Source organism: Zhongshania sp. (assembly GCF_029212375.1).
Taxonomy (GTDB): Bacteria; Pseudomonadota; Gammaproteobacteria; order Pseudomonadales; family Spongiibacteraceae; genus Spongiibacter.
The window spans coordinates 1-56,043 of record NZ_JARGNU010000008.1; the positions used below are offsets into that span (position 1 = coordinate 1).

The 56,043-nt window shown below is 51.9% G+C and carries 58 protein-coding genes (1 of these 58 only partly in view); 30 read left to right on the top strand and 28 right to left on the bottom strand.

The genetic code is table 11. The annotated features are described in order from the left end of the window. Positions 1 to 42: 42 nt before the first annotated feature. Positions 43 to 2,085: a chemotaxis protein CheB gene (locus tag P1U47_RS09805; protein ID WP_301028631.1), complete on the bottom strand. Its 2,043-nt coding sequence runs from the start codon at positions 2,083 to 2,085 to the stop codon at positions 43 to 45. A gap of 637 nt (positions 2,086 to 2,722) precedes the next feature. Here P1U47_RS09805 and P1U47_RS09810 point away from each other — a divergent pair. From P1U47_RS09810 to P1U47_RS09860, 11 genes are all read left to right on the top strand, one after another. Further along, positions 2,723 to 3,370, top strand: coding sequence for a thermostable hemolysin (locus P1U47_RS09810; protein ID WP_301028633.1), 648 nt, complete (start codon positions 2,723 to 2,725; stop codon positions 3,368 to 3,370). Next, on the top strand, positions 3,363 to 4,976 hold the full coding sequence (locus tag P1U47_RS09815) for an AMP-binding protein (protein WP_301028634.1): 1,614 nt from the start codon (positions 3,363 to 3,365) through the stop codon (positions 4,974 to 4,976). The genes P1U47_RS09810 and P1U47_RS09815 overlap by 8 nt, the downstream gene beginning before the upstream one ends. A gap of 1 nt (position 4,977) precedes the next feature. Then, positions 4,978 to 5,634, top strand: coding sequence for an iron-containing redox enzyme family protein (locus tag P1U47_RS09820; protein ID WP_301028635.1), 657 nt, complete (start codon positions 4,978 to 4,980; stop codon positions 5,632 to 5,634). A 40-nt stretch (positions 5,635 to 5,674) separates the two neighbouring features. Then, the gene (locus tag P1U47_RS09825; RefSeq protein WP_301028636.1) at positions 5,675 to 6,481 is read left to right on the top strand and encodes an SDR family oxidoreductase; all 807 of its coding nucleotides are present in this window, start codon (positions 5,675 to 5,677) and stop codon (positions 6,479 to 6,481) included. Positions 6,482 to 6,541: 60 nt separating this feature from the next. Further along, a complete protein-coding gene (locus P1U47_RS09830) occupies positions 6,542 to 7,204 on the top strand; it encodes a response regulator (RefSeq protein WP_301028637.1) in 663 nt (220 codons plus the stop codon). After that, a complete protein-coding gene (locus P1U47_RS09835) occupies positions 7,201 to 8,598 on the top strand; it encodes an ATP-binding protein (RefSeq protein ID WP_301028638.1) in 1,398 nt (465 codons plus the stop codon). Before P1U47_RS09830 ends, P1U47_RS09835 begins: the two co-directional genes overlap by 4 nt. Positions 8,599 to 8,627: 29 nt before the next feature. Beyond that, a complete protein-coding gene (locus P1U47_RS09840; protein ID WP_301028640.1) occupies positions 8,628 to 8,930 on the top strand; it encodes a cupredoxin domain-containing protein in 303 nt (100 codons plus the stop codon). Positions 8,931 to 8,961: 31 nt separating this feature from the next. Next, on the top strand, positions 8,962 to 9,768 hold the full coding sequence (locus tag P1U47_RS09845) for an FTR1 family protein (protein ID WP_301028641.1): 807 nt from the start codon (positions 8,962 to 8,964) through the stop codon (positions 9,766 to 9,768). 62 nt (positions 9,769 to 9,830) lie between these two features. After that, complete coding sequence (locus P1U47_RS09850) at positions 9,831 to 10,508, top strand: hypothetical protein (protein WP_301028642.1); 678 nt, start codon at positions 9,831 to 9,833, stop codon at positions 10,506 to 10,508. A 266-nt stretch (positions 10,509 to 10,774) separates the two neighbouring features. Beyond that, positions 10,775 to 11,215, top strand: a complete 441-nt coding sequence (locus tag P1U47_RS09855; RefSeq protein WP_301028644.1) for an SRPBCC domain-containing protein — start codon at positions 10,775 to 10,777, stop codon at positions 11,213 to 11,215. Between the two features lie 70 nt (positions 11,216 to 11,285). Continuing rightward, positions 11,286 to 11,627 (top strand): DUF805 domain-containing protein, encoded by a 342-nt coding sequence (locus tag P1U47_RS09860; protein WP_301028645.1) that lies wholly within the window; start codon positions 11,286 to 11,288, stop codon positions 11,625 to 11,627. Positions 11,628 to 11,670: 43 nt separating this feature from the next. On the opposite strand, the gene P1U47_RS09865 is transcribed toward P1U47_RS09860, so the two are convergent. The 5 genes from P1U47_RS09865 to P1U47_RS09885 form a co-directional block, all read right to left on the bottom strand. Continuing rightward, positions 11,671 to 12,045: a hypothetical protein gene (locus P1U47_RS09865; protein ID WP_301028646.1), complete on the bottom strand. Its 375-nt coding sequence runs from the start codon at positions 12,043 to 12,045 to the stop codon at positions 11,671 to 11,673. 63 nt (positions 12,046 to 12,108) lie between these two features. Continuing rightward, on the bottom strand, positions 12,109 to 12,981 hold the full coding sequence (locus P1U47_RS09870) for a dihydrodipicolinate synthase family protein (protein WP_301028647.1): 873 nt from the start codon (positions 12,979 to 12,981) through the stop codon (positions 12,109 to 12,111). Between the two features lie 175 nt (positions 12,982 to 13,156). Then, positions 13,157 to 15,277 (bottom strand): ATP-dependent DNA helicase RecG, encoded by a 2,121-nt coding sequence (recG, locus tag P1U47_RS09875; RefSeq protein ID WP_301028649.1) that lies wholly within the window; start codon positions 15,275 to 15,277, stop codon positions 13,157 to 13,159. A gap of 10 nt (positions 15,278 to 15,287) precedes the next feature. Beyond that, positions 15,288 to 16,226, bottom strand: a complete 939-nt coding sequence (locus tag P1U47_RS09880; RefSeq protein WP_301028650.1) for a hydrogen peroxide-inducible genes activator — start codon at positions 16,224 to 16,226, stop codon at positions 15,288 to 15,290. 108 nt (positions 16,227 to 16,334) lie between these two features. Beyond that, positions 16,335 to 17,333 carry an NAD(P)H-quinone oxidoreductase gene (locus tag P1U47_RS09885; protein ID WP_301028652.1) on the bottom strand — a complete coding sequence of 333 codons (999 nt, stop codon included), beginning with the start codon at positions 17,331 to 17,333 and terminating at the stop codon, positions 16,335 to 16,337. A 161-nt stretch (positions 17,334 to 17,494) separates the two neighbouring features. Here P1U47_RS09885 and P1U47_RS09890 point away from each other — a divergent pair, with 161 nt between their 5' ends. Continuing rightward, positions 17,495 to 18,391 carry a sugar nucleotide-binding protein gene (locus tag P1U47_RS09890; protein WP_301028829.1) on the top strand — a complete coding sequence of 299 codons (897 nt, stop codon included), beginning with the start codon at positions 17,495 to 17,497 and terminating at the stop codon, positions 18,389 to 18,391. On the opposite strand, the gene P1U47_RS09895 is transcribed toward P1U47_RS09890, so the two are convergent. The 6 genes from P1U47_RS09895 to P1U47_RS09920 all read right to left on the bottom strand — a co-directional run bounded on the left by P1U47_RS09895 (position 18,388) and on the right by P1U47_RS09920 (position 26,616). Beyond that, positions 18,388 to 18,771: a RidA family protein gene (locus tag P1U47_RS09895; RefSeq protein ID WP_301028653.1), complete on the bottom strand. Its 384-nt coding sequence runs from the start codon at positions 18,769 to 18,771 to the stop codon at positions 18,388 to 18,390. The two genes, P1U47_RS09890 and P1U47_RS09895, sit on opposite strands and share 4 nt — an antisense overlap. A gap of 125 nt (positions 18,772 to 18,896) precedes the next feature. After that, positions 18,897 to 21,077 carry a RelA/SpoT family protein gene (locus tag P1U47_RS09900; RefSeq protein WP_301028655.1) on the bottom strand — a complete coding sequence of 727 codons (2,181 nt, stop codon included), beginning with the start codon at positions 21,075 to 21,077 and terminating at the stop codon, positions 18,897 to 18,899. 22 nt (positions 21,078 to 21,099) lie between these two features. Then, positions 21,100 to 21,363 carry a DNA-directed RNA polymerase subunit omega gene (rpoZ, locus tag P1U47_RS09905; protein ID WP_301028656.1) on the bottom strand — a complete coding sequence of 88 codons (264 nt, stop codon included), beginning with the start codon at positions 21,361 to 21,363 and terminating at the stop codon, positions 21,100 to 21,102. Positions 21,364 to 21,446: 83 nt separating this feature from the next. After that, entirely contained in the window at positions 21,447 to 22,064 is a 618-nt protein-coding gene (gmk, locus tag P1U47_RS09910; RefSeq protein ID WP_301028658.1) for a guanylate kinase, read from the bottom strand. 297 nt (positions 22,065 to 22,361) lie between these two features. Further along, a complete protein-coding gene (locus P1U47_RS09915; RefSeq protein ID WP_301028659.1) occupies positions 22,362 to 25,607 on the bottom strand; it encodes a thrombospondin type 3 repeat-containing protein in 3,246 nt (1,081 codons plus the stop codon). A gap of 421 nt (positions 25,608 to 26,028) precedes the next feature. Beyond that, positions 26,029 to 26,616: a DUF488 family protein gene (locus P1U47_RS09920; protein WP_301028660.1), complete on the bottom strand. Its 588-nt coding sequence runs from the start codon at positions 26,614 to 26,616 to the stop codon at positions 26,029 to 26,031. A gap of 135 nt (positions 26,617 to 26,751) precedes the next feature. Here P1U47_RS09920 and P1U47_RS09925 point away from each other — a divergent pair, with 135 nt between their 5' ends. From P1U47_RS09925 to P1U47_RS09940, 4 genes are all read left to right on the top strand, one after another. Then, entirely contained in the window at positions 26,752 to 27,309 is a 558-nt protein-coding gene (locus P1U47_RS09925; RefSeq protein ID WP_301028661.1) for a sigma-70 family RNA polymerase sigma factor, read from the top strand. A gap of 45 nt (positions 27,310 to 27,354) precedes the next feature. Further along, positions 27,355 to 28,131 (top strand): hypothetical protein, encoded by a 777-nt coding sequence (locus tag P1U47_RS09930; RefSeq protein WP_301028663.1) that lies wholly within the window; start codon positions 27,355 to 27,357, stop codon positions 28,129 to 28,131. After that, on the top strand, positions 28,128 to 28,574 hold the full coding sequence (locus P1U47_RS09935; protein WP_301028664.1) for a hypothetical protein: 447 nt from the start codon (positions 28,128 to 28,130) through the stop codon (positions 28,572 to 28,574). The genes P1U47_RS09930 and P1U47_RS09935 overlap by 4 nt, the downstream gene beginning before the upstream one ends. A 117-nt stretch (positions 28,575 to 28,691) precedes the next feature. Beyond that, positions 28,692 to 30,050, top strand: coding sequence for a tetratricopeptide repeat protein (locus P1U47_RS09940; protein WP_301028665.1), 1,359 nt, complete (start codon positions 28,692 to 28,694; stop codon positions 30,048 to 30,050). Between the two features lie 11 nt (positions 30,051 to 30,061). On the opposite strand, the gene P1U47_RS09945 is transcribed toward P1U47_RS09940, so the two are convergent. Continuing rightward, entirely contained in the window at positions 30,062 to 30,274 is a 213-nt protein-coding gene (locus P1U47_RS09945) for a hypothetical protein (protein WP_301028666.1), read from the bottom strand. A 344-nt stretch (positions 30,275 to 30,618) separates the two neighbouring features. Between P1U47_RS09945 and P1U47_RS09950 the strand changes: the two genes are divergently transcribed. The 5 genes from P1U47_RS09950 (at position 30,619) to P1U47_RS09970 (ending at position 33,222) form a co-directional block, all read left to right on the top strand. Further along, on the top strand, positions 30,619 to 30,924 hold the full coding sequence (locus tag P1U47_RS09950) for a helix-turn-helix domain-containing protein (protein ID WP_301028667.1): 306 nt from the start codon (positions 30,619 to 30,621) through the stop codon (positions 30,922 to 30,924). Next, positions 30,921 to 31,148: a hypothetical protein gene (locus tag P1U47_RS09955; protein WP_301028668.1), complete on the top strand. Its 228-nt coding sequence runs from the start codon at positions 30,921 to 30,923 to the stop codon at positions 31,146 to 31,148. Before P1U47_RS09950 ends, P1U47_RS09955 begins: the two co-directional genes overlap by 4 nt. Positions 31,149 to 31,180: 32 nt before the next feature. After that, positions 31,181 to 31,303, top strand: a complete 123-nt coding sequence (locus P1U47_RS09960) for a hypothetical protein (protein ID WP_301028669.1) — start codon at positions 31,181 to 31,183, stop codon at positions 31,301 to 31,303. Between the two features lie 289 nt (positions 31,304 to 31,592). Beyond that, positions 31,593 to 31,883 carry a helix-turn-helix transcriptional regulator gene (locus P1U47_RS09965; RefSeq protein WP_301028670.1) on the top strand — a complete coding sequence of 97 codons (291 nt, stop codon included), beginning with the start codon at positions 31,593 to 31,595 and terminating at the stop codon, positions 31,881 to 31,883. After that, the gene (locus P1U47_RS09970) at positions 31,873 to 33,222 is read left to right on the top strand and encodes a type II toxin-antitoxin system HipA family toxin (RefSeq protein WP_301028672.1); all 1,350 of its coding nucleotides are present in this window, start codon (positions 31,873 to 31,875) and stop codon (positions 33,220 to 33,222) included. The genes P1U47_RS09965 and P1U47_RS09970 overlap by 11 nt, the downstream gene beginning before the upstream one ends. A 242-nt stretch (positions 33,223 to 33,464) precedes the next feature. Here P1U47_RS09970 and P1U47_RS09975 read toward each other — a convergent pair whose 3' ends face one another. Further along, positions 33,465 to 34,316 (bottom strand): YicC/YloC family endoribonuclease, encoded by an 852-nt coding sequence (locus P1U47_RS09975; RefSeq protein ID WP_301028830.1) that lies wholly within the window; start codon positions 34,314 to 34,316, stop codon positions 33,465 to 33,467. A gap of 182 nt (positions 34,317 to 34,498) precedes the next feature. Here P1U47_RS09975 and rph point away from each other — a divergent pair, with 182 nt between their 5' ends. Continuing rightward, complete coding sequence (gene rph, locus P1U47_RS09980; protein WP_301028673.1) at positions 34,499 to 35,215, top strand: ribonuclease PH; 717 nt, start codon at positions 34,499 to 34,501, stop codon at positions 35,213 to 35,215. Between the two features lie 16 nt (positions 35,216 to 35,231). Here the strand turns inward: rph and P1U47_RS09985 are convergent, their stop codons facing one another. After that, positions 35,232 to 36,014, bottom strand: a complete 783-nt coding sequence (locus P1U47_RS09985) for an exodeoxyribonuclease III (protein WP_301028675.1) — start codon at positions 36,012 to 36,014, stop codon at positions 35,232 to 35,234. 325 nt (positions 36,015 to 36,339) lie between these two features. On the opposite strand from P1U47_RS09985, the gene pyrE reads away from it, so the two are divergent. Further along, the gene (gene pyrE / locus P1U47_RS09990; RefSeq protein WP_301028676.1) at positions 36,340 to 36,993 is read left to right on the top strand and encodes an orotate phosphoribosyltransferase; all 654 of its coding nucleotides are present in this window, start codon (positions 36,340 to 36,342) and stop codon (positions 36,991 to 36,993) included. A gap of 46 nt (positions 36,994 to 37,039) precedes the next feature. Then, positions 37,040 to 37,702: a hypothetical protein gene (locus P1U47_RS09995; RefSeq protein ID WP_301028677.1), complete on the top strand. Its 663-nt coding sequence runs from the start codon at positions 37,040 to 37,042 to the stop codon at positions 37,700 to 37,702. A 23-nt stretch (positions 37,703 to 37,725) separates the two neighbouring features. Here P1U47_RS09995 and slmA read toward each other — a convergent pair whose 3' ends face one another. The 4 genes from slmA to coaBC form a co-directional block, all read right to left on the bottom strand. Further along, complete coding sequence (gene slmA, locus P1U47_RS10000) at positions 37,726 to 38,310, bottom strand: nucleoid occlusion factor SlmA (protein WP_301028678.1); 585 nt, start codon at positions 38,308 to 38,310, stop codon at positions 37,726 to 37,728. A gap of 44 nt (positions 38,311 to 38,354) precedes the next feature. Continuing rightward, positions 38,355 to 39,266, bottom strand: a complete 912-nt coding sequence (argB, locus tag P1U47_RS10005) for an acetylglutamate kinase (RefSeq protein WP_301028679.1) — start codon at positions 39,264 to 39,266, stop codon at positions 38,355 to 38,357. Positions 39,267 to 39,306: 40 nt separating this feature from the next. Further along, on the bottom strand, positions 39,307 to 41,742 hold the full coding sequence (locus tag P1U47_RS10010) for a phosphomannomutase/phosphoglucomutase (RefSeq protein WP_301028681.1): 2,436 nt from the start codon (positions 41,740 to 41,742) through the stop codon (positions 39,307 to 39,309). Positions 41,743 to 41,804: 62 nt separating this feature from the next. Then, entirely contained in the window at positions 41,805 to 43,010 is a 1,206-nt protein-coding gene (coaBC, locus tag P1U47_RS10015) for a bifunctional phosphopantothenoylcysteine decarboxylase/phosphopantothenate--cysteine ligase CoaBC (protein ID WP_301028683.1), read from the bottom strand. A gap of 115 nt (positions 43,011 to 43,125) precedes the next feature. On the opposite strand from coaBC, the gene radC reads away from it, so the two are divergent. The 3 genes from radC to rpmG all read left to right on the top strand — a co-directional run bounded on the left by radC (position 43,126) and on the right by rpmG (position 44,412). Beyond that, positions 43,126 to 43,800, top strand: a complete 675-nt coding sequence (gene radC, locus P1U47_RS10020) for a DNA repair protein RadC (protein ID WP_301028831.1) — start codon at positions 43,126 to 43,128, stop codon at positions 43,798 to 43,800. A 193-nt stretch (positions 43,801 to 43,993) separates the two neighbouring features. Further along, a complete protein-coding gene (gene rpmB, locus P1U47_RS10025) occupies positions 43,994 to 44,230 on the top strand; it encodes a 50S ribosomal protein L28 (protein ID WP_008252730.1) in 237 nt (78 codons plus the stop codon). An 11-nt stretch (positions 44,231 to 44,241) separates the two neighbouring features. Beyond that, positions 44,242 to 44,412 carry a 50S ribosomal protein L33 gene (rpmG, locus tag P1U47_RS10030; protein WP_008252729.1) on the top strand — a complete coding sequence of 57 codons (171 nt, stop codon included), beginning with the start codon at positions 44,242 to 44,244 and terminating at the stop codon, positions 44,410 to 44,412. Between the two features lie 98 nt (positions 44,413 to 44,510). On the opposite strand, the gene P1U47_RS10035 is transcribed toward rpmG, so the two are convergent. Genes P1U47_RS10035 through P1U47_RS10045 form a run of 3 tightly spaced genes read right to left on the bottom strand, consistent with a single transcriptional unit; the run spans position 44,511 to position 45,556 of the window. Then, entirely contained in the window at positions 44,511 to 45,068 is a 558-nt protein-coding gene (locus P1U47_RS10035; protein ID WP_301028684.1) for a BON domain-containing protein, read from the bottom strand. Between the two features lie 58 nt (positions 45,069 to 45,126). Then, on the bottom strand, positions 45,127 to 45,327 hold the full coding sequence (locus P1U47_RS10040; RefSeq protein ID WP_301028685.1) for a CsbD family protein: 201 nt from the start codon (positions 45,325 to 45,327) through the stop codon (positions 45,127 to 45,129). Between the two features lie 52 nt (positions 45,328 to 45,379). Further along, complete coding sequence (locus tag P1U47_RS10045; RefSeq protein WP_301028686.1) at positions 45,380 to 45,556, bottom strand: DUF1328 domain-containing protein; 177 nt, start codon at positions 45,554 to 45,556, stop codon at positions 45,380 to 45,382. 169 nt (positions 45,557 to 45,725) lie between these two features. On the opposite strand from P1U47_RS10045, the gene P1U47_RS10050 reads away from it, so the two are divergent. Beyond that, positions 45,726 to 46,031: a hypothetical protein gene (locus P1U47_RS10050; protein ID WP_301028688.1), complete on the top strand. Its 306-nt coding sequence runs from the start codon at positions 45,726 to 45,728 to the stop codon at positions 46,029 to 46,031. Between the two features lie 14 nt (positions 46,032 to 46,045). Next, a complete protein-coding gene (locus P1U47_RS10055) occupies positions 46,046 to 46,483 on the top strand; it encodes a hypothetical protein (protein ID WP_301028689.1) in 438 nt (145 codons plus the stop codon). Positions 46,484 to 46,848: 365 nt separating this feature from the next. Here P1U47_RS10055 and P1U47_RS10060 read toward each other — a convergent pair whose 3' ends face one another. From P1U47_RS10060 to P1U47_RS10085, 6 genes are all read right to left on the bottom strand, one after another. After that, the gene (locus P1U47_RS10060; RefSeq protein WP_301028690.1) at positions 46,849 to 47,463 is read right to left on the bottom strand and encodes a histidine phosphatase family protein; all 615 of its coding nucleotides are present in this window, start codon (positions 47,461 to 47,463) and stop codon (positions 46,849 to 46,851) included. Between the two features lie 41 nt (positions 47,464 to 47,504). Beyond that, positions 47,505 to 48,575 carry a hypothetical protein gene (locus P1U47_RS10065; protein ID WP_301028691.1) on the bottom strand — a complete coding sequence of 357 codons (1,071 nt, stop codon included), beginning with the start codon at positions 48,573 to 48,575 and terminating at the stop codon, positions 47,505 to 47,507. Positions 48,576 to 48,667: 92 nt separating this feature from the next. Continuing rightward, positions 48,668 to 50,965 carry a hypothetical protein gene (locus P1U47_RS10070; RefSeq protein ID WP_301028692.1) on the bottom strand — a complete coding sequence of 766 codons (2,298 nt, stop codon included), beginning with the start codon at positions 50,963 to 50,965 and terminating at the stop codon, positions 48,668 to 48,670. Between the two features lie 290 nt (positions 50,966 to 51,255). Further along, the gene (gene argE / locus P1U47_RS10075) at positions 51,256 to 52,401 is read right to left on the bottom strand and encodes an acetylornithine deacetylase (protein ID WP_301028694.1); all 1,146 of its coding nucleotides are present in this window, start codon (positions 52,399 to 52,401) and stop codon (positions 51,256 to 51,258) included. A gap of 114 nt (positions 52,402 to 52,515) precedes the next feature. Then, positions 52,516 to 53,781, bottom strand: coding sequence for an inorganic phosphate transporter (locus tag P1U47_RS10080; RefSeq protein WP_301028695.1), 1,266 nt, complete (start codon positions 53,779 to 53,781; stop codon positions 52,516 to 52,518). A gap of 32 nt (positions 53,782 to 53,813) precedes the next feature. Further along, a complete protein-coding gene (locus P1U47_RS10085; protein ID WP_301028696.1) occupies positions 53,814 to 54,491 on the bottom strand; it encodes a TIGR00153 family protein in 678 nt (225 codons plus the stop codon). 233 nt (positions 54,492 to 54,724) lie between these two features. Between P1U47_RS10085 and P1U47_RS10090 the strand changes: the two genes are divergently transcribed. After that, positions 54,725 to 56,043, top strand: the 5' portion of a protein-coding gene (locus tag P1U47_RS10090; RefSeq protein WP_301028697.1) for a GspE/PulE family protein. Its footprint extends 460 nt past the window's final position; only the first 1,319 of its 1,779 coding nucleotides appear in the window; it begins with the start codon at positions 54,725 to 54,727; its stop codon lies off the right edge, out of view.

Genomic DNA, 56,043 nt, shown 5'->3' on the forward strand with positions numbered 1-56,043 from the left:
TACATTAAGAATTCAGCAATGGCCTGGCCTATAGGTATTTTTCTACAGCCTGAACTCCTCAATAACGTTCTGCAGTTGGTCGCGGGTGCGGTTGAGAAGGCGCTCCTGCTCCTTCGCGACCTCAGTGCCAATATTGCCCTCTATATCTTTTATATTGGGCAGGGCAAAGGGCCGCTCAATATCGGTAAAGATAACGGTAAGCCTGCCCAGTGGTGGTGAACGATCCACTCTGACTAGCATCATTCTCACCCAAACATTGTCGTCTTTGAGTTTGATGTTTTGGTAGCCGGTATCAACAAAGGGTTTGCCAACGTCAATTTCATGGAGCGAAGAGCGCAGTTCAACCGTTAATTTAGGATGAAAGTTTTTGAAAATATTATTAGTCGGAATGCCTTCGCTTCGAACTAGCAATTCATTATTGCCTTCACTAAACACAATGTCTTGGTTTTCATTTATTAATAGTGCATTTGGCAGTACCCGACTTTTCAGGGCCTCCATGATCAGTGCACTGTAGTCTTGGTCTAGGCGTTTGGTGGGCGACATGATATGGCGGTCCACCGCCGGAGTAGGCTCAATATAATCAGGAATCCGGCGGCTGTGCATGGTCCGCTCAGGGGGCAAGGATTTGTTGATCGATACCGCCTGATAAAGTTTGGCGCTTTTTGAGATTACGCGATACTGCTCTTGGAATAAGCCAATGGATTCCGAAATGCCGAGCATCAGCAGCCCGCCCGGATTTAAGGCGTAGTGAAAGGTGGGTAGTAACATGCGCTGCAATTCGGCGGTGAAGTAAATCATCAAATTGCGGCAGGTAATTAAATCTAGCCGTAAAAACGGTGGATCTTTGTTAATGTCGTGCAGCGAGAAAATCACCATCGCTTTAATTGGTTTGATAACCTCGTACTGGTCGCCATTGACCGTAAAAAACTTGGCCTTTATTTCTTTTGGCAAATAGTGAAGCGCACTCTCTGGGTATACCGCTTCTCGTGCAAAGCTAATGGCCTGCTCGTCGATATCGGTCGCAAAAATTTGAATCTTATATTCGTTTTTCTTGTCGCCGAGGATATCGCTGATAATCATCGCCAGCGTATAAGGCTCTTCACCAGTGGAGCAGCCTGCCGACCACACCCGAATAATCTTGTCGGTTTTGTTTGCCAAATACAGTTGCAGTTCACGGCGCAAGGCCTCGTAGGCGCGCACGTCGCGAAAGAACGAGGTAACGCCGATTAACATGTCGTTAAACAGAAAACTGATTTCTTCGCTGTGCTTGCTCAAATGCAGCAGATAATCTTCAGACTTGGCAATTTTGAGCGAGGTCATCCGCCGCTCAATGCGGCGTAGTATGGTGTTTTCTTTATACAGACTAAAATCGACTTTTGAGTGTAATTTTAGCAGCCGTATGATGCCAATATAGGTTTCACGGGGAATGGTTTTTTCGTCAATAATCGTCCTGTCTCTAGGAAACATAACAATGCTTTTTAATTCTGCGCCAATTTGCTCAGGCGACACAATTAAGTCGACATTGCCGGAGTTAATCGCAGAGTTAGGCATACCGTCATATTTGGCGGTATTGGGATCTTGGACTATACCAAAGCCGTTTTCGGCTTTAATCGCGCGTATGCCGCGGCTGCCGTCGCTGCCGGTGCCCGACAGAATAATGCCAATAGCATCATCGCCTTTATGGGTGGCAATCGACTCAAACAGCATGTCGATTGATGGCCGCGGGGTATGGCGGGCCTCAATATAGCTTGTCAGCACGATTTTGTTGTCGCGTGAAATTTCAATGTTGTGGTTTGGTGGGCAGATATAAAGGGCATTGGCGCGCAGGGCTTCGCCGTCCACCGCAGTAAACACCGGAATGGGCGCATCTTTTACCAGCAAGTCAACCATCATGCTTTTATGCGATGGCGACAGATGCTGGGCCACTATAAAGCTCATATTGGTGTCGTCGGGCAAATTGGCAATCATTATCTGTAGGGCTTCGAGCCCGCCAGCACTGGAGCCTACGCCAACAACGGTTAAGGGCTTAGTCGCTGGCGGTGGGACTAAGTCCTTGGATTCGCTGGTTTCTTTATCCTTTTGCATGGTATCTACCCTGATGTAGCTTGTGCTGACCACCGTGGATAGCAGAAAACCGCGGATAAGTGTGCTGCGTATCCGCTGAACGAGGCTGGCTTGGGTTAGCTCGACCTTCCATACTCACATCTTCTGCAGGGCGGGCTAGGCCGTTTAGCAAATTTCTGCGCTGCATGCGCAGACCTACGTGTCGCGTTTGGCCTGGGCATCCCGCGCAAATTGATTAAAAGCGATTGGTTTCGAGTTGTGGGGCCGTAATTTGGGCCGCCCTATAAAAGCTTTGCGCGCCTAAAATAACGCGGTATGCCGTAAATATTTTATACACGGCTTCTAAGTATACGTATCTCGGCATTTGAGAGTATAGGCACTTTCCGAAGGTCGGCCAGTTAGGCTGGTGCTATTTAGGCCTTATTTTTTGCGGGAGTGATGTGCCCGCATTTTGGCTTATGTAGTTGTTACAAAAACAGTGTTGATTTCGCTGTGGCGCACGCATTTTCTTAAGTGTTTCTTAAAAATAGCTCGTTAGGCTACCAGCATGAAATAGTGATGTGAGGGCAAAACGATGCATTCAGCTCAGGTAGTTTTGGCAGAAAACGAACTAGGTCGCACTGCGCCCAATCGCCCTCAGGGTAGCAAGACAATAGATATGTCGCCCCGTCTAAGTGTTATTGGTCGCCGTGGTGCAGAGCGCGCTGAAATAGAGACCTATATAGCCAATAAATTTTATACAAATTACGGCGCCAAGCTACAGGAATTTTTACCCTTCTTGTTGGTGATGCGGGCCGGTGACGATTTGGCTGGGGTGCTGGGTATGCGGCGCGCCGATCATGGCCGAGCGCTGTTTTTAGAGCAGTATATGGATCGGCCTGCGCAACTGATATTAGGCGATTTACTCGCGAGCTCAGTTGAGCGAGACAGTTTGGTAGAAGTGGGTAATTTGGTGTCCACTTGGCGGGGGAGTAGCCAAATGCTGTTTATTGCGCTAGCGGCCCTAATTGTTGAGGTGGGGGCAGAATGGGCGGTGTTTACGGCAACCCCAGAAGTGCAAAAATTATTGGCTCGCTTAGGTGTAAAGCAGTATGTGCTGGGCAGGGCCGATGGTGGCAGGCTCGGCGAGCAGTTAGCTAACTGGGGGAGCTATTACAACAGCTCGCCCTCCTTGGTGGCGGTAAATGCCGCTCACGCCCTTAATATCTTCGCCCGCCAGCCGATGTCGAGTATGTTATTGGCCAGCTGCAAACACCAAATTGAAGCGAGTTGCACCAGTAATAATATAGGTGCGTTATATGACTAAGTTACTTACCGAGTTACGACATATTGCCCGCACGGCGGGTGAGTGCGCGGCGCTGTCTGGTGAGCAAGATCGATACACTTACCGCGGCTTATTGGCTGCGGTCGACGGCTTGGCTGAGGAGTTGATTCAGCTGGGGAGTCGTCGCGTTGCCTTATTGGCCGACAATAGCCCCGCGTGGGTCATCGCCGATTTAGCCTGCTTGCGAGCAGGTGTGGCACTTATTCCCATTCCGGGGTTTTTTAGTGCCGCGCAGTTAGCAAATACCTTACGCAGCAGCGGTGCTGAAATTTTGATTAGCGATCGCACTGCCGACGACACCCAGTTACAAGGTGTGCTCGCTAGCAAGCGCGAGGTAAGTGGTTTTAACGGTCTGCCACAACTACGCGTTTGGCCGCTTGAGGAGACCCAGCAAACCGCCAATCTACCCGTTGGCACAGTAAAAATTACCTATACCTCTGGCTCAACCGGCGCGCCAAAAGGTGTTTGCCTATCGGCTGAGAACCTATTGGCAACGGCGACAGCGTTGAACAGCGCATTGTTGGCCACACCCCTGCGCCGCCATTTGGTCGTACTGCCGCTAGCAACCTTGTTGGAAAATGTGGCCGGCGTTTACGCCGCCCTGTTACGCGGCGCCGAGGTGGTAATGCCCAGCTTGCAGACGCTGGGCTGGGCTGGTAGCTCTGGCCTTGATGTTCAAGCACTGAGTGCTTGCCTAAGCGATGTGCAGCCAGACAGCGCGGTGTTGCTGCCACAGTTACTTAAGGGTCTGATAGCCCTCGCCGAGCAAGGCCAGTGGCAGCCGCCAACAAGTTTACAGTTCTTGGCGGTGGGCGGCGCTCGGGTGGCGCCGGAACAAATTACCCAGGCGCGACAATTGGGTTTACCCGTTTATGAAGGCTATGGTTTGTCGGAATGTGGCTCAGTGGTGAGCTTGAATACCCCCAGTGCCGAGCGCGCGGGTTGCGCCGGAAAGATATTGGATCACTGTCAGTTAGATATTGTCGACGGCCAAGTGATGGTTAAGGGCAATGTATACCTTGCTTATCTTGGTAGTGCCGAGCCCCAATCGGAAAATACCGTCGCCACTGGTGACCTCGGCGAGCTAGATGAAGACGGCTTTTTGTGGCTAAAAGGGCGAAGTAAAAATGTGCTGGTGAGCAGCTATGGTCGCAATATTTCACCGGAATGGCCAGAGAGCGAATTATTAGCCTACGCCGGTGTGGCGCAGTGTTTGGTTATTGGCGATGCCGAGGCTTACTGCAGTGCCTTAATTTTTGTGACGCCAAGTTATCGTTACGACGATATTGGCCGCTATATACGCGAGTGCAATCAGCGTCTTCCCGACTACGCGCAAATCCGCCGCTGGGCGGCCTTGCCCAGGCGTTTAAGCGTTGCTGATGGCTTGCTCACTGCCAATGGCCGCTTGCGGCGCCAGGCGATTATCGCCGCTTATCCCGAGCTGGTCGCGCATTGTTATCCGAGTGTTGCTTATCCCTTCGGAGGCGTCCAGCGGGCTTATGCTTCGTCGCAACACCAATCTGAGCTTGAGCTAGCAAGCGCCAATCTAGAACGAATTGATCCCGCAAGCAGCGGCCGTGGAGCGTAGTATGAGTTTTTATGAGCGTTTGCAAAACGAAACCCAATTAGACCGCGAGGCCCTATACCAAATCGATTTTTTACAGCGTGGGGTGGCTGGCGAATTAAGTTTGCCGGAATACATCGGCTTTTTAAGCCAAGCCTATCACCATGTTAAACACACCGTGCCGTTGTTAATGGCCTGCGGTGGTCGCCTACCAGAGCGCTACGAGTGGCTGCGCGAAGCCGTGGCAGAATACATAGAGGAAGAGCTGGGCCATCAGCGCTGGATATTAAATGACATTAGCGCCTGCGGTGGTGACAGCGAGTTAGTTAGTAGTAGCCGCCCCGCAGCGGCTACCGAGCTAATGGTAGCCTACGCTTACGACAAGATTAACCGCGTGAATCCCGTTGGCTTTTTTGGCATGGTGCAGGTGCTTGAAGGCACTAGCATTGCGGTCGCCGACAATGCGGCCGAGGCAATTCAAGCTAGCTTGGGCTTGCCGAACAAGGCCTTTAGTTATTTAAAATCTCATGGCGCTCTCGATGTTAGTCACGTTGAGTTTTTTAAAGGTTTAATGAACCGTATCGACGATACTGCCGATCAAGCCGAGATCATCCACAGCGCAAAAATGTTTTACCGACTTTACGGCAACATCTTTCGTGAGCTGGGTAACGGCACATTGTAATTGCAAGCTGCCTAACTGCTGGCAGTAAAAGGAAATTGATATGACTGCGCTCAAAATTGCTTTAACTGGCGCCACTGGCGGTATTGGTAGCGCCATGGCACAAGGTTTTGCGCAAGCGGGGCATAGCGTCGTTTTACTCGGCAGAAACAGTGAGGCACTGGCGGCGCTGCGCGATAGTTTGAATCAACCCGAGCGTCACCAAATTGTACTTGCCGATTTGAGTAGCGCGGCAACGATTACTAGCCTCGCCGCCGAACTGGCGACGATGGGGAACATAGATGTGCTTATTAATAATGCGGGAGTGTCTGATTTCGGTCTCGTTACAGACCTGCCAGACGACGCCATAGCGCATATGCTGCAGGTTAATTTAATAGCGCCCATACTCCTCTGCCGGGCGTTACTACCGCTGCTTCGTGCCAGCACTAACGCTTGCATTATCAATATTGGCTCTAGTTTTGGCAGTATTGGCTACGCGGGCTTTAGCGCCTACTGCGCCAGTAAATTTGGCCTGCGCGGGTTTACCGAGGCATTACAGCGCGAGCTGGCCGATCAGCCGATTGCCGTACATTATCTTGCGCCACGGGCGGTGCGAACTACCATGAACAGCCCCGCCGTGGTGGCGATGAACAAAGAGCTGGGCAATAGTGAAGATGAAGTAGAAATTGTTGCGGCAGCGGCCTTACAACTGCTGTCACAGCGCCGTAGTTGCAATCGCTATTTAGGCTGGCCAGAAAAATTCTTTGTGCGTTTAAACGCCTTGCTGCCCAATGTGGTGGCCAACGCTCTAAAAAAGCAATTGCCGGTTATTCAGCGCTACGCAAAACAACACCGTGGCGCATCGTTGTGACACGGCGGCCGACAGAATACGTGCTAGTATCAAAACTTCTGTGTGAGCCGAGCTAAAACAATGCGCCTATTATTAATAGAGGATGACGAATCTTTGGCCGGAGGCATGGTAACCGCGCTGCGCCGCGCTGGCTATGCGGTAGACCACGCCGCAACCGGCGCCGAGGGCCGCCGCTTTTATGAGGCGGGCCAGTTAGATTTAGTGATTTTAGATTTAGGCCTGCCCGATATCGACGGCCTTAGTTTGTTGCGAGAGTTACGCCAGCTACTCGCTGGCATTCCCGTGCTTATTCTCACTGCGCGGGATGCACTCAGTGACAAAATTGCTGGTCTCGATGCCGGTGCCGACGACTATCTAACTAAGCCCTTTGCCTTTGACGAACTACTCGCACGTATTCGGGTGTTGTCGCGGCGCAATGGCCAGATGCGCGAAACCGAGCTGCAAATTGGTAATGTGAGTATTAATATCGCCAGTCATGAAGTACAGCTCAATGGCGAAGTACAAAAAGTATCGCGGCGAGAATTTGCTATTTTACGGGCCTTGGCCGACCGGCCTGGTCAGGTGTTTAGCCGCGAACAATTAGAGGAAAAGCTATACAGCTGGGGCGACGAAGTTAGCAGCAATACGGTGGACGTTCACGTGCACAATTTGCGTAAAAAATTGGGCCACAGCCTCATTAAAACCATTCGCGGTGTTGGCTTTATTTTGGGCGGCAGTGAATGAATTCAATGCGCCGATTTCTGGTAATCAGCGTACTGTCGGCGCTGATGCTAGTAAATTTTATTGCCGCGTTGCATGGCTACCGCTCAAGTATGAAAGAAGCCGAAAGCCTCTTTGATCAAAAGCTCAGTGAAATGGCTGCCCAGTTTGCGGCAATGCCCCTGCCAAACAGGGTGGCGCCGCCCGCCCCCGACGACCAGCAAATGGTGTTTCAAATTTTTAGCCGCGACGGCCAATTACTGTGGCGCTCGGCCCACGCGCCTGCAGAACTGATTAGCGACGAGCTGGGCTTTAGTGAACATAATTTTAATAATTATCGCTGGCGAACCTTAAACTATGTAAATGCCGATAGCGGTCGCCGGGTGATGGTTGCCGAACGGGTAGACCAGCGCTATCGGCTGGCCGAGAGCGTGATATTAGAATCCATTGTGCCGGTGGTGTTGGTATTACCGGTGGCGGGAATTCTGATTTGGTTGATTATTGGCCACGGCTTAAAAAGCCTCGGTGTTTTAGCGAGTATATTGCGTCGCAAAAGCCCCGACGATTTTGGCGCCATTAAAGTCGACGACGCCCCAGAAGAATTGATGCCGGTAATTCACTCCGTTAACTCTATGTTAGGTCGCTTGAACGCCTCGTTTGAACGGGAGCGGCGCTTCTCTGCGGATGCGGCGCATGAGTTACGCACGCCGATCAGCGCCATAAAAATGCACCTGCACAATGTGCGCGAGGAACTGCCCAGCAGCAGTGATTCGCTGCGCAGTTTAACTAAAGACGTAGACCGCTTGGCGCATTTAGTAGAGCAAATGTTGCTGCTGCACCGCACCACGCCAGACCACTACCCCGCCAAGTTCGAGTCAATTTCGCTGCCCAGCTTAGCGCGCGAGCTTATTGCCGAGCGCTACGCCGATTTTGCTGGTAAGCGCCAAAGTATAGAATTAGTTGGCGACGAGACGATCGTCGACGGCGATCGCTTTGCGCTCGGCATTCTGCTGCAAAATCTGCTTAACAATGCCAGTAAATACACCCAGCAAAGTGGCCGAATCGAAGTGCGCACAGAGCGTAAGGCCGACGGGGTGTGGTTAACGGTGGCAGATAATGGCCCGGGAATAACTGAAGCGGCACAGCGGCGGGTGTTTGAACGGTTTTACCGGCTGGGGGGCGACCGTCATAGCTCTGGGGTCAGCGGCTGTGGTCTGGGCCTGTCAATTGTGGAACATATTGCAGAATTACACGGCGCAAAAATTATTATGGCAAAAGGCTTAGACGAGGGGCAGGGCTTGTCGGTAAATATCATATTTCCATTACCGCTTAGCACTAAAAATATTGCTCAGCATGGCAAAGGCTCAAAGAAAATTAATAGCACAAAGCAATACAGTGGCGCGGGAGATGGCCTGTGAGAAAGACAGCGATATGGTGGGTTTATCTAATGGCTATTATATTGTTGCCTGCGGCGGCCTTGGCAGATAAGCCGGTATTCAATTTAGAAATCCGCGAGCATTTGTTTTCACCATCGGAATTGCGTATACCGGCTAACACAAAAATAAAGCTGCTTGTTCACAATCTAGATCGCACGCCAGAAGAATTTGAAAGCTACGAATTAAACCGCGAGAAGGTCATTTTAGGTGGGCACAAAGCTGTTATTTTTATAGGGCCTTTGCCGCCGGGTGACTATCCTTTTTTTGGTGAATTTAATCCCAAAAGCGCCCAGGGAAAAATCATTTCAGAATGATGAAACATAAACCGCTCGAGAGTGAAAAAGTATGTTGTTGACAAGTGTTGTCATCATTATTCGCGAAGTCCTAGAGGCGGCGCTGCTAATCAGCATCTTACTGTCGATGTGTCGCCAGCTGAGCGTTAGTCAGGCGTGGTTTAAATGGGGCGTTTTGGCTGGGCTACTGGGCTCGGTGCTTTATGGCAGCCAAATGGGCCGTATTTCTCAAATGTGGGATGGCGTTGGCCAAGAGCTAAGTGATGCCACCATCCAAGTGCTCATTTATTTCTGTCTATTATATAGCTGCCGAAAACTATTGTTTCATCTTCATTCCCCTCATAGTAAGGATACCGTTTTATTGTGGGTGATGGCCGCCGCGATCGCCTTAGCGGTAATTCGTGAAGGCTCAGAAATTTACATTTACTTATCGGCGTTTCAGCAAAGCAGCGAATCGCGTATGGGGCTGTATAGTGGCTCAGCGATTGGACTCGGTATTGGCTTTAGCTTTTGCGCGCTGTTTTATTACTGGTTGCTTAGTTTTAGCTCACGTCGCGCGGTGTTACTCGGCTGCGGATTGTTAACCTTAGTGGCTGGCGGCATGGTATTGCAGGGCTGTAAAATGCTAACCCAAGCAGATTGGTTGCCCGACGGCCAAACATGGGACAGTAGCAGCCTACTGCCAGAGGATAGTTTGCCGGGCCAATTGCTGTACGCCATGATGGGCTACGAAGCCTCGCCGTCGCCCGCGCAAGTTGCAATTTACGCCGCGGCCATTTTATTGATGCTGGCGAGCTTGCTGCTCAGTTATTGGCGCGGTGCTAGGTCGCAGTCTGCATTAACATCGGACACCGAATAATGACACACGTTGAGAGCTCACGTATCTGTAAACTAATCACTTGCAGCCTAAGCGCCGGGCTTTTGCTTAGCGCAAGCCTGCCCGTGTTAGCAGATGGTTTAGCAGTAGATAAAATATACCCGCCCTACGTTAACGCCCTAGAAAAGGAATTGGAATACCGCGTTAGCCGCGCCCAAGGTGGTTTGCAAGCGCCAAATGGCGTCATTATTCAGCGTTTAGGCTTTGGCGCCGCCATAAGCGATACCCTTGCACTAGAAGCCTATGTGATTGGCCGTGGCGACGACGATGCCTCCAGCTTTAGCGGCTATGAACTGGAAGCGCGCTGGCAGCTTACCGAGCAAGGCGAATACCCTGTAGATTGGGGCGTAATAGTAGAATACGAAAACAGCCGCGACAGTGACGTTGAAGAGCTGGCTACCAAATTGATCGCCCTGCGTGAGTGGGGCAGCTATATTTTTACCGGCAACGCTGGTTTGATTTACGAAGACAGTGAAGCCACCGGCGCCGAATTTGAAACCAGCTTTTCAGTGCAAGCACGCTATCGCTACAAAGCATTCTTAGAGCCCGCCCTAGAATTTTACGCCGCAGAAGATTACCGCGGCATTGGCCCAGCCTTAGTGGGTATGACTCGCTTAAGTACCACCGACAGCATCCGCTGGGAGTTAGGCAGCGTAATTGGCTTAAACGAAAGCAGTGCCGACTACACCCTTCGCTTGATGCTGGAATACGAGTTTTATTAACGCTTAGGTGTAGGGTGTTATTACAAGCCAATAAATAGGAGGTACTCGGCATCAGAATTAACTGGTAACGTCGATGAGCGCACGAAATTGATTTTGGTTACTACTTCTTTGGCACTCGCTCGCTTGTCAGTTGTATGCGCTCTTAATGCTGCCGGCAAGTATAAGGACGTAGACCAAATTATGTTATCTGCACTATATAGTGAAACGACTACTTTTTAGTTCCAAAGTCATACAGTATAAAACCACCCAAAATTGGAGCCTTGCTTATGGATGACGACAGAACATTGCGCACTACTAGAAATCTGCCATACACCCCCAAAGCCATATATGAGGCTTTTGCCTCGCCCGATTTATTGGCTTTGTGGTGGGGGCCTGAAGGCTTTTCCAACACCTTTGATATTTTTGAGTTTGCTGCAGGTGGCCGTTGGAATTTTACAATGCATGGTCCTGATGGGAGCAGCTACCCAAATACAAGCCTCTTCGAGGAGCTTGTACCCAATAGCAAGATTGTTATTCATCATGATTGCCCGCCAAACTTCAAACTTACGGTGCGGCTCACGCCGGTCAGTGAGGGTACTCACCTAACGTGGGACCAAGTTTTTGATGACGCTGCTACCGCGCAGGCGGTTAAGCAAAGGGTTGGCTCTGCAAACGAACAGAATATAGATCGCCTAACATGTGTGCTTAACGAAGCCTGCAAGGATTAGCAATAAGGTCAGGTTCCTAATACAGGCGGGTTGTTTTTCCACCTAGCGATATGCAAAAAGGATTTTTAGAATGGAATACTTTACCGACGCTTTTAAAAAATACGCCGAATTTTCTGGGCGGGCAAGCCGTAAAGACTATTGGATGTTCGTGCTAATTTACGTTCTTATTTATGTTGGGCTATTTGTTATTGATAGTGTGCTATACACGGCGTGGCTTGCGCCAATATTTTCGCTCGTTGTTTTAATTCCCAGTATTAGTATTACGGCGCGACGTCTTCATGATACTAGCCGTTCGGGATGGTGGCAGTTGATCTACCTTATTCCTTTAATTGGTGCGATTGTGATGCTCATTTTTCTTTGCGAAGCCAGTCATGCAGATAATGAGTACGGACCAGCTCGGGTGCTTGAGTAGTTTTATATGCTTACCTTTATTTGCACATATCGGCGGCTACTTTCTATTTAGTCGCTTTAAAATTTTCCAGCACGGTATAGCGGAAAAACACGGGAAAGGTGTTTTTGACGTAGATTTGTTCTTTCATCATATATTTAGGGCTGATGCCACGGCTTAGCTGGACGATCACCCCGCGGGGGTCGAGCCGGTAAACGCTGCCTTCAATCTCTTCGCTGTGGTGGTCGTGAAACAGGATGTTGCCGGTCAGTGTTTCGCCTATTTGTAGCGGAGACTCTAATTTTTGCGCAAGTAAAATGCCGAGTTCCGATATTTCTAAAACGCGGTAGGCGGTGTCTTTATTTACCCTGAGTGGTGGCTGTGCCGCTCTGGGGTAGGGCAGCCGAAAGAAACGTCGCAGATTGTTAATTTTATTAATCATATTGTTATTTTATGTTTAGAGTGGTCGACCAGTTTGAACCGGTCGACGAAATTATGCACCGTTTTATATTGGAATTTGTGCGGCGCGCAAGGCGCGGCGTAGGTTTGAATAATCGCTGGCTTGGCCTAAGCTTGGCGGGTGCTCACCTTCTGGAATGCAACCCATTTCAACCAGTGCCCACTTTAGGGGAATAGAATTTGGGTCTTCCAATAACGCCGAGTACAACGCTTGCAGATGCAGATCCAGCGCGATTGCACCGTCGCGGTCACCTGCTTGCGCAAGGCTATATAATTTTTGTAGTTGTGCCGGATTGACATTGGCCGCTATGGAGAGGCTGCCACGGTAGCCCATTAATATTTGCTGGCAGGCGCTGGCGTCATGGCCGGCATATAAGGCGAAACCTATTGGTAACTTTAGACTGAGTAGCTCTTGTGCGGTAGTGGAGTTAGTAGAGCCGTCGACAAAGCCGCTTATTCCCGAGATTTGGGCAAGATCAGCAACGCTGCTGGGCGATAATGAATTTGGATGATCGAAATTGGCGCGCACAATTAAGGGTCGCTTGGCCGCACCGGCGAGTGTGCGAACATTTTCTAGTATTTCATTTTGGGAGCAGCCCGCAGTGGCAGCGGCAGTGAATAATAGTGCGCTCGCGCCGTATTCGTCGGCGATACTCGCAAATTCAAATGCTTGGTTGTTACTGTTATCACCGAGGTCGGCAATAATTGGAATTCGGCTGTCTGCTTGCCAAATGGCGCGGCGCAGCAGTTCGGTGCGTTCTTCTATATTGAGTGCGGCGGGATGACCAGTTGAACTGCCGACGAGCAAGGCGCTACTGCCGTTTTCCACATGCCAATCCACCAGTATTTCTAGGGTTTCGTAATCTGGCGCACCGTTAGCGTGGGTGGGGGTAATTAAATCGACAATAATTCCTTTCATCGTGTTGCGCCTCACTTTGGAAATGCAAAATTTAAGTATAGCGGCGCGCTGTGGCGGCGTATAGTTAGTGAGTCGCAGTGCAAGTAATGATTAAATTAGTGCACTTTTTTGGAGGCGGAATATTGGGAAATGCCTTATTTTAAAGCGTAAAGTGGGCAGATAGGCGGCGCAGTAATTACACTGACGCGTAAACGCTACGGTTAGAAAGCCAGCGCTGAATAAGGGGTTTTACTCGCTCGGGGTATTGCTGAATTATAAGCTTGGCTTGGTCGCGCACGGCGTCGAGTAGGTCGTCGTCGCGTTGCAAATCTGCAATTTTAAAACTCATTAATCCAGTTTGGCGAGTGCCCAATACTTCACCTGGGCCGCGCAGCGCTAAGTCTTGTTCGGCAATGACAAAACCGTCGTTGCTGTCGCGCAGTGCCGATAGTCGCTCGCGGCCATTGCGCGATAGCGGCGCTTGATAAAGCAGTACGCAAAAACTTTGTAGACTGCCGCGGCCGACGCGGCCACGCAATTGGTGGAGCTGAGCAAGGCCGAGGCGCTCGGCATTTTCAATCACCATTAAAGACGCGTTGGGCACATCTACGCCCACTTCTATAACGGTGGTGGCGACTAATAAATCTAATTCTGCGGCTTTAAACTCAGCCATTACCGCCGCTTTTTCTTTGGGCTTCATGCGGCCGTGAACCAAGCCGACGCGCAATTCTGGCAGGGTTTCCTTGAGTAATTCCCAGCTCGCCTCAGCGGCCTGGGCCTGCAATTTATCAGAATCTTCAATAAGGGTGCATACCCAATACGCCTGCTGACCACTGGCACAGACCCCGCGCAGTCTTTCCATCACATCGCCGCGGCGTTCGTTGCCGAGCACCACGGTGTTTACCGGCGTGCGGCCGGGCGGCAACTCGTCGATAACCGAGGTATCGAGATCGGCGTAGGCGGTCATCGCCAAGGTGCGGGGAATGGGGGTGGCGGTCATGATGAGCTGGTGGGGTTGGCCAACATTGGCGGCGGCCTTTTGTTTTAGCGCCAAGCGCTGATGCACCCCAAAGCGGTGTTGCTCATCAATTATTACCAGACCGAGGCGGGCAAACTCAACGTCGTTTTGAAAGAGCGCGTGGGTGCCAACGGCGAGGTGGGCGCTGTGGTCGGCAATGGCATCGCTTTGCAGTTGGCGGGCTTTGCCTTTTAACTTGCCGGTGAGCCACGCCACCTTTAAGCCGAGAGGTTCCAGCCACTGGCTGAAGCTGTGGTAATGCTGTTCGGCCAATATTTCGGTGGGCGCCATCATGGCCACTTGGTAGCCGCTGCTAATCGCGCGCAGCGCTGCAAGCGCGGCCACGGCGGTTTTACCGCTGCCAACATCGCCCTGCACTAAGCGCAGCATGGGAATGTGGCCGCGCAAGTCGGTGGCAATTTCTTTGGCAACCCGCTGTTGGGCGCCGGTAAGGCTAAAGCCGAGACCTTTTAAAAATTCGCGCTGCAAGGTGGTGGGGCCGTCGAGTGCAGGGCCGCCGGCCCGCTGGGTTTCTTTGCGCAGTTCCTGCAGTGCTAAATTGTGAGCGAGCAATTCTTCAAATGCTAAGCGCCGCTGACTGGGGTGTAGGCCATCTTGTAATTGGCTTATTGATGCGTCGGTGGGCGGATGATGTAAATAGCGTAGCGCCTCGGCCAAGGTCCAGTGGCTGCTCATCAATGCGCTGGGCAGAGATTGCTTGGGTAGCCATTCGCTTACGGGGTGGTGGTCGAGGTACTGCAGCGCCTGATCGCAGAGTTTGCGCCAGCTGGTTTGCGCAAAACCTTCGGTACTGGGATAAATAGGCGTTAGGCGCTCTTCAACAGGCTCTGGCTCGTCGCCGCCGAGCACTCTGTATTCTGGGTGGTAAAACTCTAGGCCGCCGCTGCCCCGCCGCGGTTCGCCAAAGCAGCGCAGCCGCGCGCCAGGGCTGAGCTGGGCTTTTTGGGCGGCGCTGAAATGGAAAAAGCGCAGGGTGGTGGTGCCACTGCCATCTTGAATGCGACATACCAAGCTGCGGCGCCGACCAAAGACAATGTCGGCGACCAATACTTTGCCCTCAATGACAACATCGGTGCTGAGTTGCAGCGCGCCAATCGGGGTAATACGGGTGCGGTCCTGGTAGCGCAGCGGTAGGTGGAACAGCAAATCTTGTACGGTAAGAATACCCAGCGCCGAGAGCTTCTCTTTAAGCTTTGGTCCCACGCCTTTTAAAACTGAAATGCCGAGCTGATCTAGCGCAAGCGTGGCGGGCGGTTTATTGGTGGGTGGGCGGCTCATAAACCTGCGCTTAGGCTTTTGCGCTGGGCAAAGTAGTTAGCGCGGGCGCGGTGGCTTTAATCGCGCGGCTAATGACATCCACCGCTTGGTGACGGGGAAAACTGGCTCGCCATGCCAGTGCCACGGTGCGGGTTGGCGCGGGGTCGGCAAAGGGTCGTGTGCACAATACACCGTCGCCGTAGGGGGCAACTTGCGCGGCAGACAAGGGCAAAATGGTTATACCGAGTTTAGAAACCACCATGTGCTTTAGAGTTTCTAAGGAGCTGCCTTCCACCACAGACTGCAAGAGCCGGTCGCCATTGGCAAAGGTTTGCCGCAAGCCTGGGCAGGCCGCCATAACCTGATCCCGAAAGCAGTGGCCTTCGCCGAGTAGCAACACGTTTTCATTGAGCAGGTCATCGTGGTGCAGGGCTTTTTTGGCGGCCAAGGGATGGTCGCAGGGTAGTAGCACTACAAAGGGTTCTTCGTAGAGCGGCTGGGTAACCACATCGGGTTCGTTAAAAGGCAGCGCCACAATAATCGCGTCGAGCTGGGATGCGCGCAGGCGTTCGCGCAGTACGCCGGTAAGATTTTCTTCGATGTACAAGGGCATTTCCGGCGCGTATTCGCGAATCAACGGAATACAGCGCGGGTAAAGATAGGGGCCAACGGTGTGAATCGCGCCGATGGCGAGCGGCGTACCAAGCGGGTCGCGGCCCTGATTGGCCAGTTCACGAATATGATCGGCTTGCTCAAGAACCACCCGCGCTTGGCGAATAACTTGCTCGCCTACCGGTGTGGTTTTGATTTGGCCGCGGTTGCGCTCAAACAGCGAGATACCGAGTTCGTCTTCCAGCTTTTTTATGGCCACGCTTAGGGTGGGCTGGCTGACAAAACATTTTTCTGCCGCTTTGCCGAAATGCCCCGAATCTTTCAGGGCAATAATGTAGCGCAGTTCGGTCAGCGTCATAAAAGATACCTGCTTAACGGCAAAAGCCTAATAGTTAATAGCTATGGCGTCTAATAGTACCTCGCCGTCTTTAAAAGGCAATTTATTCTTTTATGTCAGTCGCTTAGATTAGTCTTCAAATCGTAACAGGATTTTGCCGATATGTGCGCCACTTTCCATGCGGGCGTGGGCGGCGGCGATCTCTTCAAAGCGAAATAGGTGGTCAATTACCGGCTTCATTTTGCCATTGCTATACAGCGGCAGTACCTGCTCTTCAATCTCCGCCGCCATTTGCGCTTTTTGTTCGCCGCTTTGGGCGCGCAGGGTAGAGGCGCTTAAAGTGAGGCGCTTCATGAGGACTGGCACAAAATTGAGTTCGGCGTTAAAGCCGGCCTGAAAGGCAATAAACACAATGCGGCCGTCGGCAGCGGCGAGCTTAATGTCCTTTTGGATATAGTCGCCGCCGACCATGTCGAGAATCACATCCATGCCGTGGCCGTCTGAAGCTTCGGCGAGAACAGTTTCGAAGGCCTCGGTTTTGTAATTGACCGCCTTAATGGCGCCGAGATCTTCGCAGGCTGCACACTTGGCTTCGCTGCCGGCGGTGGTATACACCTTGGCGCCCATCGCGGTGGCTAGGCAGATGGCGGTGGTGCCGATGCCGCTGCTGCCACCATGAACCAAAAAGTGCTCGCCAGCTTGTAATTTGGCGCGCTGAAAAACATTGTGCCATACCGTGAACAAGGTCTCGGGCAGGGCGGCGGCATCGAGCGCCGACAGGCCTTTTGGAATCGGCAGACATTGGCTGGCAGGAGCCACGGTGTAATCGGCATAGCCGCCGCCATTGCACAGTGCGCAGATCATATCGCCAACCGTCCAGCGGCTGACCTCGCTGCCGACTGCCACGACTTCACCAGAAACCTCCAATCCCAATATGGGGCTGGCGCCGGCTGGCGGTGGATATAAGCCATAGCGCTGCATTAAGTCGGGGCGATTAACACCAGCGCCAATCACTTTAATGAGGACTTCGTTGGCGGCAGGGGTCGGCATGGCTTCGGTGCCGAGGCTAAGGCTGTGATCTTCGCTATTTACGATGACAATGCGGCGGGTGGCGGGAATCGTTGACATGGTCGTCCTCGGGGTCAAAGTGCTAAGCTCTGCGTCGGCGTTTAGGGTGGCCACTTAAACCTAGCAAAAAAGATGTGGGCCAGTATAGCGAAGACCGAAGCAACTGAGCCAATTGCCAGCGTGCAACGTTGGTAAATTAAATTTAGGAGAGCAGTTTGGCGATGCGTGACGACGAGATGACCAAGCAAAAGAAGTTACTGATTATTGGCTGTGGTGACATCGGCAATGGCCTAGCGCAAGTAGTTTTGCCGCGCGGCTGGCAGGTGCAGGGCCTGCGCCGTGATATTACTAAACTGGCCGCAGGTATTGAACCGCTGTCGGCAGATGTGTGTGAGCCCCGCAGTATTGCGGCTCTTGGCCCTTTGCAGGCCGACTATGTGGTGGTGACCTTAACGCCGGCCGGCAATAACGCCGCGGGCTATGCTGCGGTGTTTGAGCAGGGTTTGGCGAATATAGTGGCCGCGATTGCGACGGCGCCTAAGCGTATCTTTTTTGTGTCGAGCACCGGTGTTTACGCTCAGGCTAATCACGACCTGATTGATGAGCAGAGCGAAACCAGTCCAGATCGTTTTTCTGGGCAAAGCTTATTAAAAGGCGAGCGTGCTATTGCCGCCACCGGCTGGCCGTATAGCAATATTCGCTTTGGTGGTATCTACGGTACGGGTCGATTCTTTATGCTAAATAAAGTTTTGGCGGGCGACTGCGCGCCGGCAGAACCGCTGCACTACACCAATCGCATCCACCGCGACGACTGCGTTGGCTTTATTGCGCATTTAATTAATAAGGCTGAGGAGGGCGACGAGCTTGAAAATTGCTATGTTGGCGTTGATGACGAGGCGGCGAGTATTCAAGATGTGCAGGGCTGGTTGGCAGAGCAATTAGATGTGGCCTACGCCAGCAAGGGTGAGCCTATTGCGCGCACCGGCAGCAAGCGCTGCGTAAATGCTCGGCTGCGTGCCAGCGGTTACGCATTGAAGTACCCAACATTTCGCAGCGGCTTTGAACCGGTACTGCGCGCATGGCGGGCTAGTACCGGAAAAGCGCAAAATAGCGATTAAAGCGCGAGAATCACTTCGACTTCAATCAGCGCGTTGCGGGGCAGGGCCGCAACTTGCACACAGGCGCGCGCGGGGTAGGGCTCGTTAAAGAACTTAGCCATTACCTCGTTAACCTGAGCAAATACGCTCAAGTCGGTTAAGGAAATATTAACCTTAACGGCGTTATTCAAGCTGCCGCCGCTGGCATCTGCCACTGCTGCAAGATTGTGAAAAACTTGGGTGGCCTGCTCAACAATACCGCCCTCGATCATGGTCATGGTTTCTGGAACCAAGGGAATCTGACCCGACAGGTAAACCGTATTACCCACTTTTACCGCTTGCGAGTAAGTGCCAATCGCCTCGGGGGCGTGAAGGGTGTTGATGTATTCTTTAGTGCTCATGGGGTTTGCTTCCTAGTTTCAGGATTGATATTGATTAGTGGAATTGCTTAATGCTGGACGGGAGACGGGAGATGCCAAGATAAGCGGCTTTTGCGTTTACCGTCTCCCATCAAGCGTCTGGCTGATCAATGCCTTTCCCGCGTTACCTTAATCACCGCCGGAATATTTCTAATCCGGCGCATTACATTGGCCAAATGCACCCGCGAGCGCACACCGACAATAAGGTGAATAGTACTGATTTTGGCGTTTTCGTCTTCTACACTAATTTTTTCTATGCTGCCATCGGCGCCGTTTACGCGGGTAGCTAACACAGCAATAATGCCGCGTTGTTTGGTTAGTTCAATTTTCATTTCTACCGAGAAGTCGCGCTCGATATTTTCGGCCCAGCTCAGAGGTACTACGCGGTCGGGCTGGCTGCTTAACTCAATGCTGTTGTGGCAGTTTTCGCAGTGCACCACCACGCCCTTTTCGGAGCTGACGATGCCAATAATATGGTCGCCGGGAATGGGGTAGCAGCAGCGCGCAAAGTTAACCAAGAAGCCTTCGGTGCCGTGAATAACCATAGACTGCCGAGTTGGTGGCGGTCGCAGGGCGTCGCCGTCGGCGATATCGTCGCGCAAATTGAGCAGCTGGCGCGCAGTTAAGTAGGCAACTCGGTTGCCCATGCCAATCTGCTCATAAACATTGTCTGGGGTTTTGGCGTGGGTAGTTTCAATTAACTGCTGGATGTACTTGCCTTCAAAGTCGGCAATGTTCTCGTTCATGCTGGCCAGCGCGCGCTCTAGCATGCGCTTGCCCAAGGTAACGGCTTCGTTTTTGCGCTGGTATTTCAGGTGGTGGCGAATACCCGTGCGGGCTTTGGCGGTAACCACAAAATGCAGCCACGCGGGATTGGGCTGGGCGCCTGGGGTGGTGATGACCTCTACCGTTTGGCCGCTTTGCAAGGTTTCCGACAGTGGTGCTAGGCGGCGGTTAATGCGGCAGGCCACACAGCTATTACCAATATCGCTGTGTACCGCGTAGGCAAAGTCGACGGCGGTAGCGCCAGCGGGCAATTCCATAATGTCGCCGCGGGGTGTAAATACATACACCTCGTCGGGGAATAAATCGATTTTTACATTCTCGATAAATTCTAAGGAGTCGCCAGCGCGCTCCTGCATTTCTAGCAGGCCCTGTACCCATTGGCGGGCGCGGGCGTGGCTGGAATTGCGTTTGGGGTCTTGTTCGGTGCTTTTGTACAGCCAGTGAGCGGCAATGCCGTTATTGGCCATGTCTTCCATGTCATGGGTGCGAATTTGAATTTCAATCGGCACGCCTTCTAAGCCGAACAACACCGTGTGTAAAGACTGGTAGCCATTGGCCTTGGGAATGGCAATATAATCTTTGAACTGGCCGGGCACCGGCTTGTAGAGGCTGTGTACACAGCCTAAAACCCGATAGCAGCTGTCGACTGAATCCACCACAATGCGAAAAGCATAGAGATCCATGATCTCTTTAAGCGACTTACGCTTGTTGCGCATTTTGCTGTAAATACTGAACAGATGCTTTTCGCGGCCGATCACATTGGCCGTATGACCTTCTTCGGTCAGGCAATTCTCAATATTTTCTTTAATGCTGCTTATGGTCTTTTTGCGGTCGCCAAAGCGGGTGGTAATGGCCTTGCGAATGCGTCGGGCACGCATGGGGTGCATAGACATAAAGCCTAGGTCTTCAAATTCTACCCGAATATTGTGCATGCCCAAACGCTGGGCAATTGGCGCGTAAATTTCTAAGGTTTCTTTGGCGATGCGCCGGCGCTTGTCTTGGGGCATAGCACCGAGGGTGCGCATATTGTGCAGGCGGTCGGCCAATTTGACCAAAATAACGCGGATATCCTTGGCCATGGCCAGCGCCATTTTTTGGAAATTCTCGGCCTGTTGCTCGGCCTTAGACTGAAACTCAATTCGCGTTAGCTTGGAAACCCCATCGACAAGCTCGGCCACCACCTCGCCAAATTGATTGCTTAAGCCCTGTTTGGTGACGTGGGTGTCTTCAATAACGTCGTGAAGCATAGCCGCCATCAAGCTTTGAACGTCCATGTGCATTTCAGCAAGAATGCAGGCAACGGCGAGGGGGTGGGTTACATACGCTTCGCCACTGCGGCGATTTTGGCCTTCGTGGGCTTGTTCGGCGTAATAGTAGGCGCGCCGAACCTGATTGACCTGTTCGGTGGTGAGGTATTCGGCAAGGGAAATAGCGAGGGCGTCGATCGATCCGGCCGGCACGCTAGTGCCGCTGCTTGGATTGAAAAAACTGTATTGATGCATCGACGCCCCTTTCAGACGCGAATTACAGTGAAGCGGCGCCCAATTCAGCGCCCAGATCGATTTCTGGCTCATCGTCGTGCTTGTTGGCAGCCATCACTTGTTCGCGGGTAATTTTGCCTTCAGCCAGTTCACGCAGTGCAATAACCGTTGGCTTATCGCCTTCTTCAGGTACTAGCGCAGTTTTGCCGCCAGTTGCCAGAGCATGGGCGCGTTTGCTGGCGACCATAACTAATTCAAAGCGATTATCGACGGCTTGTAGGCAGTCTTCAACAGTAATTCGGGCCATGATGTGTTTCCTGCAGACTAAACAAAATCAGCGCACAAATTGCGCGCTGTTAATTACTTGGCAGTCTACCAAAAAGCGGGGGCTTATGACAGTAGGGCGGCAAGCAGGGCGCTATGACTGTTCTGTTGCTTGTCGAGCTGCAGGCGGCGGGCGCGAATAATCGCCTCTAAATCGCCGAGTGCGGTGTTGAAGTCGTCATTAATGACCACATAATCGCCTTCAACATAGTGCGACATCTCGGCCACAGCGGCGTCCATGCGGCGTTGAATGACGCTGTCGTCGTCTTGACCGCGGCCGGTAAGGCGTTCATTTAAGGCTTCTCGTGACGGCGGCAGAATAAAAATCGCGATTGTTTCCGGCATTAGGCGGCGCACCTGCTGGGCGCCCTGCCAGTCAATTTCCAGAATGACATCTTCGCCACGGGCCAGTTCTGATTCTACCCACGCTTGCGAAGTACCGTAGAAATTATCAAATACCTGTGCGTGCTCTAAAAAGGCCGATTCCCCCAGCATCTGCTGAAACACCTCATGGCTGATAAAGTGATAATTCACCCCATCCTGCTCGCCGGGTCGCATTGGCCGCGTGGTGTGGGATACCGACACGCTAAGCTGGGGAGTGCGTTTTAGCAATTCCGCCACCAAACTGGTTTTTCCAGCCCCAGAGGGCGCTGAAATGGTATAGAGCGTGCCTTGACTTTGCATAGCGACGGGGTCGTCCTCGTTATTGTGCTCGCGGCGGGGGCTGCGCGATGATTTACAGGATTATACGACCTGATTGGGAGGGCGTCACGGACGCGGGTCGATCTGTGGCGTTAATTTAAAGCCAGATGCAGATTTGCAGATGAAGAGTTTTGCGAAGAGTGACCCATTAATTGCCAGTTTGCGGTACTCGCGGGCCAGGTTTATATGCGAAACAACGGGGGCGTTGTTAGGGCGGGGTGTGGACTGAAACCCCAGTTGGCTGAGGTTTCAGGGTGGTAGGTTTATTTTGCCAGCTTATTAGTCAAGCAGGTCGCCAAGTACATCAGCTAAACCGGGCACGAGGGCTAGTAGTTCCCGCAAGAATGATTCTGGGTCTGCTGGATTAAGCAAATAGGCCAAAGCGTCTAGGGTGTTGCGTAGGGCATCTCCCGTTAAGCCTAGGATACCTTGCAATACGGCTAAAAGGTTTAGCTCTTCGGCAACGGCCGTTAGCAGGTCAACCAGTGTCGTAACGAGCTCTTCGCCGACGTCAGTGAGTGCCTGTAGCAGCTCGGCGAGTGTTTCCACTACGACCACGTTGAGGGTTTCAGAGAGCGCCACCAGTAAATGATTTAGTGTTACCACTAGCGTTTCTCCGGTCTCACCAACGGCATCGAGAAGTACGACAAGGGTATCGATCAAGCTTTCTCCTACTGGCGCGAGCGCCTCTAAGAGTGCGGTGAGCGTAATAACCACGTCTTCGCCTAGTTCATCAAGTAGGTCAACTAGGGTGCTCACTACTGCCTCGCCGCTTGTGCCAATCGCTTGTAGTAGCACTGCCAGCGTGTCTGTCAGACTTTCACCAGTGGCGGCAAGTCCGTCGAGTAGCTGGATTAGCGTGTCGATAGTATTGTCGCCAAGTACGGTTAACAGATTGCCCAGGGCTACAACAAGATCGTCGTCTAGGGCTTCTAGTATTGTTACTAAAGTATCAACCACGCGGTCAGCAGTGCTGGTTAGCGCTTCTAGAAGCTGAACTAAGGTATCTACTAGATTATCTGTGAGCGGATCTACAGCCGCGAGAAGCTGGGCGAGGGTGTCGACCAGATTTTCGCCCAGTGGGTCGAGTAGTTGGATTAAGGTATCAACCAGACTCGCGCCTGTTGTTGTTAGCGCCGCCAGCAAGTCGACTAAGTTCGCTAATAGACTTTCGCCGCTGGTGCTTAGCGCATCCAGCAGCTCGACCAAGGTCTGCACCAAGTCAACTCCTAGCCCGTTGAGCAAGCTGACCAGTGCATCTACTGTGTTCAAGTCTGGTGCCACGGTTTCAAGCAGTGACACCAAGGCAATAACGGGGTCGGCTCCTGGGCTCCATTCTGCCAATAAAGCCAGCAAGGCTTGAGCGGGGTCTTGGCTTTGTTGCAAATAGCTAATCAGGGCTGGCAATGAGGTGGTAGGGTCGCCATCAATACCACCGACCTTTCTCTCGGCGCCAGTGCAGGCCTCATAGACGTAGGCCGCTTCGGTTAAATCGAGGGTGAGTAGATTCGCGTCTACCTTAAACTCGATGCGGTCATAGGGTGCCGAGGTGATAAAACCCAAAAGATATTTGATTTCAGTTCCAATGGTTTTTATTCCCAGTAGCGAGAGTTCAATGCCTTTGGTGATGCCGGCGCTGCCATTTTGCTCGCCGTTAAGATAGGTCGTAACGGTAAAGCTGCGCAGCAAGGACAGGTCTAGCGTGCCGCCCGGTACCCGAATAATAAAGCCAGCGACTTGGCCCGCGGGGATGGCGTTGGGGAAGTTGGCTTGCAGGGTTTGCGAACCGCTGACGTTCAGCAGGCCATCGTCGCCGAGGACTAGGTCCAGCAAGCCTGCCGAGTAGTTCACAATGGCGAAGGAGTCTGGGTCGTTGTCGATAGCATTGTCGGCAGCGATCACTGAGCAGCCGTCAAACAGGGGGTCGGTGAGATCCGTTGCATCGCAGATTAGGCCGCTCTCGATGGCGACTACCGTCGTGCCTGCAGGGCTGCCAGCGTTGCATTCGTAGTTGGTGGCAATACCAAGTACACCGCAAACATCGCCTAGGCCATCACCATTATTGTCGATCTGGGAGGGATTGGGCAGGGGGCAGTTGTCGATATCGTCGGCCACTTCGTCGCCGTCGGCATCGCTGTCGCAGGCATCGCCAAAGCTGTCGCCGTCGTAATTACTCTGGGTCGTATTTGCAACGGTGGGGCAGTTATCAATATTGTCTGCGATGCCGTCGCCATCGAGATCATTTTCGCAGCTATCACCAATACCATCCCCGTCGCTGTCGGCCTGATTGGGGTTGGCAGCCAAGGGACAATTGTCGGCGTTATTGCTGATGCCATCGGCGTCGGCATCGTCGTCACAAACATCGCCTGCACCGTCGCTATCAATATCCAGCTGATTGCTGTTGCTCACTAATGGGCAGTTATCCGCTGCGTCATTAATACCGTCAGCATCACTGTCGTCGCAGAGATCGCCGATGTCGTCGCCATCACTGTCGCTTTGACTGGGGTTGGCAATTGCTGGGCAATTGTCGCCGTCATCATCTAGGCCATCGCCGTCTTGGTCATTATCGCAGGCGTCACCAAGCCCATTGCCGTTGCTGTCGGTTTGGCTAAGATTAGCCACCATCGGACAGTTATCCTCATTATTGGCAACACTGTCGCCGTCAGTATCGCTGTCGCAGGCATCGCCAAAGCCATCGTTGTCAGCATCTTGTTGGCTACTGTTACTATTGATAGGACAGTTGTCGACGGCGTCAACAATGCCGTCTAGATCAGAGTCATCGCAGCTATTGCCGATGCCATCACCGTCGCTGTCTGCTTGATTGGCATTGCTCACCGATGGGCAGTTATCGAGGTTGTCGCTAACCCCGTCGCCGTCCTGATCGGTGGCGCAGGCATCGCCAATCCCGTCGCCATCTGAGTCTAATTGGTCGGGGTTGGCCGTGGCAGGGCAGTTATCGCCGCTATCCATCACGCCATCGTTGTCGCTGTCGTTATCACAGGCGTCGCCGGCGCCATCGCCGTCGCTGTCGAGCTGGTTAGTATTGGCGGTACTAGGGCAGTTGTCGGCGGTGTTAACAATACCGTCGCTGTCGGAATCTTCACAGGCATCGCCGATACCATTGCTATTGCTGTCGGTTTGCTGAGGATTGGCTACCGCTGGGCAGTTATCGACTGCATCGCTTAGGCCATCATTGTCTGAATCGTCGCAGACGTCGCCAATACCGTCGCTGTCAGCATCGCTTTGATTTGGATTTTCAATTGCGGCGCAATTGTCCTCAGGGTCGATGATGCCATCGCTGTCGGAGTCATCGCAGAGATCGCCGATGTTGTCTCCATCCGCGTCAGCTTGATCGACATTTGCCACTGCGGGGCAGTTATCCAATTCGTCGCTAATACCATCATTGTCGATGTCAGTATTGATGACGGGGCTGCCACCGCCGCTCGAACTGCTGCTACCGCCACAGCCCCCGAGTGCGAGGGCGTTAATAATGAGTAAGGCGATAAACGAAAGTCTTAATAACATAGCTGTATCCTCGCTATCTTAATTTAGGTGACCGGTCGATTTCCGGTTTGTGTTTGCGGTTTGAACTCCGCGCTAAGTTAATAATGTTGATCGGCTAGGCCATAGCGCCTTGCCTCAGCATGGGGAGTGCCGCGAAGACTTTTTTTAGTGGTTGTTCCATCCATGGAAATTTCCTTGTGCAGAGACGCCTTGCGATAAGCCGACGAAATTTGTCACCAACATTTATTTAAATATTGGTTTCACTTATGAGAGATAACGAAGCGGATGCAAAAAAGGTTGCACGGTATGCGCAGTAAAATTGCAGAGGCTAGAAAATTGTAAAGTCGATTAAGAAAAGGCCGAGCTCCAAACCGGAGTTAGCTTGGGCATTGTGACGGTGACGGGCTTGCAGGTGGGTTTACGTTTTCTTGCCCAGTAATTGTTACTCTGGTCGCCGATAAGCAAAGCGCCTATTTTGCGTTTGCCAAGCCAAATATAGGCAATCGCACTCTGGTGTCAGCATGTCCGCGCTAATGTCATTTTCGGTCATCAGTCGGCGCTCTAAATCGCGCTGGGTTTCGATTTTGCCGTTGTGACAAATATGTTGAATATCCAACCGATGTTCGGCTAATAAATATTGACCAATAAGCAAGCTGCGGTGGCAAATAGCGGGGTCTTTTTCTGCGCAAAGCAGGCTAATAGTCAACTTTTTGTCAAGGCCGGTGAAGAGTCGTTGAACCCCTTGCTGAAAAAGCGCCGAGCCCTGCAGGCGTTCAAATTGCACTTGGCCGCTATTATTATAGTGGGCGTCGTCTTTTGAGCGAGGGCCTAGCTCCTCGCCTAGATAAACATAGTGGATACCCCGCGCCTTCAAACTGCGGGCGAGGTTTTCACGATGATAGTTGTGGAATACTTTGCTATAAGGAACCGAGCGAACATCGGCAATGGCGTTAATATTTAGAATGTCTAACTGCGCCAGAAATACGTCCAGATCTTTGGTGGCATAGCCGATGGTGTAGAGTTCTGACATGGTATCTCCGAAAAATTGCAGATTAAGCTCTGCAGCTGCAACTATTTGTTGGGATTTTACGTTATTAATAGTAAATGCAGTTATAAAACGGTGGCCACACAATGCCTGCGCAGCACGGACGACTGAAGCTCATACATGAGTAAGGTGATTTCTTTTTTTAAACGGCGCCACTCCACCGCTGACAGCTTTGAGGAGATGATCGCGCCGCACATCGATGCGCTGTACCGGCAGGCTTATCAGTACAGTCGAAACGAAGATGAAGCGGAGGACCTGCTCCAAGAGTTGCTGGTGGAAACCTACCAGCGACAAGACACGTTGCGCGCAGCCCCAGTGCGGCGGGCGTGGCTGAGCCGTTCGCTTTATCATCGCTTTGTTGATCGCTATCGCAAGACGAAGGCCTCGCCGCAGTTTGATGATATTGATACTCCAGCACTGCAGCTCCCTGCGCTGGAGAGTTCGCAGGAAACCCAATACTTGCATGATCAGCTGCGCCAAGAGCTGGATATGTTATCTGCGGAGCAGCGAATGGTTATTTCACTGCACGATATTGAGGGCTACACCCTGAAGGAGCTTTCTGAAACATTGGGGATGCCGCTGGGAACCTTGAAATCGCATCTGCACCGAGGCAGAAAAACATTACAAAAGCGCTTTGATGTGCATCCTTTTGATGAGCCAGCGCGTTATACCGAATAGCAATAGAAAAGCCGTGCGCCAAGAGAGAGCCGGTTTGGAGGCAGCATGATTTGCAGTGACGTTGATGTTTTATTGGATGATTACTTAGATGACGGCGAAAGTGAGAACGCCCGCGTTTTTACTGCTCATGTGGCCACTTGCCGTGCGTGTAGCGCGAGGCTTGAGCGGCATCAGCAATATCTTGCTGTTATGAAGGCGGCTAGGGCGCCGGCGCTGGAAAGCCGCAGAGCCGCCACGATGGTCCGCTTGGCAGCGAGCCAAAGCCGACTGGATCAACAGCGTCACCGCGGTATGTTGTTGAATACGGCACTAGCAGCCTCGCTGGTGGCGATTGCGGTCATCGTGGGCTGGCGTGAATTGCCCCTTGAGCCATCTTTTCCGTCAGCTGTTCAGTCAATGTCGCCGCGTGTGGTTGAGCTAGGGGAGAAATTGCCAAACGCGGCTTATTTGGCCGACGAGTGGGCTTGGCAAAAGAATGTAACGATTGTGATTAATGTGCCGGAAGATATGGAAAACGCCCGCTTGGTGTTCAATTTACCGGCTGACGTCTCCTTGCGAGGCCAAGAGCAGCTCTCGCAAATAGATTGGTCGGTGTCTTTGAAGAAGGGCAGTAATACCATTGTTTTGCCACTTAATGTGGATAGTTTTGCGGAGTTTGCTGGCAGCGTCACGCTGGCGGCTTCGTTAATTTATATAGAAAGTAAAAAGGATTTTGAGCTAGACATTGATCTGGCACCACCTCAGATAAGAGGCCAAGGAGCGATTTTGAAAAACGCGCCTAGGTTTACCCAGTTAGTGAATGAGTTTTGGAGGTTGGTATGAAGCGAGTAGTTGCGGTTGCAGTTTTATTTTCTGCGATGACGAGTATAGGCGCACATGCGCAAGACAACATCGAAGTTAATGACATCACCATGAATGTTATTTCAAGTAACGATATTGAGTTTGAACCCAGCGGTGAACGGGGCAAACTGCGGGATATTGTAACGAGCTATATGCTTGAAAACGGCGATATAACACAGGAACAGTTGGACGCAGCGAGAGCACAGCGTAGAGAAAACTATCAAGAGCTGAAGGCACTAAGAGAAAGTGGCGATCAGGAGGCGCTGCTTGATTTACTGTCGGAATTACGTGACGAACGCTTGGCCGTAAGGGAAGAGTTAAAAGCGTATATTGATAGCCACGATGATCTTGCCGAAGCGCTAAAAGAACAGCGGGAAGCGGTTCGAGAGCAGCGCAGAGATAATCGTTTAGGCCCTCTGCGTTGATCATGCTTAAGCTGGAATAAAGACATCAGATTCTGAGGTGCTTGCGCAAACCACGAAAGTGCGTTTGCGCTTTTTTGCGTTAGTTTTATTAAGCGCAAGCTGGAATGGAGAAAACTATTGAAACGGATCTTGTCGCCGGTGTTGCTTCGGCAGTGCCTTGTTTTGTTTGCCGTTCTCTGTTGCAGCGGAATTTCTTTTGGGGATGACAGCACGCCAGAGGCGGCGTTGTCAGATCAAGCCGCAGCGGCGTTTGCCTCAGGTCATTATCAGCACGCTCTCAGCTTATACCGGCAAATTGACAAGAGCGCGCCGAGTGTTGGTACCACTTACAATCTTGCTGTTTGCTATTACAAACTCAAAGATTGGCGGCGTGCGAAAAGTCTGTTTGCAAAACTTCATCAACAAAACCCCAGCTCAGAGCTGGTGCGGCTTAATTTAGCCTTGACCGAAGCGAAGCTTGGCAATTTAACTGCAGCCCAAAACCACCTTTATGTGCTTGCCAGCGCGTCGGAGTCGGATGCAATTGCGATGTTGGCGTACCGAAACTATTTGCAAATTGAAGCGCAGATAAAAGGGCAAGTATTCCCAGCAGAAATCGCTGCCGATGGTTGGCTGCTAAATGCCGGCTTGGGATATGGTAGCAACGACAATATTGTTACCCTGACGGATGACACCGCTAGTCAGGCAAGCGATACCTTCACCGAAGCCAATTTTTCCGTGGCCCGTTACAGCTCACCAGATTTCGACCACAATTGGGCCTTTGATGTTGGGGTATACCGCTCCCAATTTGATCAGGCATCAGACTACGATGTCGATGTTGCGTCGCTTGGCCTCTTAAAACATTTGTCGCCTGTAAAAAGGCAGCGCCTGCAGCTAGGTCTTCGGGTAGATCAGTCTGCTATTGGTGGCGAGGCCTATTTATTGTCTTCTAGTGTTGAGCTGCTAAACGAACACCGATTCAATAAAGCGAGCAGGCTAAAATATGGCGTCCGTTACAGTCACGCCGCTGAGCGAAATCGAGAATACCAAGCTTATGCCGGTAACACCGTGCGGCTCGATCTCAAGCTATTAAAACATGTCGCGGGCCATCGCTGGGAGCTGGGCTATCGCTACGAGAGTGAAGACAAAAATGATGCTCAGGGTGAGCCAATGCTCCTTGCGACGACGACGTTTACGAGCTACTCCGCTGTTCGTCACTCCATAATCGCGCAGTGGTCGTACCACCGTGGTGATTGGCGTTTCGCGACCAAGGGCCGCTATCGCGACAGCCGCTATCGCGATGCCCATATATTCGGCGATGGCAGCACCGAGCTTAGGGACGACACGCGTACAGTCGTGGAAATTAATATTGCCCGACGTGTTTCTGAAAACTTTTCCTTGGAGCTATCGTGGGAGTCCTTAAAAAATAGCTCCAGCATTAAAGATTATGACTATAGCCAGAATATCGTGTTGTTCGGGGTAGTGTGGCAAAACTAATTAGCGCTCGTTTAGGTTCTCGCGCGACGGCGGCAGAATAACAAGGCCACGGCTGGCGGCATTAAGCAGTGCACCTGTTGGGCGCCCTGCCAGTCAATTTCCAGAATCACATCGTCGCCACGGGCCAGCCCTGATTCTACCCACGCTTGCGAAGTACCGTAGAAATTATCAAATACTTGGGCGAGCTCTAAAAAGCCCAAATCCCCCAACTTTTGTTGAAACACCTCGTGGCGAACAAAGTGGTAGTTGGCCGCAACCTATTCACTAGGCCGCGTCGGCCTAGTTGTGTGCGAGATCGACACACCGAGCTGGGCAGTGCTTTGCAGTAGAATCATTATTCAAAACGGTTGAAGGCCGGAAAATTGCGCTATCTGAACGAGTTACGCCTAATTTGGCGTTTACGGAATGGCTCGTTTTCGAACGCAAACTGGGACAATATTCCCGCTTTAATCGCCCATATGGGAATATAGTCCCATAAAAATAATAAGATAGTTGTGTGGCTATAGATATAGGACTATATTCCCATTAATGGATTAAAACTGGGAATACAGTCCGGTAGGGTGGTGGTATGGCAAGGCGAGATTTACACAATGTGTTGTTTCCCAAGCAGCGCAAAATTCTCACGCATTTTGGCGAGGATTTGTTGTTAGCCATGAAGCGTCGCGGCTTTACTAAAAAGATGCTGTGCGAGCGAACAGGGTTTGATCATAAAACGATAAACAAGGCCTTCGCGGGCGATCCAGGTGTTGCCATAGGCACGTATTTAAAAATCATGGCAGTGCTGGGAATGGAGAACAACTTTGCTGAAATGGCTGCTCACGACGAGGTAGGTATTAAGTTGCAAAACATCAAGCTGCTGGAAGGCTCAAAATGAGCCGTGAAGTGGTGGGAGTGTATGCAGGCTGGCACCCTATTGAAGAGCCCTTATTACTAGGCCATCTTGCCTATAGCGACTCAAGTCGTGGCGGTGTCTTTAGTTTTTCGTATGACAAGGCATTTTTAACGTCGCCCTACCGCCTGCAAATTGACCCCATGCTGACCCTGCACGCAGGTGAACTCTACAATGACGAAGCAAATAAAAATTTCCGTGCTTTTTAGACTCATCACCAGATCGCTGGGGTCGCATTTTGATGCAGCGCCGTGCCGCCATTGAAGCGCGTAAGGGGATTCGGGCGAATAGTCGGCTGACGGAACTTGATTACTTACTTGGCGTACATGACGCCTACCGAATTCTGTATCTGCTCATTGAGTAGCGGCCTAGACCTTAACAAACTCAATAAGTTATCGAAAAGAAACCGTTCAAAAATGCCTGTTTGCCCACCAAACTGCCCAGCACTTGCCTATGGCTTTTACTAAAACTTAGTGGTGAGTAATGGAAAAACAGTGCCGTTTACATGCTGATGTTAGGGTTAAAAAATAGCGGTTTTGAAAGGTTTTATCGAGTAAATTTTCAATACCTTTTCTGTTTGTGGATATAATAGTATCCATTTTTGGCTTTTTATCACTATAATGGACATAACTGTATCTAATGAGTTGTTTCGGATGAATTTCACCTTACTTGATGATACCGATGTGAGCCAAGCCTATGCTGCTTATTTGCGTGAGTTACGCCAACGCGCGAAACTGTCACGAGCGGCATTGGCAGAGCGAAGCTGTGTACCTGCGGCCACCATTAAGAAGTTTGAGTTGACTGGGCAAATTTCATTTCGCCAATTGCTGTTGCTTTGGCAGACACTTGATTCGCTAGACAGGCTCTATCAACTCACACAACCTAGCAAAGAACGCACTGCTATGCCCACTAGCATTGATGAGGTGCTAAAAGATGCGTTTTAAACCCATTCAAAAACTCACCGTAACCCGTACGTTAAGCTCAGGTGAGCAGATAGCTGTTGGGGTCTTGGCCCAGAATCGGCAAGGTGTTTTTTTTCAGTATGCAGACAGCTATTTGCAGCAGTTTGGCAATTTATCGCCTTTTACTTTACACGCTAATACGCAAGTTCAAGCGGCACTTAAAGAGCCGCACCGAGGTGTGCATGGCGTATTTGGGGATTGTTTGCCCGATGGTTGGGGCATGCTGTTGCAAGATCGTATTTTCCGGCAAAAAGGCATTCTACCCAATCAATTAACAGCGATGGATAGGCTGGCTTTTGTCGGTGATAAAGGCATGGGAGCGCTCTCTTTTTCTCCGGTGTCTGAGTTTTCATTCGCGACGCAGGCTGACGTTGATTTAGCTGCGTTGGGCTTAGAAGCGCAAACGCTATTCGATGCTTCAATGCCAGATTATATGGATAGCAACCACGATGATTTAGATGGGCATACTCAACACGTGTTGGCCGCGCTAGTCGCTGGGGGTAGTTCGGGTGGAGCAAGACCAAAGGCGCAGATTTATATGCCTGCTGGGGAAACTCAGCATTGTCGAACCTTTGCTCAATCCGGTGATGAAGCTTGGCTAATCAAGTTTACCTCGAAAAATCTAGCGCTCGGGCATGAAGAAGGTTTGTGTGAGGCTGTCTATTTGCAAATGGCCGAGCAGGCAAAGTGTCAACCCCCGCTCTGGCAGCTCATTGAAGCGCCGCATACAAGCGGTGCGCCTGCGTGGTTAGCACTCAAGCGTTTTGATTATGTCGTTGAAGAGACCGATTTAGTTAGTAAGCACAACACAGGCCGCTTGCATATGCACAGCGCCTGCGGTCTGCTAGATGCAGATTTCCGAACGCCAAGTTTAGACTATATTGATTTGATCAAAGCCAGTCGTCAGCTGTGTAAATCCCCAGCCGCTGGGCAGCTGCAGTTTCGCCGTGCCATTTTTAACCTACTGTCGTCTAACCAAGACGATCACAGTAAAAACTGGGCTTTTTTGCAAGCGGATGACGGCCAGTGGCAGCCCGCGCCCTTTTACGATGTCACTTATAGTCCGCATCCATTTAACGAACACGCCACCGCATTTGGCGGTTATGGTAAAGCTCCGACGATAAAGGTGATGCAAAAACTTGCAGCAAGTGCAGGCTATAGGAATTGGCATGATGCAAGGCAAGTTATTGAAGAAGTCGCAGAAGCACTCAGCCAATTTACTTATCTTGCACAGCAACTAGGGATCAGTAAAACGACAGTGTCTGCGATTGCTAAGACATTGGATCAGCGCAAACAGGAAAATGCAGCGCTTTTTCAATGAAGATAAAACAAACATTAACAAATCTCGATCGGGTCGACATATCAAGACTCAATCCATACGACTCACCGAAACCGAGTTTTGAGTAGGAAAACTCAAAGTAGTACACCATCCCTTGGGCTTTTGGGGCAGTATGTAGTTGGTAGCGGACATCTGCAAACCGATTTGGACGGGAAAAATAAAAAAGCCCTGTATTTACAAGCAAGTAACAGGGCTTCGAAGACATTCTTGGACGGGTAAAAAAACTATTCGATGTTTTGAATTTGCTCCCGCATTTGTTCAATCAACACCTTTAACTCTACGGCAGCCTGTGTGCTTTCTGATACCACGGCTTTGGACGACAGGGTATTGGCTTCGCGGTTTAGCTCTTGCATTAAAAAGTCTAGGCGGCGGCCGCTGGCGCCGCCTTTGCTTAGCACGCGGCGCACTTCTTTAACGTGGGTGTCGAGGCGGTCGAGCTCTTCGTCTACATCGGCCTTTTGGGCGATTAGGGCAATTTCGGTTTCTAGGCGGTCTGGGTCGAGTTCTACTTGCAGCTCGGCTAGGCGCTGTTGGAGCTTTTCGCGCTGGGCAACAACGATACTGGGCATTTTGCCGCGAATATCGGCGACGATGGTGCTGATGCTGTCGAGACGCTGGGTGATTAGCGCTGCCAGAGCTTGGCCTTCGCGCTCGCGATGGGCGATGTGTTCGGCAAGGGCTTGCTGAAAACCATCGAGCAGTTGGCCGCTAATGGCGTCGCCGTCGACACTTTGGGGTTCGAGCACCCCTGGCCAGCGCAATAATTCAAAAACGTTGATGGGCGCGGCGTGGGCGATATCAGATTTGAGTTTGTTAGCGGCGTCCAGTATTTGCTTGGCGAGCACATTATTGAGTTGCAGTTCTTGCTGTTGGTTGTGCAGTTGGACCTTGAGGGCGCACTCAACTTTGCCGCGTTGTAGGCTTTTGCGCAGGGCGTCGCGAAGGCTGGGTTCTAAATTGCGCCAGCTCTCTGGTAATTTGAAAGACAGTTCCAAGTAGCGGTGATTGACCGAGCGCAGCTCCCAAGTGGCGCTGCCCCAGGGGTAGTCAGATTGCTGGTGGGCAAATGCGGTCATGCTGCTGGTAGTCAATGTCTTCCCCTGCGAATAAATTAGAGGGTTTATTCTAAACTCTTTATTGCTGTTCTTCAGTACTGATTTGATTTTGGGTTTGGACTCGTCGCGATGGATGCTTGGGGGTGGGCTTGGATGACAGGTATAATTCGCGCCACACTTTATATTGCCAATGGAAAATGATGATGACACGACCCAGCGAGCGCGCCAGTGATGAAAAACGTCAGGTAACAATTACCCGCAATTACACCTGTCACGCCGAGGGTTCGGTATTGATTGAAATGGGAAATACCAAAGTAATTTGCACCGCGTCGGTACAAAACAGCGTACCGGGCTTTTTGCGTGGTTCAGGTCAGGGCTGGGTGACCGCGGAATACGGCATGCTGCCGCGCTCGACGGGCAGCCGCATGGACCGCGAGGCGGCGCGGGGCAAGCAGAGTGGTCGCACCCAAGAGATTCAGCGCCTGATTGGTCGCTCATTGCGCGCATCCATTGATTTAACGATGCTGGGCGAGAATACGATTTACTTGGATTGTGACGTAATTCAAGCCGACGGTGGCACGCGCACCGCGTCGATTACTGGTGCGTATGTGGCGCTGGCGGATGCAATTGCCAGCCTACAGAAGAAGGGTTTGGTTACTGGTAATCCGCTACAGCAGCAAGTTGCCGCGATTTCGGTCGGGGTATACAAAGGTGTGCCGGTGCTGGATTTGGATTACGCCGAGGACTCCAATGCCGAAACCGATATGAATGTGGTGATGGACGATAAGGGCGGTGTTATTGAAGTGCAGGGCACCGCAGAGGGCGCCACGTTTAGCCGCGCTGAAATGAATGCGATGATGGATTTAGCCGAGAAAGGTATTGCTGAGTTAATCGAGGCGCAGCGCGCGGCGCTGGCCTGAGTGGCGCAGAGAGCCCTTAGAAGGGGCTCTCTGGCAATTCAAAGTCGTAATCCATAATAACGGGGGCGTGCTTGCCAAATTGCTGCACCTTGTAAATGGCGCCGTATTCAACGCGTGGCGTCATGTGCTCGGAGGTGATTTGGTAGTCTACCCGCCAGCCGTTCTCACCTGGTTCGCCGTCTGGCCACCAGCTAAACTCGTCGGGATCGTTATTGATTAGGCGAAACGCATCGGCGTACTGCTGTTCTCTGAACAGGCGGTCCATCCATTGTTGTTCTTCGGCCAAACTGCCGGGTTTGCCGTGGTTGCCGCGAATATCCTGAATATCAATGCCGCGATGGGCAATGTTCCAGTTGCCGCAAATAATGAAATCGCGGCGTTTGTTGCGCACTTTGGTCAGGTGGTTGCCAAACTGTTCAAAGAATTGGTTTTTGCGGATTAAGCCGGCGCTGTCACCTTCTTCTGCGCTGGGCGCGAGTAGGCTGCCAATACTGATATTGTCAAAGTCGGCCTGAATATAGAGACCGTCCATATCAAAATCTAAAAACCCCAAACCGGTCATGATGGCCTTGGGCAATTTGCGGCAGTAAATGGCCACGCCATTGTGCTTGCCGTCGGCGGCATCGAAGAAATAGGGATTGTAGTCGCGTGGGAAATACACATCGTCGCGAAGTTTGTATTCGGCGATGCCCAAGTTCTGAATGCAGATAATATCGGCATCCTGCTTGGTGACCCAGTCGAAGAAGCCTTTTTTTGCAGCATCTACAATGCTGTCAGCGCAAAAGCTGATGATTCTCATGTGTTTCCTATCGTGTCGATAACGAGGCCGTGGTGACCAAGCTTTTAGCGTAGCGCTAAGAACTTATAGCGAGTAAATACGCCAAACCTTAATGCAAAAGTGGCGTTCAGCAATAGAGTGGCTGATTTTTCGATATAAACAAGGCGTTAGACTACAATGAAACCTTATTGACAACAATCGCGGCAAGAAATATCTGTTAAAAAACACTGGATTGATCACGCTTGTTGAGATATTTCCGAGCAAAACGTGTCATAGGTGAGCTTTTTTCAGGAGCTGGGTAAAATGGGTGTCTATATTTTAATCTCTTTGGCTATTGGACGTATAAATGAGCATTAAGCATTATCAGCAGCAATTCATTCAGCAGGCAATCAAAAGCGAAGCGCTGTGTTTTGGTGAGTTCACCCTTAAATCTGGTCGCGTTAGCCCCTATTTTTTCAATGCTGGCCGGTTTTGCAGTGGCGCGGCGCTGGCGGCGCTGGGCCGTTGCTATGCTGATGCGATTGTTGCCTCTGGCGTGCAGTTTGATGTGCTGTTTGGCCCCGCGTATAAGGGTATTTCACTGGCGGCGGTGACGGCCTGTGCGCTGGCTGAGCATCATCAGCGAGATGTGCCCTATGTGTATAACCGCAAAGAAAAGAAAGATCACGGCGAGGGTGGCACTTTGGTGGGTGCGCCGCTAAGTGGTCGGGTATTGATTATTGATGATGTGATCACTGCCGGCACCGCTATTCGCGAAGCCATTGCCATGATTACCGCCGAGGGCGCTGCGGTGGCGGGGGTGGCAATTGGCCTAGACCGCCAAGAGCGTGGCCAAGGCGAGCGCTCGGCTATTCAGGAGCTAGAGCAGGACGCCAATTTGGCCGTGGTAAGCATTGTTGGTTTAAACGATATTGTGGCTTACTTGTCGGAATCTGCGGGTGACGATGCGCTGGTTACACGTATCAATGCGTATCGTGAGCGCTATGGCGTTGCGATATAACTGCAGTAATAAGTGCATTAGTGCTCAATGGGGAGATAGTTTTACTGTGATCGCTGCTCGGGTTTTATTGCCGCTAGTTTTGTGCTGGTCTGGCCTGTTTGCGATTCAGGCTAATGCCCAGAGCATTTACTATCGCTATCCAGGCCCCAATGGCACGGTGGTTATCGACAGCAGCGTGCCCCCCAGCGCGGTTCCTCGTGGCTACGACATTATTCGCTTAGATGGCACGGTGGTTAAAACTGTTGCGCCAAGAATGAGCGACGAGGAGCGCAAAGCCCGCGAGTTGGAGTTTGGCGTTGAAGAAGCGCGGGCTGCCGCCGACGAGAAAACCCGTAAATGGGATGAATCTTTGCTGCTCCGTTATAGCAATGTGCAGGATATCGATGTCGCCAAAAAGCGTGCGATAAATGATATTAAAGTGCGGATTTCGATTCTTAAAAGCAATCTTTCGGTCATTAAGCAGCAGGTGTATAGCAACCAAGCGGAGGCGGCTGAATTAGAGCGCCGAGGGCTTGCGGTGCCGAGTGAGCTAAGCGATACCTTGGCGTCGTTGCGGCGGGAAATTACCACCACGGAACAGCATATTACGTCTCGCCAAGAAGAGCTTGAAGAGGTTGCTAATAACTACGAGCGGGATAAGCGTCGCTTTGCCGATCTGCAGGACCAGGTTGATCTACGGCGGCATTATTACGCCAAACCCAAAAAATAAACTCAGCGCGCTGAAATTGGCGGCTAGCGGAACATTATTTCACTGAGCAGTTGCCATTGCTCGTCCCAGCCTTCGGTAGGCTGGCGCTTAAAGTCGCTGCGCACAAATTGACCAATTCGGCCCTCGGCAGCGGCAATCAGCAAATTAGCAGTGCTGTTGACGGTAATGCGGGTGCGAAGCCCTTCGCGCAGTTCGGCCTCGCGCAAAATTTGTTTGAGCTGGGTTTCTAGGCGGTCGTAAAATTGCGCGACCCTGCCGCGCAGGCGCTCATTCTCGCCGGCCAGCGCGTCGCCGTTAAATATTCGGGTAATGCCTGGATTGCGCTCGGTGAAGGTCAGCAGCAACTGCAGGATCTTGGCTATTTGCGCAAGCGCCTGAGTTTCTTCGCCAAGAATCAGAGTGACACGGCTGAATATGGCGTCTTCCACAAACTCGATTAATCCCTCGAACATCTTGGCCTTGCTCGGGAAATGCCGGTACAGCGCCGCCTCCGACACCCCCACTTGCGCCGCTAATTTAGCGGTGGTAATGCGGGTGCCTGGTTGGCTTTCGAGCATGGTGGCCAATGCTTGCAGAATTTCTTCGCGTCGTGAAGGACGTTTATTCATACGGTATAGATAACCTTGTGGTGCTGAGCTTAGTGCTAATGAATTTAGTCGAGCAATTTTTGGGTGTTGGTAATCAGGGTGCCAACACCGGTATTGGTGAAAATTTCCAACAACACGGCGTGGGGCACGCGACCGTCGATGATGTGGGCGCTGGTGACGCCGGCATTAACGGCAGAAAGTGCGCAGCCAATTTTAGGCAGCATACCGCCGTAAATGGTGCCGTCGGCAATCAGGGCGTCTACTTGTTCGGTGGTCAAGCCGGTTAACACCTTGCCTGATTTGTCCATCAGGCCTTCAATATTGGTGAGCAGCATCAGTTTCTCGGCCTTGAGTACTTCGGCGACTTTGCCGGCAACTAAGTCGGCGTTAATGTTGTAAGACGCGCCATCTGCACCTACGCCAATGGGCGCAATGACTGGAATAAAGTCGCTGTTAACCAGCATATCCAATACTTCGGTGTTGATCGCCTCAACTTCGCCAACATGGCCAATGTCGATGATCTCGGTTTTTGCCAAGTCTGGCGTGCGCTGGGTAACCACAAGCTTTTTGGCGCGAATAAGCTGGCCGTCTTTGCCGGTTAGGCCAATTGCTTTGCCGCCATTGCGGTTGAGCAGCGACACAATCTCTTTGTTCACCGAACCGCCCAATACCATTTCAACCACGTCCATGGTGGCGGTGTCGGTAACGCGCATGCCGTCAACAAAATGCGATTCAATCGCTAGGCGCTTGAGTAGGTCGCCGATTTGCGGGCCGCCGCCGTGAACCACAATCGGGTTCATGCCAACCAGCTTCATGAGCACGATGTCGCGAGCAAATTGCTCTTTGAGTTTGTCGTCGATCATGGCGTTGCCGCCAAATTTAACCACAATGGTTTTGTTGGTGAAGCGCTGAATATAGGGAAGGGCTTCGGTTAGTACGCGGGCAACATCCCCAGCGGCGGTACGACTCATAGACATGGTGGGATCTCGTGCGGTCGGTGGCGAAAAAAGACGCCTATTAAAGACTATCTGCCAGCTTGGGATCAATCCTTGCCAGCAAATCCTTGAAATCATTTTTGATTCGGCTCAGTGCCGCCTCACTGTCTGCTTCAAAGCGCAAGGTAATGGCGGGGCCGGTGTTAGAGGCGCGAATAAGGCCCCAGCCGTGGCGGAAGTCGACCCGTAAACCGTCAATTTCGGTAAGTGTGACTTCAGTAAACGCCTGATTTTCGGCAAAGGTTTCAATAATTGCGAACTTGCGATCCTCGGCCACCGGAATAATTATTTCGGGGCTGCTGAGTAGGCTGGGTTGGCTGGCGAGGGCGTCATCCATGGTGCGGCCTGACAAGGTCAGCACTTCGAGCAGGCGGGCGGCGGTGTACATGCCGTCATCAAAACCGTACCAGCGCTCATTAAAAAAGATATGGCCAGAAAACTCACCGCCCAGCAATGCGCCGGTTTCACTCATTTTGCGCTTCATATAAGAGTGACCGCACTTCCACATGGTGGGGCGTCCGCCGTGCTCTATAATCAAGTTTGGCAGCAGTCGCGTGCATTTAACGTCGAACAGAATTTCGGCGCCGGGGTTGCGTTCAACCATGTCTTGGGCCAAAACCATCATTAATTTGTCGGCGAGTGGGCACTCGCCCTTGGCGCTGACAATCGCAACGCGATCACCGTCGCCATCAAAGGCAATGCCAATATCGGCGTGATGTTCTGCCACCGCAGCGCGCAGTGCGGCGAGGTTTTCGTAAATTGTTGGGTCTGGCGCATGGTTGGGGAAGTTGCCGTCGGTTTCGCAAAACAGCGGGATTACTTCGCAGCCGAGTTCCTCAAATAGAGCGGGGGCGATATGGGCGGTGGCGCCATTGCCGGCGTCAATTACCACTTTAAGGGTTTGTGCGATCACTACGTCGCCGCAGATGCGGTCGATATAACGCTGCTCGATGCTGTCGTTAGTTAAATTGCCCTCGCCCTCGGCAAAGTCTTGAGTTTCTATGCGTTGGCGAAGTTTTTGAATATCTTGGCCGCTCAAACTCTGGAACTCTAAGCTGATCTTCATACCGTTATAATTGCTGGGGCTGTGGCTGCCGGTAATCATAATGGCGTTGCCAATATTCAGGTATTGGCAGGCGTAGTGCAGCATTGGCGTGGCAATTAAGCCGAGATCGACCACATCGACTCCGCTGCTAAGCAGCCCAGATACTAGCGCTTCGCGAATGCGGGGGCTGCTCAAGCGGCCGTCGCGGCCTAGCAATATTTTGCTCTGGCCTCGGCTTAATGCCTCGCTGGCCACGGCGCGGCCGATGGCTGCGCAGCTGTTGTCGTCGAGCTCGGTGTCGGCAATGCCGCGAATATCGTAGGCTCGGAAACACGTGGTGGATATTTTTGGGGCACTTTTTGCTAGGCGGCCGTGCTGTAGCTCGGCAAGTGGTGGTGAGCTGTCTGGCGCGGGAAAATTGTCGCGATGGCTGGCGCTGCGGCTGCGATTAGCGGCTAGTTTTTGTGCCAGCGCTTGCTCTAGATTTAGCCCTTCGGGTTCGATCTTGTCGGCGCCGACCTTTTTGGGGGCTGGTGTCGCGGGGCTGGGCAGGCGGTAGCCGCGAACAAAAAATACAGCATGGCTGGCGGCGACAATCGCCACGCAAAGTACGCAAATAAGCCACAGCAAGGTAGTGTCTGAGCGCAGGTTTTCGACTGTTTGCGCCTGCGGGTAAACCTGTAAAGTCCAGCTGGGTACTGACAAAACTCGGCTTTGCATGGCTTCGAAATATTCTGTACTCGCGGGGCGGATTACGGTGTCGCGCCGCGTTTTGTAGGTTTGGATTAGTTCGTTGGTCACGGCGTTGCCAGCAATACTGCTGAGCATTTTCTCAAAATACTTGGCATCAAACGTGACAAAAATGGCTCCGTGTTTATCCACTTTTCTAACAAAAGAGATCAGCCAGCTGTCTTTGTGGCTGTAGGCTTCAATAATGGTGCTGTCGCCAATAATACTTTTGCGCAGCATGTCGATTTCAATATTATTGCGCAGCCGCGCGGTTTCACTGCGCTCGTCGGCAATCCCCTGCGGGCCGATGACAATGATTTTACTGTCGACAGCCTCTGGGAACGCGCGCTGTAAGCTCTGCTCAAAACTGTCGCGGGCACTACGGTCATTGGCGGCAAGTGCTTTGCTCAGCTCACTATTGTTCGCTTGGTGCTGAATGCGAGTGCTGAGCTGGGCAATGGCCTCGCGAATGATTACGCGCTGGTGGTCGGCGCTGCTCGCCGTTACCGTATTAATGCGCTGGGTTAGCGCCCGAGGCTCTTCAAAATTCTGAATCCAATAAAAAGCAGCCACTACACAGCCAATGCTGAAAATGGCAGAAATGACAATGTCGCGTTGTAATGTGGAGAAGCGCGAAGCCTGCTGTATTTTGTTTGGAATATTGGTTGAGGCTTTTTTTATCATCGCCGCTGTCGTGTCGCCCTAATAGATTTACGTTTCATAATGGAAGGCTCTTGGCAGTCTGTCTAGTTTTCTGCATCAAGAAATTGCTGTGCAATCAAGGCGATCAACTGCGTTGCTAATTGCCGCTTACCTATTTGTGCAATGGTTTGGTTGCCGCTGGGCCAGAGCACGGTTACCGCATTGTCGCTGGCGTTAAAGCCGATGCTGGTGTTGGCCACATCGTTGGCGATGATCATATCAAGGTTTTTGCGCTCTAGCTTGTCCTTGGCGTAGTGCAGCAGGTCTTGGGTTTCGGCGGCAAAGCCCACTGTAAATGGGCGCTGAGGGTGGCTGGCCACGGCGCTAACAATATCGGGGTTGCGCACCAGTTCTATGCGCATACTGTCATCGGTTTTCTTGATTTTTTGCTCGGCGCAGTTCACTGGTCGATAATCGGCAACGGCGGCGCAGGCGATAAACACTTGGCAGAGCCCCATCTCCGCCATGGCTGCTTTATGCATATCTGCGGCGCTGACCACGTCAACCCGCTTAACGCGCTCTGGGCAGGCTAGGTTCGTGGGGCCGCTGATTAAGGTTACGAGTGCACCAGCATCGGCGGCGGCGCTGGCCAGTGCGTATCCCATCTTGCCGGAGCTGTGGTTGCTAATATAGCGCACAGGGTCGATGGCTTCGCGGGTTGGGCCGGCGGTAATGGTTAGGTGAATTCCGTCCAGCAGGCGGCTGTTAAACAGCCCTGCACAGCGGGCCGCCAAGTCTTCTGCTTCTAGCATGCGGCCGGGGCCAATATCGCCGCAGGCCTGTTCGCCAGCGGCGGGGCCAAAGAGGTGGATGTTGCGCTTCGCTAGGGTTTCGACATTGGCTTGGGTTGCGGCGTCTCGCCACATGCCCTGATTCATCGCTGGTGCAAGGGCAATGGGCGCGGGCGTGGCCAAGCATAGGGTGGTGAGTAAGTCGTCGCCACGGCCGTTGGCAAGCCTAGCCATAAAGTCGGCGCTGGCAGGGGCGATTAGAATCAGGTCGGCCCAGCGCGCCAATTCGATATGCCCCATGCCAGCTTCTGCAGCCGGGTCGAGCAAGGTGGTATGCACTGGGTTGCCAGACAGCGCTTGTAAGGTGAGTGGGGTAATAAACTCCATTGCCGCGGCGGTCATAACCACCCGCACATCGGCGCCGTGGTCTTTGAGGCGACGGATCAGTTCGGCGCTCTTATAGGCGGCAATGCCACCGCTCACGCCTAATAAAATATGTCTATTGCTCAGTTGTTTCATATTGCCATTCGTCATCGCTGAGGTTGGCGGTATTATGAAGCTTATCGGCGCTGGCGACTACCGGCGCCGGTATAAGTCCTACTCTCAGCGGGAGAGTCTCACCAAGGAGGGTGATATGGCAATTCGGGATTGGCCAGCGGATGAGCGACCTAGGGAAAAACTCTTGCAGCGGGGCGCGTCGGCATTGGGCGACGCTGAGCTGTTGGCGATATTTTTGCGCACCGGCGTTAAAGGCAAGTCGGCGGTGGATTTGGCGCGGGAGCTGCTGGCCGAGCACGGCGGTTTAAGTGCACTGATGGCCGCCAGCCAAGAGCGCTTTTGCCGCTCGCATGGTTTGGGTAGCGCCAAGTTTGTGCAGTTGCAGGCGGTGGTGGAGATGTCGCGGCGTTATTTGGCCGAGGATTTGCGCCAGCGGCCGGTGTTTGCGAGCGCGGCCACCACCCGCCAATTTCTGTTGGCTCAGCTGCGCCAAGAGGTGCGCGAGGTCTTCGCGGTGTTGTACCTCGATAACCAGCACGGGCTACTCTTATACGAGCCACTATTCTATGGGACAATTGACGGCGCTGCGGTGTACCCGCGGGAAATCGCGCGCCGCGCCCTAGAGCTGCACGCAGCGGCGTTGATCGTGGCCCACAATCACCCCTCGGGGGTGGCGGAACCCAGTGATGCTGATGTGCGCATTACCAAAAGGATTCGCGAGGCCTTGGCTCTGTTGGATATCCGTCTGTTAGACCACTGCGTGGTGGCGGGTCCAGAGGTAATTTCACTGGCGGAGCGGGGCTTGGTCTGAGTAAAATTTTACAGTAAAACTTGCTTGCTCTGGCTCCTTCTGGTATAAAGTCGCGCTCCATTTGGGCCGTGTCCGGGATTCACATCTTCTTAGGACTCCCGAGTATAGGTAAACGCGCGGCGGCCCGGTTTGAACCTGATTTTATAAACCTTTTGCACCGCGCAGGCGGATTAAGGTTGAAGAGGCGACTATCATGTCTAGAGTATGTCAAGTTACTGGCAAGCGTCCGGTAACCGGAAACAATGTATCACACGCAAAAAACCGCACTCGTCGTCGTTTTTTGCCAAACCTGCACAGCCACCGTTTTTGGGTTGAAGCAGAGAAGCGTTTTGTTACTTTGCGCGTTTCTAGCAAAGGCATGCGTATTATTGACAAAAAGGGTATCGAGGTCGTTTTAGCTGACCTTAGCGCCCGTGGCGAAAAATTCTAAGGAGTCTGCTCATGGCTAAGAAAGGCGCAAGCGACAAAATCCGTCTGGTTTCCAGCGCGGGTACTGGTCACTTCTACACGACCACCAAGAACAAGCGTAATACTCCGGATAAATTTGAGTTTTCAAAATACGATCCAGTAGTACGTAAGCACGTGATGTACAAAGAAGCTAAAATCAAGTAACTGCTATTTAAGCAGTTTTGGTTTATAGCATTCGTAAAAAAAACCGCGCTAGGCGCGGTTTTTTTTATTGCTGCCATATCGTGGCCAGCTAGCTGCTATTAGTTGACGACCTGCAGATTGTCTTCAACATCGCTGACGTGGTCAAAGCCCTTGGCAATCTCAATGGCGAGATCGTGGGCGGTGTCGCTTTTAACGGTGCCGGTGAGCTTCACCTTGCCGTTTTTGGTGTCGACATCAATGGCGGTGGCTTCAATGTCATCGTTGGCCGCATACTTGATGTTAATTCCCGCCGTGGTATTCAAATCATGCCAAGTACGGCTGAAGTTCTGGCCAGCGCGCGCGGTTTTGCTGGTGTAGTTAGGGTCTACGTTGAGCTCGTTGTTAACCGACTTAACACCGTCAACATTCTCGGCAATTTTTCCTGCCAGGTCTTTTTCAATCTCACTGTTCACTGTACCTGTTAACAGCACTTTAGACTTGTCGACCTTGGTGTCTATTTCAAAGTTGTTAAGCTCGCTGTTAAGCATGAGCGCAGTTTCTATTTTGCCATCTAGCCACGCATCATTGGTTTTACCCTGCCAGTCGTTGGCGAGTACGGGAGTAATACTAATAGTAGAAAGAACAATGGCACCCGCTAATGTCTTTTTAATAGTCATATTTTTCTCCATAAAATTCGACGCTTAAAAATTCAAACTTTTGAATTTAATTTGGCGTTTAAGATATCTTCTTTTTCAGCTCATTAAATTTCTTTTCGGCTTCGTCTTTGGCGATGCCATAGCGCTCTTGAATAACCCCAATAAAGTGTTCGTTATTGGCCTGCGCTTGCTCGATTTCGTCATCAGTTAAATCAGCCCATTTTTCTTTAATCTGCGCTTTTAACTGTTTCCATTTACCTTCTGCAATATCCTGATTCATAACGTACTCCTCTTGATGAAAGAAATATTTCATTTTTAAAAATGAAATATTTTTAAAGGCGAGGTGGTTTGCCCCGCAGTGCCTGCATTAGCATTGATATAACAAGTAATGCTAAAAAAACAAAAAACAATATTTTTGCAATGCCAGTTGCCGCGCCAGCTATGCCACCAAAGCCTAGGGCGGCAGAGATAAGGGCAACGATAAAGAAAATCAGTGACCATCCCAGCATATTGACTCCGTATTTTGCAGTGTTGTTAGTAGTTATGTTGCTAACAGTAGTAATTCTGACCGCGCGTTAGCGCTTAGTTCAAAAATTTATTTTTAAAAAATAATAAAAAACTTAATAAGCTTGCTGCTGTCAACACGCATACCGCAATTATTAATATGGGAGAATGAATATGGAAAACGCAAAAGTAGCGAGCAATTCATCTAAAAATAGTGGCCATGAAAAAACCGATAGTGCGGCGGAGCGAGTGCATGAGGCGGTTGATCGCGCAGCGGCAATGGCCGGTACCAGTGAAGAACGCTTGAAAGAGCTCGCTGATGAATTGCGCGGCCATGCCGATAAATTGGCCGAGTCGGCGCGTAGCCGGTCTAAAGAAGTAACAGCTGTGGTGGGTGATTACACGCGAGAAAACCCCATTAAAAGTATTGGCTTAGCATTTTTGCTGGGCACCATTCTGGCGTATATATTTCGCAAATAGTGCGGAGTAGCGCAATGAACGATGAGTGGAATACGCCGAAAGCCACCACCCAACAGGGTGGTGGCGACTTACCCAGCGATGATTCCGCATTTCAAGAAGAGAGCCTAGCGCAATTGTCGGCAGCCTGTAGTGATTACCTGGATTCTTATATAACGCTGGCGCAATTGCACGGCCAGCGGTTTTTATTGTCATTGTGCAAAATGTTTCTGTTGTGGGTAGCCACATTAATACTGCTGCTGGCGGCATGGTGTAGTGGCTTGCTCGCGCTGTATGAAGTCGCAGTGCTAATGGGTGCGCCGCCGGTGCTAGTGATGCTAGTGGCGGTGCTTTGCAATTTGGCTATGGCGTGGTGGTGTTGGCGTCGCATGTGCAGTCGCTTGCATGGTTTTGCAGTGAGGCCAACAGCAAATGCGCCGAGTGGAGCGAACAAAGGGGCGAGCAATGGGCACTGAACGCTGTTTAGAGCAGGCGATTGCTCGACAACAAGACCGTCAAAAACTACGTCAGCAAGTATTATTCCGTCGCTACCGCGGTTATCGAGGTCATCTTTCAACCAAGCTAGCGAAAACAGAGAATCTTATTGCCGCGCTCGGCTTGGGAGTGTGCGCGGGACTATGTCTCGGCGCTAAAAGCAAAAAAGGTTCCGCTCAACAATATGTAAATGAAGCTAATACTTCCACGGTGTGTAGTCGCTTACTTGTGGATTTACTGGATAGGCAGTTGAATCGAGCACTGCAGGCAAGGCGCTGCGCTTGCCGCGGCGCCTCGAAAGATGGGGCGTGATTGCGGCCTCGCGCCGAGTGGTGGTCGCGGCCGCTTAGTCGTTGAGGTGGTCGATTTTATTAAAGCTGAGTAATTGCTTGCTGCGCAGGCAAATCTCGGTAAACGCAGTGTTGTGTTTACCGTATTTTGGCCACAGGGTGGTGTCGCCATCAAGATAGTGGGCAAGGGCAATACTAATGGTCACACCGTGGGCCACAATAATGACATTGTCATTGGGGTGTTTGGCGGCGATTTCATCTACCGCGGCAACAATTCGCTGTTTAACCAAGTTCTGTGACTCGCCATTGGGGGCAGTGAAATCGGGGTTGTGAACAATCTGCTCTAAAACATCGCCCTCGGCGACGAGATCAGAAAAACGCTTGCCCTCCCAGTCGCCAAGGTCGAATTCCATCAGGCGCGGGTCGTGTATTACCGTTAAATCAAAAGCTGAGGCTATCGCCTCGGCGGTGATACGCGCGCGCTGCAAGGGGCTGGTGTAAATTACATCGGCCCGCAGGTATTGAGGGAAATATGCACCTAGTCGTCGAGTTTGCTCATAGCCTTCTTCGGTTAGTTCGGTGTCGGTTTGGCCATGCCACACTTTATTAATATTGGCGAAGGTTTGGCCGTGCCGAACAAAGCAGAGTCGGCCGGTGCTTGGCTGGGTCATAAGTGCTACCTGTATAAACGTGGCCCTGATTATACAACGGATTACAGCTGCAGGTTTACACCGAGCTGAAGCTCCAGAGCTTGTGCATCCTCCCAGTCGAGGGCGTCGGTGCGTAGGCCGATATTAAAATACTGGCCTTTGATGCTCAGCCCCCAAGCTTTGCTGCGTAAATCGTAGTTGAGGCGCCACTGCTTGTTTTGCCAATTACTTTGGTAGCCTAGGCGTGGAAATACACGACGATCATAGGTAAATAGTTCGGTATCTAGCGCGTGTTGGGCATTAATTTTATAGCTGCCAACTAGTGAGTAGCGGGCGGCTAAGCGCTGGGTTTGGTCGCGGTAGCGTTCAACGCCACTAACAGTGGGTTTGGTGTCGATAGTCCCGTTCTGGTCGAAGGCGATATTGTCGGTGTTGGCGGTGGCCGTGGTGTAGGTGAGGTCGCGGTACTGGATAAACGACAGCATATCTCGGCCGCTAAAGTCGATGTTGATCCGTTTGTTCAATTGCCAGCGCAGGTCAATGTCGAGGGAGGCGCCGTGCCCATCGCTGTCTTCTTCGGGGCGGTCGAGCAGGGTGTCGCGACTATATCCGTAATTAAGGTAGAGCTGGGCTTGGTAGCCGTCGTCAAGAGTGTTTAGTTGGCCTTTTAGGTAGCCGTCGGTGGTGTGGGTGGCGCGCAAATAGTTGATCCGCGTTTTTAGCGCCAGTTGTGGATTTATGTCATAAAAATAGGCCGCACTTAAACCCCATGCACGGAGGTGGTTGGGCCGCAGGTAAATATCGTAATGGGTATTTTGCGGCAAGGCCAAATCGTTGCGTTGTAAATAGGCCAGCTGGCCAGTGTCTTTATTAAATTTTAAATAATAGTCGTAGCGATAAAAGTAACTAAACTCAAAATTATTTTTGCGCAGGCCAATTTCAGCTTGGTTGTGCGTAAAGGCGTATTTCCCAGATTTTAAAGGCGCGCCATCGAGATCGTGAATCATTTGCTCTATGGGTGCGGCTTGGCTGTAGCTGAGGCTCTCGATATCGGAGTAGTACTCGGTGTCTTGTGTTGCGGCAAAGCTGATAAGTGCATAGCTGCTAAAAATGATCGCGATGACGGCGCGCATAAAAGATTCCATGAAGGCTATACAGCGTATAGATAAGATTAAAATGATAAAAAAGGGAGGCCGTAGCCTCCCTAATACGCCAAGAACTGCGCTTACATTAGTGTTTCAAAGCTGCCATCTGAGAATCGAACAACTGGGGTGCCAGAATCGTCACTAACATCTGCGAATTTATCGTCGCCGATCTTGATAACGCCGCTAACACTGGTTTCTTCATCGACTTCAGTTTCGGTCAATACGAGGGTTACGTCATTGTGATTGCTGAGTGACACGGAATTCCCGCCTTGATACGCTAGATTAAGCTGCTTGCCACCATAGCTTAGGCTAAGGCTACCCTCACCGGTTTCTAGGCCGGTGCGGCTGGCGCTAAAGCTCACATTGATATCATCGGCAACGCCGGTTAGGTTTATATCAAAAATGATACTCAAACTACCCATGGCGTAGTCTTGCTCAGTCTCCTCATTACATTCATATGAGTAAGAAAATGAGTAGCCATTTTGACCGCTGTAACTTGATTCATCCATGTACTCACAGCTTTCTTCCGCGTTAGTTAGGCTGGCCGCCAGCGTAGCGCTGATGCTGTTGCCTGTGGTATCGCTGAACACGCCTGACAGGGTAATGTCGAGGCCCTCTACCTTTATGGTTTCAGTATATTCTTCAGATTGAGTGTCTATTACTTCGGTGTAAGTACTGTCGTATTCGCCGGTCTCAGCGTAGCTGAGCAGATCGAGCTCAATGTTCATGGCGCCGGTAAATGAAACGGGGTTGTCCCCGCCAAGCTGGGCTAAGGTAACACTAAGGTTGGCTGCTGCATCTTCAACGGTGACCTTGTCGTCCCACACATCGTTGTAGCTGTTTTGTGTTTCCAGTTCAGTGCCTTCGTCACTGTAGCTAAATGCGCCGCTCAGTGCTGAGCCCTCGTCAATTGACAGCTTGGCGGCGCTACTTTCTGCGCTGCCTGAAATGCTCAAGGCGAAGCTTGCAGTGCCGGATTCGGCGTAGCTTGTGCTGCCGTCGTCGTTGTCTTCTTCGCTGCTGTCTTCATTAATAACACTGCCATTGACTGCGCTTAATGCTAGCGCGACCGAGGTCTCGCCAATACTTACGTCTTGGCTGATCGCATAGGTTTCAGTATCGCCGGAAACGCTGATGCTAACAGTAACGCCATCGGTGGTAGATGAGCTTGGCTTGGCGCCCTCGGCGTCTTCATATTCGCCCACGGCATTGGCGATAGCATTTAGGGCGAGGCCCATTGCTTCGGCAACGATTTCGCCATCGTCGGCAAACACCTGTGCGGCGAGTTCAACTTGGTGGGCAAACGCGGCGTGATTTTCCGTGATAACGCCCGCATTGGCCAGATCGCGCACTTGTTTTACAAACGCCTTGGTGGCAATGAGGCCTTCACTGCCGACGTCGTCGGGAATATCCCCAGGGCTGGGGGTAGTGCTGCCATTTTGTTCGGCATCGGCTTCTGCTGCCGCAATATCGGTGCTTGTGCCATTCAGCTCTTCGTCTTCGCTATCGACGCCCTCAACGGCTTTTACTGCGTCGAGGAGGGTGAGTGCGGCTTCTAATAGCTCCTCGATGGTTACTGCGGTCGATGGGGTGGCTTCTTTGTCTGCGATACCGCCGTTTACAAATTGAGTGCTTAAGCTGGCTACCGCATCTTCTAGCGATAGGCTGGAGTCACCAGTTAAGGTGGCAGCAATGGCAGCGGCGGCCTTTAAATTGTAGGCAAGTGCTTCTTTTGTGGCGCCGTTGACGGCGTCGGCGTTGGTGATGTCGACAATGGCTTGGTTTATTAAGCCGCCAGCAATACCTAAACGGTTGGCAATTTGAGCGTTCGATGCGAGTGCGGCAGCAGACGGCTGGGCACCACTAGCCACTTTTTGCAGTGTGAGTTGTGAGGCAATGTTGGTAAGTGGCGTTACGTTAACAGTAACGGTGTCTGAGCTCGCTTTGGGCAGTGTTGCCGCCATGGTGAATGTCGGCGCCAGCGGGTAGGTGTCGCCGAAAAGTACCGGCGTGCCGTCTACTGTTCCGCACTGCGCAATATCGCAGCGCATGGTTGCGCCGTCTTCGGCACTAATTTCAATGAAAATCGCGGTGCCGGCTACATAGCTGCTATTCAATGTCAGGCTGTAGGTGCCGTCTTCAGCCGTTACGGCTGGGTCGGCAAGCGGCGTTGCTTTGTCGATACTGCCGTCGGCGGCTATGGCGTAGGCATTGACGGTGCCGCCAATAATAATCCCTTTAGAGGCTGTGCCACCAACGCTGCTTGGTGCAGCAGTAGAAGAAGAGCCGCCCTTATTGCTGTCGCTACCACAGGCGGCGAGACTGGCGGCGATGGCCAAGGGTAGAAGGAATTTTTGGAACCTAGGAATTTGACGCATGGAACATCTCCTTGTTTACCTATATCGGCAGCATTACTACGCTGTTAACGTCCGTATTAAACAGTGGGCTCCTGCCCAGAGTGCTAACACCTCAGTGTGTTGGCAGTAATCCGATTAGGTACTTATCGATTGATTTTTTATGTGTTGCGGTGCAATCAAGAGGAACAACAATGAGCAGTCAAAAGAAGACGCATTTTTATTCGCGAGCGATACGACACGTTAACGCTATTACGTTTTAGCCACTTATTGCTGCTATATCAAGTAAATTTAGTAATTAATTTACTAATATTTCAGTTGCAATACCGCTTAATCATTTGATGTAACACATCAATTGTCGGTTGAATTTGATCCAGCGCCATAAACTCATCGGGCTGGTGAGCTTGGTCAATTGAGCCTGGTCCCATCACAATGGTTTGCAGGCCAAGCTGTTGAAAAAACGGCGCCTCGGTGGCGAAGCCAACGGTGCCTGCTTCTTGTCCGGTAAGTTTTTCTACCAGAGTAACTATGTCGGAGTTGGCTGGCTCTTCGTAGGCAGCGAGGCCTGGCATTAAGGCGCGCAAGCCAATGTTAATGGCGCGGCGCTCTGCCACGGGGGTGAGCACTTTTTGAATCAGGGAGTCGAGCTCATCGTTGTTCATACCCGGTGTGGTGCGAATATCAAAATGCAGCTCGCACTGCCCGCAGATGCGGTTGGGATTGTCGCCGCCGTGAATACAGCCAAAATTCAAGGTCGGGGTTGGCACGCTAAAGCCGGGATGTTGGTATTTTATCGCCAGCTCTTGGCGTAGCTGCATAAGGCCGCTCATCACCTCGTGCATGGCGTCCATGGCGTTATTGCCAAGTAAAGGGTTAGAGGAGTGCCCTGAGCGGCCGGTAATGGTAATGCCCTTCATCACAATGCCCTTGTGGGCGCGCATGGGCCTGAGGCCGGTGGGTTCGCCGACCACGGCATAGCGGGCGCCAGACACATCGGCGTGCACCAGCGAGCGAGCGCCGTCCATGCTGCTCTCTTCGTCGGCGGTGGCCAGAATAATCAGTGGCGCGGTAAGCGGTTTCTCTAAAAAGGGCTTTAGGGCTTCTATTGCAATAGCAAAGAAGCCTTTCATGTCGGTGCTGCCTAAGCCGTATAAGCGGCCATCGCGCTCGGTGAGGGCAAAGGGGTCGCTATGCCAAAGCGAGTCGTCACAGGGCACGGTGTCGGTGTGGCCGGCGAGCACTAAACCGCCACTGCCGCTACCAAGGGTGGCAACGAGGTTGGCTTTGTTGGGATGTCCGGCGATGGGCAGTATGCGAATAGCAAAGCCCAGCGGTTCCAGCCAGTTGGCCAGCTGCTCAATAACCTTGATGTTGCCCATGTCGCGACTGGGCAGGGTGGAGCTAACCGAGGGGAGTTTGACCAGCTCTGCCAGCATAGACAGAACATTGTTTGAGCTCATAGATTTCGCCATTTATCACTGTCGCCGCTTGGCGAATGAGGGGATATTGTAGCGAGTCAGACAAACAATAGCAGCGGCTTGTGCTGATATTGTTTGTCTCGGGGGCGTGCTTCGCTAGAGGAAGATCGCCTTAAAGATGAAGAAGAATACAATCGCCAAGCCGGCACCGGCGGGCAGGGTGATAATCCACGACATAAAGATATTGCGAATCACGCTCAGGTTTAATGCGGCAATACCCCGCGCCAAGCCGACGCCCAACACCGCACCCACTAAGGTGTGGGTAGTCGAGATAGGCAGCCCCGTAGCGGATGCGATGACGACGGTTGAGGCGGCGCCCAACTCGGCGGCAAAACCGCGGCTGGGGGTTAGCTCGGTGATTTTAGTGCCAATGGTGGCAATAACCTTAAAGCCGTAGGTGGCTAAGCCAAACACAATGCCGCCGGCGCCAACCAGCAATATCCAGCCGGGTAGGGCCGATTTGGCGCCAATCACGCCGCCGGATTTTATTACGCTGACCACGGCGGCAACGGGGCCAATGGCATTGGCAACATCGTTAGAACCGTGGGCAAAGGCCATGGCGCAGGCGGTAAATACCATGAGTACGGCGAACATGCGCTCCACACTCGCAAAGCGAAAGCGACCATCGCTCGAGGGCACATCTTTAATGCGGCGTAAAAACAACTGCCCGATCCCAGCAACAACGATACCGCAAAGCACCGAATAGCCTAGGCATTGGTTGTAATTTAAGCCTAATCCAATATGGGAAAGCCCCTTCGTTAAAGTAACCATAGCGATCATAAAACCGACTAGGAACAAGTAAAAGGGAATGTATTTTTTGGCGGCCTCAAAGGGCTTGGGCGCATTTAATATCAGGCGTTGGGCGCTGAGAAACAAGCCGAAGGAGATGGTGCCAGCCATCACCGGTGATACCACCCAACTGGCCACAATCTGCCCAACCTTGCCCCAGTTTACAGCGTCAGTGTCGATACCAACGGCGGCAAAGCCGACCAGCGCGCCAACAATAGAGTGAGTGGTAGAAACCGGCCAGCCCATCATGCTGGCCACAAACAGCCATACGCCGGCAGCCAAGAGTGATGACAGCATCCCAAAGACCAGTAAATCGGGACTGTCGGCGATAAAGGCGGGGTCAATAATTCCTTTGCGAATGGTTTCGGTCACTTCACCGCCGGCCAAATACGCGCCGCAAAATTCGAAGAGCATGGCGATTAAAATCGCCTGTTTAATGGTGAGTGCTTTCGCGCCCACCGACGTGCCCATGGCATTGGCTACATCATTTGCGCCAACGCCCCAAGCCATAAAGAAGCCGAAAAGGCAGGCTAAAATAAGCAATAACTGCCCGTGTTCAGCAATAATTGACATGTGAATTCCTTCTGTAAGCTTGTGCCGGCTTATTAGCGAGCAATAACGATTTGCAGACGCGAGCCTACTTTTTGGGATTTATCAGACAATTCGCCGATCAGGGTGATGGTTTGATACATAAACATCACATCGACAGGTGGCAGGTCTTTTTCTATTTTGTAGAGCTCGCCGCGAATATCGATTTGCAGCTTATCGGCTGAGTGCTCTAGGCGATCTAGCTCCTCAATCATTGTTTCTACCAAGCTGACCTCACGGCCTCGGAAGCCGGTTTCGAGCAGTTCATCCAGCTCCTCTATCGCTTTCATGGCTTGGGCCGAGGTGGCAATCGCCAGTGCAACATACTCACGGAGCGGGTCTGCGAGTGGCGCGGGGATCTGCATTTTACGGCCCAGCATTAAACCGGCAATATCCTTACTGCAGTTGGCGATGCGATCTTGCATACTGACCAAATCAAGCAGGTCGGCGCGGGGTACAGGTAGGAATAAGTTGTTTGGCAATTGCAGGCGAACCTGCTTTTTGAATTTGTCGGCTTCGTTTTCTAGGTCAACGATGACTTGTTGGGCTTTTTCAGCCGCGTCCCAGTCGTCGGCGAGCACCGCGTCAATAAAGGGTTTGAGTGCAGCGGCGCAAGCTTGCGCCTGCTTCATGTGTTCCTGTATCGGTTCGAATGGGGATTTTCCGAACAGATGGCCCAGCGAATTTAACGGCATGATGCGACTCCTGATTATCGTCAGTCGTATAAGTGGGCGGATTATACTGAGGTCAGCGGACTGTAACCAGTTATTAACCGTGTTGTGTTAGAGCGGGTGTAATTTGACAGAGACTTGCCATAATGAAAGGGTGTTTCTGAATGGCTAGAACGCATTGCGAATGCTCTTAAACAACTGAATTAGAACAACTGAACGATAGCGACCGAACTACGAATGAGAGGTTAAGCTCGGCTATGCAAAGCCAAATCAAAACAACTGGGCCCTTAGAAACCGGTGGATTGCTGCGGCAATTGGTGGCCGATGGCATTATTGATGCCGCTAGCGCTAAGCGCTTGCGCATTAGCCCGCCGCGCAATGGTGACAAAATCCAGCACGTCCTTAATTATATTGTTAGCGAGCAATTGGCCGACCTGTCACGGCAGGGGCGTGCGCTGAACATGGACAATCTACTGGAATGGCTGACGGCCCACTGCGGTCAAGAGTCGATGCGCATTGACCCCTTAAAAATCGATGTGCCCGCGGTTACCGAAGTGATGTCTTTTGCCTTTGCCCAGCGCCACCGGATCTTGGCGGTGGCGGTGAGTCCAAAAGAAGTGGTTATTGCCGGTGGTGAGCCGTTTGTAACCGCGTGGGAAAGCGATTTGCAGCAGGTGTTGCGACGGCCTATTAGGCGGGTACTCGCCGACCCCGAGGCCATAGACCGCTTTACGGTCGAATTCTACAGCCTAGCCAAATCGGTGCGCGGCGCCAGCGGTGACAATAGCCGGCGCGGCAACGCCAGCAACAATCTTGAACAATTGCTGGAAATCAGCAATTTAAAAGACCTCGATGCCAACGACGGACATGTGGTGAATATTGTCGACTGGTTGCTGCAATACGCCTACGACCAGCGCGCCAGTGATATTCACATTGAGCCGCGCCGCGAGCAGGGCAATGTTCGTTTTCGTATCGACGGCGTGCTCTACAATGTTTACGAACTCCCCGCCACGGTACTAACCGCTGTAGTAAGCCGCCTAAAAATACTTGGCCGCATGGACGTGGCGGAAAAGCGCCGCCCTCAAGATGGTCGCTTAAAAACCAAGAACCCTGGCGGCGCCGAAATCGAGTTGCGGCTGTCGACCCTGCCCACCGCCTTTGGCGAAAAAATGGTAATGCGGATCTTTGATCCCGAAGTATTGCTGCGCAGCTTTGACGAGCTTGGCCTGCGCGGCGAAGATCGTCAGCGCTGGGACGGTATGATTCGCTCCGCTCACGGTATTGTCTTAGTCACCGGCCCCACTGGCTCGGGTAAAACTACCACCCTGTATTCTAGCCTCAAGCAAATTGCGACCTCTGAGGTGAATGTCTGCACCATTGAAGACCCCATCGAAATGGTTGAAGACGCCTTTAACCAAATGCAGGTGCAGCACAATATCAATCTGGATTTTGCCGGTGGGGTGCGGGCGTTGCTGCGTCAAGACCCAGACATCATCATGATCGGTGAAATTCGCGATTTAGAAACCGCCGAAATGGCGATACAGGCCGCGCTTACCGGTCACTTGGTCATTTCGAC

Coding starts and splice junctions, on each gene's coding strand:
- P1U47_RS09805 (WP_301028631.1), bottom strand. CDS start 2,085: ATGCAAAAGGATAAAGAAACCAGCGAATCCAAGGACTTAGTCCCACCG.
- P1U47_RS09810 (WP_301028633.1), top strand. CDS start 2,723: ATGTCGCCCCGTCTAAGTGTTATTGGTCGCCGTGGTGCAGAGCGCGCT.
- P1U47_RS09815 (WP_301028634.1), top strand. CDS start 3,363: ATGACTAAGTTACTTACCGAGTTACGACATATTGCCCGCACGGCGGGT.
- P1U47_RS09820 (WP_301028635.1), top strand. CDS start 4,978: ATGAGTTTTTATGAGCGTTTGCAAAACGAAACCCAATTAGACCGCGAG.
- P1U47_RS09825 (WP_301028636.1), top strand. CDS start 5,675: ATGACTGCGCTCAAAATTGCTTTAACTGGCGCCACTGGCGGTATTGGT.
- P1U47_RS09830 (WP_301028637.1), top strand. CDS start 6,542: ATGCGCCTATTATTAATAGAGGATGACGAATCTTTGGCCGGAGGCATG.
- P1U47_RS09835 (WP_301028638.1), top strand. CDS start 7,201: ATGAATTCAATGCGCCGATTTCTGGTAATCAGCGTACTGTCGGCGCTG.
- P1U47_RS09840 (WP_301028640.1), top strand. CDS start 8,628: ATGGCTATTATATTGTTGCCTGCGGCGGCCTTGGCAGATAAGCCGGTA.
- P1U47_RS09845 (WP_301028641.1), top strand. CDS start 8,962: ATGTTGTTGACAAGTGTTGTCATCATTATTCGCGAAGTCCTAGAGGCG.
- P1U47_RS09855 (WP_301028644.1), top strand. CDS start 10,775: ATGGATGACGACAGAACATTGCGCACTACTAGAAATCTGCCATACACC.
- P1U47_RS09860 (WP_301028645.1), top strand. CDS start 11,286: ATGGAATACTTTACCGACGCTTTTAAAAAATACGCCGAATTTTCTGGG.
- P1U47_RS09865 (WP_301028646.1), bottom strand. CDS start 12,045: ATGATTAATAAAATTAACAATCTGCGACGTTTCTTTCGGCTGCCCTAC.
- P1U47_RS09870 (WP_301028647.1), bottom strand. CDS start 12,981: ATGAAAGGAATTATTGTCGATTTAATTACCCCCACCCACGCTAACGGT.
- recG (WP_301028649.1), bottom strand. CDS start 15,277: ATGAGCCGCCCACCCACCAATAAACCGCCCGCCACGCTTGCGCTAGAT.
- P1U47_RS09880 (WP_301028650.1), bottom strand. CDS start 16,226: ATGACGCTGACCGAACTGCGCTACATTATTGCCCTGAAAGATTCGGGG.
- P1U47_RS09885 (WP_301028652.1), bottom strand. CDS start 17,333: ATGTCAACGATTCCCGCCACCCGCCGCATTGTCATCGTAAATAGCGAA.
- P1U47_RS09890 (WP_301028829.1), top strand. CDS start 17,495: ATGCGTGACGACGAGATGACCAAGCAAAAGAAGTTACTGATTATTGGC.
- P1U47_RS09895 (WP_301028653.1), bottom strand. CDS start 18,771: ATGAGCACTAAAGAATACATCAACACCCTTCACGCCCCCGAGGCGATT.
- P1U47_RS09900 (WP_301028655.1), bottom strand. CDS start 21,077: ATGCATCAATACAGTTTTTTCAATCCAAGCAGCGGCACTAGCGTGCCG.
- rpoZ (WP_301028656.1), bottom strand. CDS start 21,363: ATGGCCCGAATTACTGTTGAAGACTGCCTACAAGCCGTCGATAATCGC.
- gmk (WP_301028658.1), bottom strand. CDS start 22,064: ATGCAAAGTCAAGGCACGCTCTATACCATTTCAGCGCCCTCTGGGGCT.
- P1U47_RS09915 (WP_301028659.1), bottom strand. CDS start 25,607: ATGTTATTAAGACTTTCGTTTATCGCCTTACTCATTATTAACGCCCTC.
- P1U47_RS09920 (WP_301028660.1), bottom strand. CDS start 26,616: ATGTCAGAACTCTACACCATCGGCTATGCCACCAAAGATCTGGACGTA.
- P1U47_RS09925 (WP_301028661.1), top strand. CDS start 26,752: ATGAGTAAGGTGATTTCTTTTTTTAAACGGCGCCACTCCACCGCTGAC.
- P1U47_RS09930 (WP_301028663.1), top strand. CDS start 27,355: ATGATTTGCAGTGACGTTGATGTTTTATTGGATGATTACTTAGATGAC.
- P1U47_RS09935 (WP_301028664.1), top strand. CDS start 28,128: ATGAAGCGAGTAGTTGCGGTTGCAGTTTTATTTTCTGCGATGACGAGT.
- P1U47_RS09950 (WP_301028667.1), top strand. CDS start 30,619: ATGGCAAGGCGAGATTTACACAATGTGTTGTTTCCCAAGCAGCGCAAA.
- P1U47_RS09955 (WP_301028668.1), top strand. CDS start 30,921: ATGAGCCGTGAAGTGGTGGGAGTGTATGCAGGCTGGCACCCTATTGAA.
- P1U47_RS09960 (WP_301028669.1), top strand. CDS start 31,181: ATGCAGCGCCGTGCCGCCATTGAAGCGCGTAAGGGGATTCGGGCGAAT.
- P1U47_RS09965 (WP_301028670.1), top strand. CDS start 31,593: ATGAATTTCACCTTACTTGATGATACCGATGTGAGCCAAGCCTATGCT.
- P1U47_RS09970 (WP_301028672.1), top strand. CDS start 31,873: ATGCGTTTTAAACCCATTCAAAAACTCACCGTAACCCGTACGTTAAGC.
- P1U47_RS09975 (WP_301028830.1), bottom strand. CDS start 34,316: ATGACCGCATTTGCCCACCAGCAATCTGACTACCCCTGGGGCAGCGCC.
- rph (WP_301028673.1), top strand. CDS start 34,499: ATGACACGACCCAGCGAGCGCGCCAGTGATGAAAAACGTCAGGTAACA.
- P1U47_RS09985 (WP_301028675.1), bottom strand. CDS start 36,014: ATGAGAATCATCAGCTTTTGCGCTGACAGCATTGTAGATGCTGCAAAA.
- pyrE (WP_301028676.1), top strand. CDS start 36,340: ATGAGCATTAAGCATTATCAGCAGCAATTCATTCAGCAGGCAATCAAA.
- slmA (WP_301028678.1), bottom strand. CDS start 38,310: ATGAATAAACGTCCTTCACGACGCGAAGAAATTCTGCAAGCATTGGCC.
- argB (WP_301028679.1), bottom strand. CDS start 39,266: ATGTCTATGAGTCGTACCGCCGCTGGGGATGTTGCCCGCGTACTAACC.
- P1U47_RS10010 (WP_301028681.1), bottom strand. CDS start 41,742: ATGATAAAAAAAGCCTCAACCAATATTCCAAACAAAATACAGCAGGCT.
- coaBC (WP_301028683.1), bottom strand. CDS start 43,010: ATGAAACAACTGAGCAATAGACATATTTTATTAGGCGTGAGCGGTGGC.
- radC (WP_301028831.1), top strand. CDS start 43,126: ATGGCAATTCGGGATTGGCCAGCGGATGAGCGACCTAGGGAAAAACTC.
- rpmB (WP_008252730.1), top strand. CDS start 43,994: ATGTCTAGAGTATGTCAAGTTACTGGCAAGCGTCCGGTAACCGGAAAC.
- rpmG (WP_008252729.1), top strand. CDS start 44,242: ATGGCTAAGAAAGGCGCAAGCGACAAAATCCGTCTGGTTTCCAGCGCG.
- P1U47_RS10035 (WP_301028684.1), bottom strand. CDS start 45,068: ATGACTATTAAAAAGACATTAGCGGGTGCCATTGTTCTTTCTACTATT.
- P1U47_RS10040 (WP_301028685.1), bottom strand. CDS start 45,327: ATGAATCAGGATATTGCAGAAGGTAAATGGAAACAGTTAAAAGCGCAG.
- P1U47_RS10045 (WP_301028686.1), bottom strand. CDS start 45,556: ATGCTGGGATGGTCACTGATTTTCTTTATCGTTGCCCTTATCTCTGCC.
- P1U47_RS10050 (WP_301028688.1), top strand. CDS start 45,726: ATGGAAAACGCAAAAGTAGCGAGCAATTCATCTAAAAATAGTGGCCAT.
- P1U47_RS10055 (WP_301028689.1), top strand. CDS start 46,046: ATGAACGATGAGTGGAATACGCCGAAAGCCACCACCCAACAGGGTGGT.
- P1U47_RS10060 (WP_301028690.1), bottom strand. CDS start 47,463: ATGACCCAGCCAAGCACCGGCCGACTCTGCTTTGTTCGGCACGGCCAA.
- P1U47_RS10065 (WP_301028691.1), bottom strand. CDS start 48,575: ATGCGCGCCGTCATCGCGATCATTTTTAGCAGCTATGCACTTATCAGC.
- P1U47_RS10070 (WP_301028692.1), bottom strand. CDS start 50,965: ATGCGTCAAATTCCTAGGTTCCAAAAATTCCTTCTACCCTTGGCCATC.
- argE (WP_301028694.1), bottom strand. CDS start 52,401: ATGAGCTCAAACAATGTTCTGTCTATGCTGGCAGAGCTGGTCAAACTC.
- P1U47_RS10080 (WP_301028695.1), bottom strand. CDS start 53,781: ATGTCAATTATTGCTGAACACGGGCAGTTATTGCTTATTTTAGCCTGC.
- P1U47_RS10085 (WP_301028696.1), bottom strand. CDS start 54,491: ATGCCGTTAAATTCGCTGGGCCATCTGTTCGGAAAATCCCCATTCGAA.